We start from the raw sequence: 53,507 nt of genomic DNA, 5'->3' as shown, positions 1-53,507 counted from the left end.
GGAAGTATTCGGAAACGCGGCGTTCGAGATGTGTGGCGGTGTGCGAGAGGCTGTCGATGCGGTCGAGCGCGAATAGGACCACTTCGCCCCAGTGACCGAGGACGACCTGCAGTTCCGGATGACGGTCGAACGTTCCGCGCAAGATCAGCCGGATGACCGCGAGCCCGGCCTCGTAGTGCCAGCCGAGACCGTAGGTGGCCAGCCCGAGGTCGAGGTCCGGGCCGAGGCCGCTGTACGAAGCCTGCCGGACCGACTCCGGCGGAATCTGCGGATGAACGAACACCGGCCGCCCAAGCGCGGCGGCGGCACCGAGCACCTCGTCATACACCGGGTCGTCGAGAGGACGCTCGCCGCTTCGTCCGTACGACATGACCCCGACGTGCGCCGGATCGTTCGCGGTCCGCTGCAGTTCGGCGACCGCCGCGTCCGGATCGGACATCGGCAGCGTGGTCATGGCCCGGAAACGGCCGGGATGCTTCGCGACGGCCTCGCTGACGAGATCGTTCGCCTCACGGCTCAGCGCGATGCCTCGCGGCGCGGGGCATCCGTGCGTTCCCGGCGGCGCGATCGAGAGAATCTGGACGTCGATGCCCGCTTCGTCCATCCAGGCGACGCGCTGGTCGCCGATGTCGAACAACCGCTCGGGGAGGTCGCCCCGGTCGTTGTGGGCGATGCTCGGATCGCCGGATTCGGTGCGCAGCATCCGGTCGATGCCGGGTGTGGTCCAGTGCTCCTCGATGGCGATGGTTTTCATCGGCCTCCTCTTTAGGGCTGGTGGTTTTCAGGTTACCAGTTTCCCTTAACGGACTTTCGGGCTTTTACGGACGTGATGTGCGATAGCGACTACGACCCCGCTCGCGACGAAAACTGCGGTTACTGCTGGGTTCATGGATTTCGACAAGCTGGGCGCGCTTTCTGGGTTTGACAGCCAGAGTGCGAGGACTCCGAGATAGACCGCGGTCAGCCCGGCGGACCACCAGCGCAAGGCGGGTGGCTGGGAATTGCGCAGGCTGGAGATGAGCAGCGCGGCCAGGGGGATGCCGGAGATTAATGCGAACTGCCCGAGGACGAGAGCGGGGACGGACCAGGCGGTGACCAGGATGGGCAGCGAAACTCGGGGTGCGGGCATGGGATTTCTCCTTTGCTGGGTGGGATGGGGATGGGTTGTTCGCGGCGCATGGAATGGCGGCGAGGGGTGTTCTGGTGGTGAGTGGGGATCTGCTCGGCTGGTGCGGGTGGTGAGGGAAATGCCGGTGCCGGTAGGGAGGCGAGCCAAGAGCGGGAGCCGGTTCGGTGATGGCGGCAGCAACCCCGCGTCCGTCCTGTCGAGACTCCGCTCGTTCTCAGACTCTGCTGGTTCTCAGTGGTGGCAGGGCCGGGATTCGGCAGCGGCCTTCAAATCGGCGAGCCAGAGGTCCAGCCCTGGGGCCAGGTACTTGATCGCGGTCGCCGCGTCAGCTTCGAGTTGCTGGCCGGTCCAGCTTTCTTCGGTGCGGACGATGACTCCGCCTCGCACCGGGACGAAGTTCCAGACGTGCGTTCCCTTGTCGATCCGCAGCCCCTGGCCGATTGCCGGGCCGGACCAGCGGATGCACTGACCGGGTTTGGCCTGGTGGACGGTCGATGTGATGACCAATGTCGTGGCGGGTGTCGAGGGCGTGGCTGGCGCGGGAGTGGTCCAGCGGAACTGCGAACCGGGGTGCAGTCTGCCCGGATCTAGGCGCTTCATGCTGGTGACGGGTTTCTGCCAGCGCGGCCAGCTTTCGACGTCGGTGTGCAGCCGCCACACGGTGCTCAGTGGGGCCTTGATGAAGGTTTCCGTGCGGTGATGGAGCTTGGCGGCCGAGTCGATGCCTTTTCCTTGGCAGGTCAGGGAACCAGCCGGAGGCGCGGACGCGGCTTGGGCTGGTGCGGCGGCACCCAGCAGTCCGGCGGCGACAGGCAGGGCGAGCAGGGCGGCGCGCAGGTTGCGACGGGTCAAGGTCCTGAACATTCGTGAACTCCATTAGCGGTAGTTAAGACTATTAACTTCAGTGAAGGGGACGCTACCGGTTCACGGGAGTGAACGTCAATAGCGGAAGTGAAGGGGCTTAACTACACTGAGCGGGGTGAACGAAGGGGAAGGGCCGATGACCGAACAGGCACCGCGGGAGCGTTACCGCGAGCAGGTGCGTGACGAGATCAAGCGGCACGCGTGGGAGCAGATCACCGAGGCGGGGCTGCCCGCGTTGTCGCTGACCGCGATCGCCAAGCGGATGAGCATGACCGTGCCCGCGTTGTACCGGTACTTCCATGGCCGGGACGAGCTGATCACCGCGTTGATCCGGGACGCGTTCCGCAGCCTCGCCGACACCGTCCGGGCGGCCGCCGACACCGGGACTGACCTGCTCGGGCTGGCGCATGTCATCCGGGACTGGGCCAAGGCCGATCCGCAGCGCTACTTCCTCCTCTACGGCACGCCAGTGCCCGGTTACCACGCTCCCGCGGACACGACAGCGATCTCCAACGAGGTCATGGAAGTCCTGATCAAGACGGGTTCGGGAAGCGCCGAACCGGAGCGGCCGACGTCGTTCCACGTGCACCTGGAGAGCCACCGCGAATGGGTGGAGGGCGACGCCGTCGCGACCAGTGCGTTGCGCCGTGCGCTGTCCTTCTGGACCCGGCTGCACGGGGTGTTGTCGCTTGAGCTGGCCGGCCACTTCGAGGGGATGAAGTTCGATCCGGGCCTGATGATCGACGACGAGCTGGCCGAGCTGCGGGCGTGAACAAAAGTCACTGCGGGTGACCGGTTCGGTGGGCTGACGTAGCCGTCCGTGAGCAGTGGACAATGGCGCCGTGACTGAGCAGCGCACGTATGGTGACCGCGTCGGTGTCGTGACCGTGACGTACTTCCCCGGCGAAACGCTCGAGAAGTTCCTCGACACGCTCGACAAGGCGACCGACCACGAGGTTCGGGTCGTCGTCGCGGACAACGCGTCCACCGACGGCGCTCCGGAGAAGGCCGCCGAGCGCGAGAACGTGACGCTCGTCAGCATCGGCGAGAACGTCGGCTACGGAACGGCCGCCAACCGCGGCGTCGCGGCGCTCGACGACAGCTACGGCTGGGTCGTCGTGGTCAACCCGGACCTCGAATGGGAGCCCGGTTCGCTCGACGCGCTCCTCGAAGTCGCCGAGCGCTGGCCGCGCGGGGCCGCGTTCGGGCCGCTGATCCACGACCTCGACGGGACCGTCTACCCGTCCGCGCGGCTGCTGCCGTCGTTCGGGCGCGGGATCGGGCACGCGGTGTTCAGCAAGGTCTGGCCGGGCAACCCGTGGACCCGCGAATACCGCCAGGAAAACGCCGCGCCCGCCGAGCGCACGTCCGGCTGGCTGTCCGGCTCCTGCCAGCTCTTCCGGCGCGAGGCGTTCGACTCCGTCGGCGGTTTCGACACGCGCTACTTCATGTACTTCGAGGACGTCGACCTCGGCGACCGGCTCGCGAAGGCGGGCTGGCAGAACGTCTACGCCCCGTCGTCGAGCGTGATGCACATCGGCGGCCACTCGACGGCGCGCGCGTCGGCGAAGATGCTGCGCGCCCACCACGCGAGCGCCTACCGTTACCTCGCCGACCGGCATCAGGGGCTGCTGTGGAAACCGGTGCTGGCGGCGGTGAAGCTCGGACTGGCGCTGCGGGTGAAGCTGGAGACTCGGAAAGGCTGAGCCCGCGGGCGGCAAGGAAGTTGCGGCCGGAGCCGGGAGTCCGGAAAGGACAGCCGGGTGGAGGTGCCGCTCGGCTGGATCATGGTGAGCGCCAGTCCCGTCCGGCAGGTCCGCGGCTGAACGGGACCGTTGTCCGATCGGATTGCGGCAAGAACCAAGCACCGGGCATCGCGCGGATGGCCGTTCCGGGAACACCCGGGCAACCCGCTTGCCCCGGAGACCGTCCCGATGCTCAGCGGTCCCAACACTTTGCGCTCGTAAAGATCATTCGCGGGAGGGGCGAACCCCCGCACGGGAAATCTCCCCAGCGGATCCGGGCGAGCCCGGGCCGGGGAGATTCCCGGGGAGATCACAGCCCGTCGAGCCGCCGGGACAGGTTGGAGCGGCCGCTGTTCTGCTTGACCGTCGGGACCAGGCCGGTCATTTCCTCCTCGGCCGGGTCCTTCAGCGGGCTCGCCACCGGTTTCGCCTGCGGGCGCGGGACCAGCGGCGTCGTCGTCTGCGGGCCGGCCGGCTTCGGGACCGTCGGCTGCGGCACGGTGTTCTGCGGGCCCGGGACTTCGAGCGGCCGGGTCGGCGTCGGCTGGGCCAGCGGGTGCGGTGACGGCTGGGTTTGCGCGCCGCCCGCCAGCGGATGGTCGTTTTCTTCGATCAGCGACGCGGGCAGCTGCGTCGTGGTGTCGGGGTCCAGCCCGGAGACCACCGCTCTGGAGATCTGCTGGGTGCTGGAGGAATCCATCGGAGACGTCATGTTGTCCGGCGTCACCACGAAGGCGCCGCGGGATCGTGCGCGTGCGAGCAAAGCGTCCGCGCGATCGCGGGGGTCCATTCCCCTCGGCCTCCCGACTGACCCGGGGCCTCTAGGGAAAGGCCCGCCTGTTTCCTGTCTAGGGTAGGCCCTCGGGGCCCGCGCCGCCCACGTTTCCCGCGGCTTGTCGCTCAGCGGTGCGTGATACAAAGGAGATTTCTGTGACGTCCGAGGTCGAGGTCGACGCCGTCGTACTGGTCGGCGGCCAGGGCACGCGGCTGCGCCCGCTCACGCTGTCCGCGCCGAAGCCGATGCTGCCGACAGCAGGCACCCCCTACCTGAGCCACCTGTTCTCCCGCATCCGCGCGGCCGGGATCCGGCACGTGGTGCTCGGCACGTCGTACCGGGCCGAGGTGTTCGAGGAGTACTTCGGCGACGGGTCCGCGCACGGCCTCGAACTCGAGTACGTGGTGGAGGACGAGCCGCTCGACACCGGCGGCGCCATCCGCAACGTCTACGACCGGCTGCGCGCCGACCACGCGATCGTCTTCAACGGCGACATCCTCTCCGGGGCCGACCTGCACGCCCAGTTGCGCACGCACCTCGACTCCGGCGCGGACGTCACCCTCCACCTCCAGCGCGTCCCCGACCCGAGCCGGTTCGGTTCGGTGCCGACCGACTCCGGCGGGCGCGTCACCGCCTTCCTGGAGAAGACGCCGAACCCGCCGACCGACCAGATCAACGCCGGCTGCTACGTCTTCCGCCGTCCGGTGATCGAGACCATTCCGGCCGGACGGCGAGTGTCGGTCGAGCGCGAGACGTTCCCTGGGCTCCTCGAAAATGGTGCGCATTTGCACGGATTTGTCGATTCTTCGTACTGGCTCGACGTCGGGACCCCGGAAGCGTTTGTGCGCGGCAGTGCCGATTTGGTGCGCGGTGTTGCGCCTACCTCCGCGCTGGCTGGGCCGACCGGCGATTCTCTGGTGCTGGATGCGGCTTCCATCGGTGCCGGGGCCAAGCTGACCGGCGGCACGACGATCGGGGAGCGGGCTGTCGTGGGGCAGGGGGCGACGGTGTCCGGGTCGGTGGTGTTCGACGACGCGGTGATCGGTCCGGACGCTGTTGTGGAGAATTCGGTGCTGGGCCGCGGGGCGCAGGTCGGCGCGGGGGCGGTGCTGCGCGGCGTGGTGCTCGGCGACGGTGCGTCGGTGGGGGCTGGCTGCGAACTGCTTGACGGCGTCCGGATCTGGCCGGGCGTTGCGGTGCCGGACGGCGGCATCCGTTTTTCGAGCGACGCGTGATGGAGTGGCGTCCGGGGTTTCCGGTGGATCTGGCGCAGGTGCTGGGTCCGCTGAGCCGTGGGCGCGGGTCGCTGAACTTCCGGCGTGACCGCGGGGTCTGGTGGCTGGCCGCGAACACGCCTGGCGGCAAGGGAACGCTGGCGCTGCTGCACCGGGCGGACGGGGTCGTCGAGGCCGAGGCTTGGGGCGACGGCGCGGACTTCCTGCTCGACGGTGTGCCCGCGCTGCTGGGCGCGGACGATGACGACACCGGATTCGTCGCGCACCACGACGTGATCGCCGAGGGCCGCCGCATCGCGCCGGGGCTGCGGCTCGGGTCGACCGGGCGGGTGTGGGACGCGCTGGTGCTGGCGGTGCTGGAGCAGAAGGTGAGCGGCAAGGAGGCGATCCGGTCGTGGGCGGAGCTGTGCCGGTGGTTCGGCACGCGCGCGCCGGGGCCGGGGCCGGATTTCCTTCGGGTGCCGCCGGATCCGATCGCCATTCGGTCCATTGTGGACTGGAACTGGCACAAGATCGGCGTGGATCTCAAGCGCCGCACGGCTTTGCTCGAGGCGGCTCGGGTGGCGCCGCGGCTGGAGGAAGCGGTGCGTCTGCGCGGGGCCGAGGGGCGTGCGCGGCTGCGGAAGGTGCGGGGCATCGGCGTGTGGACGGCGGCGGAGATCGCCCAGCGCGCGTGGGGCGATCCGGACGCGGTCAGTTTCGGCGACTACAACATCCCGGCGATGGTCGGCTACACGCTGCTCGGCCGGAAGATCGACGACGAGGAGATGGCGCGGGTGCTGGCGCCGTATGCGCCGCAGCGGCAGCGGGCGATCCGGTATCTGGGGGCGGCTGGGGCTCGGCGGCCCAGGTTTGGGCCGCGGATTGAGTTGCGGGATTACCGGGCGATGTGAGTTTGGTGCCCGGCTGCGCGAGTGCAGTGGCCGGGCTGCGGGGCTGCCGGGCGGGGTGAGTCAGCGCGGCGGGTAGGGGTTCTGCGGTCCCGGCGGCGGGTACGGGCCTTGTGCGGGCGGGTACTGGGCGCCGGGTGGCTGCGGGGCGTTTGGATACTGCGGGCCGGGCGGCGGATAGCCCGGCTGGGCGGGATAGCCCGGCTGACCGGGGTGCTGCTGGGCGGGATAGCCCGGGTACTGCGGACCGGCTGGGGGATAGCTCTGCTGGGGTGGGTAGTAGCCCGGCGGTGGGGGTTGTTTCCGCTTCGACGAAGCCCGTACCGCGGCCACGATCGCGATTACCAGGCCCACCACGAGCAGCAGGACCATGAGGTGCCAAGGCTGTAACGCCATGTCGGAAAGCCCTCCCCTGGACGAGCCTTCATCGTAGCGACGATCGGGTCAGCCTTGCGGGGGCTGTTGCGGCGGGTACTGCTGGCCGGGCTGCGGCGGGTACTGCTGCGGAGTGCCCGGCGGGTACTGGCCCTGCGGCGGGTACTGCTGCGGCGGGTACTGGCCCTGCGGCTGCGAACCCGGCGCACCCGGAGCCTGCCCCGGATACTGCCCTGGACCCGACTGCGGCGGCTGCTTCGGCCGTCCCACCGTGAATTTCAGGATCAGGATGACCACTAGCAGCAGGATCAGCGCGCCCGGCAGGACGTAGTTCAGCATGGGTTTCCCAATCGGCTCGGGCGCGGGAGGTCAGCACGTCGATGCTAATTCCTCGCCGCGTTCAGCGCAGGGCAGCCGCCGCGATCGCTATGCCTTGGTCCGCGGACAAGCCCAGCCCCCGGATCACCTCGGCGTACGTCGCCGCGGCGGCTTGGGCTCGGGACAGCGTTTCGTCGCCGGTCGCGCCGACGAAAGTGCCTGCTCTGCCTCGGGTTTCCAGCAGGCCAGCTTCCTCAAGCTCGCGGTACGCACGGGCCACCGTGTTCGGGGCGATGCCCAGGTCCGCGGCCAGTCCGCGCACCGTCGGGAGTTTGGTGCCGACGGCGAGCGTGCCGTCGTTGATCTGGCTGGCCAGCGACGTCCGGACCTGTTCGAACGGCGGAACGGAGGACGCTGGGTCGTAGGTGACGCTCATCGTTGCCGCCGTTTCCGTCGAATGCTGACCACGATACCCAGCGCCAGGAGCGCGAACGCCACCGCGAAGCCGATCAGCACCACCCATCCGCTGATGGCGACGCCGGTGTCGCCCGGGTGCAGGTGCGGCCGCGCCAGGTCCATGGGCCCAGGTTAACGGGCTGCCGCGATCAGGTCGGCCAGATCTTCCGAACCGGCGGGCAGCGCGTCGACTGGCCACCAGCGCAGGTCATCGGACTCTTCGCTGCGCACGGGTTCGGCGCCGGGCGGTGCGTGCACCGCGTAGCGGACGTCGAAGTGCCGGGTCGGGAGGCCTAGCGAGCAGGTGATCGGGTGGACATCCAGGTGCACTGGCGTTTCGCCGATCGTCAGGCCGTTGATGCCGGACTCCTCGGTCGCCTCGCGCAGGGCGGCTTCGGACAGCGACGCGTCGGACGGTTCGCAGTGCCCGCCGAGCTGCAGCCAGCGGCCGACGCGCGGGTGCAGGGTCAGCAGGACCTGCGTGCCGGTCGAGTCGAGGACCACCGCGGACGCGGTCAGGTGGCCGGCTTCGCAGGAGCGCTGGCAAGTGTCCGAACGCGACGCCAGGAAGCCGAGAAACGCTTGCCGCAGCGACTCTTGTGCCGAGGAAGGCGGCTTCCAGCCGGTCAGCTCGGTGACGGCGGAATCGTGCAGGGTCATCGTTCGATCAGCCAATCGCCGGTGGTGAGCGGTCCGCGCGGGGGAGCGGGCTCGGCTGGGTGGCCGATGGCGACCGCGCCGAGCGGGTGCCACTGGTCGTCCAAGTCCAAAGTGGACCGGACCAGGTCGGCGGCGAAGATGGTCGAGCCGATCCAGCACGAGCCGAGGTCTTCGGCGGCCAGTGCGACCAGCAGGCCCTGCACGGCGGCGCCGGCGGCGACGGTGAACATGGTGCGCTCGTGACGGTTTCGCCGGTCGTCACGGTAAGTGTGCGCGCCTTCGGGGAGCAGGAACGGGATGACCAGTTCCGGGGCGCGATAGAGAATGTCGCCGCGGGACAGGCGTTTCGCGATCTGCTCAGGGGTGAAGCCGTCGCTGGTCAGGTCGGCTTCCCAGGAAGACCGCATCGCGTCGAGGAGTTTGCGGCGCAGGCCTTCGTCTCGCAGCCAGATGAAGCGCACGGGGTGCGTGTGGTGCGGCGCGGGCGCGGTGAGCGCGGCGGCGACCGAGCGGCGCATGGCCTCGGGGTCGACCGGCTCGTCGCTGAACTGCCGGACGGAACGCCGGTGCGGTACGGCTTCCCGGCGGCCTTGCGCGATGGATTCGTTGGTGCCCAACCGAAAGAGGTCTTCGTCGACCGGACGCACCAGGTCACGCGCGGTGGTCCCGTCGTCGTGGATCTGCAGGCCGCGCACGACCGCCACCGGCAGGCCGCCGAGCTTGCCCTTCACCAGGTCCGCGGCGGCGGCGATCTCGTCCGCGACCGCGATTTCCGTTACGGCCAGCTCGTTTCCCTGCGAATCGACCTGTCCGGCGTACCCGTGCAGCACGCGCAGGCCGGACGCGCCGATCGCGGCGTCCGTCTGGCCGACCCGCCAGGCCCGGCCCATGGTGTCGGTGACGACCACGGCCACCTCGACGCCCAGTCGTTCCCGCAAACCGTTGCGCAGAGCCAAAGCGGACGCGTCCGGGTCCGTCGGAAGCAGCGCGATCTCGTCGCCGCGCACGTTCGACGCGTCGATCCCGGCCGCCGCCTGCACGATGCCAAGGTTGTTCTCGGTGATCAACGTGCGCGCGATCCGGGCGACCACTCGCACCGATTCTTCCTGGATCAGCTTGCGGCGGGCCGCGTCGCGCGCTTCGGGATCGCTCGGCACGCGCACGAGCCGGCCTTCGATCTTCGAAAACGCCTTGCTCGTCACCACCACCACGTCACCGGAACGCAGCCACGGCGCGGCGGTCACGATCGCGCCGGTCAGGTCGTCGCCGGGACGGAATTCCGGCAGCCCGGGGACCGGCAGGATCTCGATCTTCTGCGAAGCGTGATCAGTCAAGAGAGACTCCAGCCACGTCGAGCGCCGCGCGGACCATGTCCGCGGTCGCGTCCACATCGGACATCAGCAGCGGCACCGCGCGCACGTCCACGCCGGGCACCGTGACCTCGTGATCCTCCGGCGCGACGAGCCAGCCGTCGAGCACGCCGCCGTCGGAACGCGCGCCGTAGTGTCGGCCGACCGCCTCCGCCGAGGTCTCCACGCCGATCGCGGTGAGACACGCGTCGGCCATGCCACGCAACGCTTTTCCGCCGATGATCGGCGACACCCCGATAACCTTCGCGGGCGACTTCCGCAGCGCGTCGCGCACCCCGGGCACCCCGAGCGTCGTGCCGACCGAGACGACCGGGTTCGACGGCGCGAACAGCACGACGTCCGCCTCGGCCAGCGCCGCGAGCACGCCGGGGCCGGGCTTGGCCTCGTCGTTGCCGACCGCGACGATCGAATGCGCCGGCACGCCCGCCCGGTACCGCACCCACCACTCCTGGAAGTGCACGGCCTTCTGCTGGTCGGGCTGGTCCGGGTCGTCGATCACGACGTGCGTCTCGACCCGGTCGTCCGACATCGGCAGCAGCCGCACGCCGGGCTGCCAGCGGTCGCACAGCGCCTCGGTGACGGCGGACAGCGGATAGCCCGCGCGCAGCATCCGCGACCGGATCAGGTGCGTCGCGATGTCCTTGTCGCCGAGCCCGAACCAGGTCGGCTCCGCGCCGTAGGCGGCGAGTTCCTCCTTGACCGTCCAGGTCTCGCCCGCGTGGCCCCAGCCGCGTTCGGTGTCGATGCCGCCGCCGAGGGTGTACATGCAGGTGTCGAGATCCGGGCAGATGCGCAGGCCGTGCATCCACACGTCGTCGCCGGTGTTGACCAGCGCCGTGATCTCGTGCGGCGATTCGCCCGCGCCGATCGCGGGCAGTCCGAGTGCGGTCTTGACCCCGAGCAGGAAGCGGGCGCCGCCCACTCCGCCAACCAGTACGACGATCTTCACGACTGGCGATCCTCGCACGTCCGCGGCGCCGGGCCCCAGTACCGGTACCTGTGGTGCTCCGAACAGCCGAGCGCGGAATACAGCGCGAGCGCGCCGGCGTTGCTCACCGCCACCTGCAGGACCCACTTGTCGGCACCGTGTGCGCGGCCCCAGCCGGCGAGCGCGTTCAGCACGGTGGTGGCCAGGCCGCGGCGGCGAAACTCCGGCGCGACCGCGAGGCGGGCGACGTGCAGCCAGTCGTCCACGATCGCGCCGCGCACCGCGCCCGCGGTGACGCCGTCGGCCAGTACGACGCCGTACCCGACCTTCCCGGTGGTCACGACGTGCCGCTGGGCGGAACTCGGCGTGGTGGTGTTTTCGGTCAGGTCCCACCATTCCGGCGTCGCCTGGTCGAGGACCTCGGCGCCGGGCGAAGGAGCGGACGGCAGCAGACCGGTCAGTACCGACACCCGGTATCCGGCGGCGTGCTCGACCTGCTCGCGCCAGCCCGCCGCGGCCACCTCGCGCTCCAGTTGGCTGTCTTCCAGCACCTGGACCGCGGGCGGAATGCCCCGAGCGTGGGCGAAGTCACACGCGGCTTCGAGCGCGTCCGGGACCGGACGGCCGGGGTCGCCGACGGCGAGTGCGCTGTTCGCGCGCCCGGTGAAGCCGTCGGCCCAGCGCAAAGTCCATTCTCCGAGCGGCTCCTCGACCACCGCCTGCCACGCTTTCGCGCACACGATTTCGAGCTTTTCCCGCGAGTTCACGGTTAGATTGTGACGGAGAGAGCTGTCCCGTTCCGCAGGAGAACCCATGAGCTACGCGCGCAAGGACGACCGGCACAACGATGAGCTTGTCGACGAGATCGCCGATGGCTTCAAGCGGACTCTCGAGGAGAAACGCGAGGACGGCAAGCCAGCCGGACCCGCTTTCACCATTACCGGCGATGCCAGGGACGCGCCGAAACCGCGTCGCCGCGATCGCTGAACGACCCGGATCCGCCCCGTTTCCAGGGGTGGGATAAGGGTCGCCTAACCACCACCGGGGGCCAGGGAAGCGCGTAATGTCCGCACCGACCGGCCCAGCAGGAGAAGCCAGGAGTACGCAGTGACCTACGTGATCGCCGAGCCCTGCGTCGACGTGCTCGACAAGGCGTGTATCGACGAGTGCCCCGTGGACTGCATCTACGAGGGCGAGCGGATGTTGTACATCCACCCGGACGAGTGCGTCGACTGCGGCGCCTGCGAGCCGGTCTGCCCGGTCGAGGCCATCTACTACGAGGACGACGTCCCGGACAACTGGTCCGACTACACCAAGGCGAACGTCGACTTCTTCAACGAGCTGGGTTCGCCCGGCGGCGCCTCCAAGGTCGGCAAGACCGCGCACGACCCGGGGTTCATCAAGGCTCTGCCCCCGCAGGGCGAATGACCCGGCTGCCCGACTTCCCCTGGGATTCGCTCGCCGAGGTCAAGGCCCGCGCGCAGGCGCATCCCGGGGGCATCGTCGACCTTTCCGTCGGCACGCCCGTCGACCCGGTGCCGGACTCGATCCGCGCCGCGCTCGCGTCGGTGTCGGAGATCCCCGGCTACCCGACCACGCACGGCACGCCTGAGCTGCGCGAAGCGGCGGTCACGGCGTTGCGGCGCCGCTACGGCATCACCGGCGTCGAACCGGACGCCGTGCTGCCGACGATCGGCTCGAAAGAGGCGGTGGCCTGGCTGCCGCGGCTGCTCGGCTTCGGGCCGGGCGACGTGGTGGTCATCCCGGAGCTGGCGTACCCGACGTACGAGGTCGGCGCGCTGCTCGCGGGTGCCGAGGTGGTGCGCGCGGACGGGCTGACCCAGCTCGGCCCGCGCCGCCCGGCGATGATCTGGCTCAACTCGCCGTCGAACCCGACCGGCCGCGTGCTCGGCGTCGACCACCTGCGCAAGGTGGTCGAGTGGGCGCGCGAACGCGGCACCGTCGTGGTGTCCGACGAGTGCTACCTCTCGCTCGGCTGGGAGGCGGAACCGCTGTCCGTGCTGCACCCGTCTGTCCACGGTGGACAGACGGACGGCCTGCTCGCGGTGCATTCGCTGTCCAAGTCGGCGAACCTCGCGAGCTACCGCGCCGGATTCGTGGCCGGCGACCCGAAGCTGGTGAAGACCCTGCTGGAGGTGCGCAAGCACGCCGGCATGATCGTGCCGCGGCCGGTGCAGCAGGCGATGGTCGCCGCGCTCACCGACGACGAAGCCCTTGCCGAGCAACGCGAACGCTATCGCGCGCGCCGCGTGGTGCTGCGGAAGGCGTTGCAGGACAACGGGTTCGAGATCACCTATTCCGAGGCCGGGCTGTATCTCTGGGCCACCCGCGGGGAATCCGCGCAGGCCACGGTGGAATGGCTGGCCGAGCGCGGGATCCTGGTCGCGCCGGGCACGTTCTACGGGCCCGCGGGGCGCGACCACGTGCGCGTCGCGTTGACCTCGACGGACGAGCGCATCGAAGCGGCGGCGGAGCGGCTGGCGCAGGGCTGACGGGGTCAGGCGACTGACCCCGTGAAGTACCCGGCCGCCGCGACCGCCAGCAGCAGGAAGACCGCCGGGAACGCGATGTTGTGGAACACCTACGCGCGGACGTGCGCGCCGACCGCGCCCACGAAGAACAGCACCAGCCCGATCGCGGCGGCCAGCCCTAGCCGCGGCCAGCCGAGCAGGCCGGCCACCAGGCCTGCGACGCCCGCACCCTCGATGATCGCCAGGTAAGGCAGCCAGCGCTGGCTGACGCCGACCTCGGCGGAGTTCTGCAGCACGAACTTCGCCCGTACGGTTTTCGCCGCGACCTCCAGGGTGTTGATCGCGATACAGGCGAAGGTGGCTACGAGAAGTCCGGTTTCCATCGCTCTTCCTTCCGGTGACGTCACTTCCTTGACGAAGCGCGCACCGGAAAGGTGACCGCGGTTAGTAGTCGCGGCCGGTGATGCCCCGGTAGACGAACCGGGTCAGCGCCTCCACCGCTTCCTCGTCGGTCGGCGGTTCCCACCCCTCCGGAGGCGGGCTCAGCAGCCACATCTGCGCGAAGTTGTCGACCAGCTGGTACATCATCGCGATCGTGAGCTGGGTGTTCGCCGGGAGCCGCAGCCCGGCCGCGGTGACGTGTGCGAGGTGGCCTTCGACGTCCGAGGCCTCGCTGGCACCGAACGTCGCGTACGCGGTGGCGAAGTCCTCGTTCACCATCGCGGCCTGGCGCAGCGCGAGCATCGTGGGGGCGTTGGCGCGGTAAAAGCTCCAGTACTGCCGCACGTGCCAGCGGACCGCGGCCGGATCGCTGAAGTCGGACAGGTGGTCGTCGCCGGAGGCCTGCTCGTCGCCGGCCGCCGACAGGTCGGCCAGCAGCGCGACCAGCAGTTCCTCCTTGCTCGCGAAGTGGTTGTAGAACGACCCCGCGGCGCGGCCTGCTTCCTTGGTGATGTCGGTGATCTTCGTGTTCAGGTAGCCCTTGGCCGCGAACACGCGCTTGGCCGCTTCCTTCAGCGCCGTTTCCGTCTCGGCGGCTTTGTCCTTGCGGCTCGTCGCCGTCATCCGGCACCTCCCTTGACGGGAACGCTATCAGCGGGCATCCTGAATCAATATTCACTGAACCATAATTCATCGAGAGGGGCGAGGGACATGACGGTGCTGGTGGCGGGAGCGGGCCCGACCGGGCTCACGCTGGCGATCGAGCTGGCGCGGCGCGGGGTCGGCGTGCGGGTGGTGGACAAGGCGGAGCAGTACTTCGCCGGTTCGCGCGGCGACGGGTTGCAGCCGCGCACGATGGAGGTCTTCGAGGACCTGGGGGTGCTGGACGCGGTGCTCGCCGCGGGTGCGCCGCCGTTTCCGATGCGGGTGTACCTGGACGGCGAGTTCACCATGGTGCGGCGGATGGCCGAGCCGGTCGAGCCGACGCCGGCGGTGCCGTATCCGAACGCCTGGTTCCTCGGCCAGTCGCAGACCGAGGGGATCCTGCGCGACCGGCTGGCCGAGCTGGGCGTGCGGGTCGAGCTGAACACCGCGCTGACCGGGTTCACCCAGGACGACGAGGGGGTCACCGCCGAGCTGTCGACCGGGGAGACGGTACGGGCGGAGTACCTCGTGGGTGCGGACGGCGGGAAGAGCTTCGTGCGCAAGGCGCTGGGGATCGCGTTCGAGGGGACCACTGACGAGTCGATCCGGATGCTGCTGGGCGATGTCTCGGCGGAGGGGCTCGACCACGCCTCGGGGTACTGGTTCGCGAAGGCGGACGAGCCGATGTCCGGGGTCGCGTTCACGCCGCTTCCGGGGACGCCGTACTTCCAGTTCGCCTCACCGCTCGGCGACGGCGAAGCGGGGACCTCGCTGAGCGAGCTGCAGGCGCACCTGGACCGGGTGTCCGGCGGCGGGATCCGGCTGCTCGACCTGGCCTGGTCCACCGTGTGGCGGCCGAATATCCGGCTGGCGGCGGCGTTTCGGCAGGGCCGGGTGTTCCTCGCCGGGGACTCCGCGCACGTGCACCCGCCGACCGGCGGGCAGGGGCTGAACACCGGCATCCAGGACGCGTACAACCTCGCCTGGAAGCTCGCCGACGGATCGCCGGAGCTGCTGGACAGCTACGAGGCGGAACGGCGCGCGGTCGCGGCGCGGGTGCTGGGGGTGAGCAGTGCGTTGCTGGAGAAGTACAAGGACGGTTCCGAGGACGCGCACGAACGCGGGCCGGAGACGCAGCAGCTTGACCTGACGTATCGGGGTGGACCGCTGTCGCCGGTCGGTACGGGGGCGTTGCGGCCGGGCGATCGGGCACCGGACGCGCCGCTGGTCGACGGGAATGGCAAGAGCGTGCGGCTGTTCGAGTTGTTCCGGGGTCCACATGCGACAGAGCTGGTGTTCGGCGAAGGGGCGCTCGGGACGGAGCATCCGGCGTATCGGATTCTGCCCCAGGGATCGGCGGGGGAGTTTGTGGACGTGGGTGGGCATGCGTATGCGGCGTATGAGGGGCAGCCGGGGAAGCGGGTGCTGGTGCGGCCGGACGGGTATGTGTGGGAGATGTCGTGAGTGGCAATCCCGGTTAGAACCGTGATTGCCACTCACGACACCGCGTGCTCAGCCTTCTCAATACGGTGCCACACACCGAGCCACGTGGCCCTCGCCTCGGCGCGCTTCGCCAGCTCGTGCTCGACGATCCGGCCGGCGACGAAGCCCATCTCGGCGTCCGCGTTGGCCAGCGCGCCGCGTACCTTCTCCGCGGCGAAGACCGCGTCCTGATGATCGCCTAGGACGGTCTGGAATTTGCGGGTCGCCTTGATCAGTTCGGACAGCTTCGCGGCCTGCTTCTTCTTCGCCGCCGAGCGGGCCAATTCGGCGGTGTAGCGGAGTTTCTTGCCGTGGATGCGCAGCGCGTGCAGGTCGTCGTCCGGCGGGTTCGGCGGGAGGGCGGCGACCGCGCGGGCGAGCTTCCGGTACGGCTTCCGGACGTCGGCGGCCAACCCGGGTTTCTCCGACGGAGTCTCGTCGATCTCGTGCTCGGCGGTGCGGGACAGCTGGGCGATGCTCTGCAGCAGGGTCGCGTACCGCGGGCTCGACAGCGCCCGGTTCAGCCGGCGGCGGGCGGTGGTGCGTTCGGAGACGAAACGGGACACCAGCCGTCGCCCGGCGGCCTGGTCGCGGACGTCGAAGCCGGCGATCACCTCGCGCAGGTGGCCGATCAGGACGTCGTAGTCGCGGACCTCGCCGAGCACCTGGCCCAGCCAGCCGAGGTCGGCGCGCACCGGTTCCGCGGTGGCCCCGACCAGCGCGCTGGAGGATTTCAGCACGCTTCGCATTCGCCGTTGCGCGACGCGCATCTGGTGCAGTTCTTCCGGATCGGCCCCGGCCCGGGTGCCCGGTTCGCGGGACAGCAGTTCGCGCAGTTCGTGGTCGAGTTTGGCGCGCACGTGCGCGGCCGCCGGGGCCTCGGGATCCGCTTTCGCCGGTTCGGCGGGAAGCCCGAGTGCGGCCGGCGTCGTCGGTTCCGGAGTACGGCGGCGGCTGGTCGCTTCGGAAGTCACCTGGTTAATGGTAGGTGAACAACGACCGGGCCGGACTGGTCCGAAATAGCGAGAGGGTGCGCTCCCGTCGCGGGGAGCGCACCCTCTCGCCGGGGTGGATCAGTTGGCGTGCAGTGCTTCGTTCAGCTTGATGCCGACGCCGCCGCGCGGGACGACCTCGACCGCGCCGGTCGCGGAGTTGCGCCGGAAGACCGCGCCGGAGATCCCGGACAGCTCGCGTGCCTTGACCGTCTTGCCGTCGACCTCGACCTTGGTGCCCGCGGTGATGTACAGCCCGGCCTCGATCACCGAGTCGTCGCCGAGGGAGATGCCCGCGCCGCCGTTCGCGCCGATCAGGCAGCGCTCGCCGACCGAGATCACCTCGGTGCCGCCGCCGGAAAGCGTGCCCATGATCGACGCGCCGCCGCCGACGTCGCTGCCGTCGCCGACCAGCACGCCGGCCGAGATGCGGCCCTCGACCATCGACGCGCCGAGCGTGCCCGCGTTGAAGTTCACGAAGCCCTCGTGCATCACGGTGGTGCCGGACGCGAGGTGCGCGCCGAGGCGCACGCGGTCGGCGTCGGCGATGCGGACGCCGGTGGGCAGCACGTAGTCGACCATCCGCGGGAACTTGTCCACGCCGTACACGGCGACCGCGCCGCGCGAACGCAGCCGCAGCCGGGTCTGCTCGAAGCCCTCGACCGGGCACGGGCCGTGGCTCGTCCACACGACGTTGGCCAGCAGGCCGAAGATGCCGTCGAGGCTCTGCCCGTGCGGCCGGACCAGCCGGTGCGACAGCAGGTGCAAGCGCAGGTAGACGTCGTGGGCGTCGGCGGGGGCGGTAGCCAGGCTGCCGATCGTCACGCGCACCGCGACGACCTCGACACCGCGGTCGGTGTCCGGGCCCAGCAGCGCGGCCGCGGACTCGCCGAGCAGCTCGGCGGTCTGCTCCGCGGTCAGCCGCTCGGTGCCGCTGGTGCCTGCGCCGACCAGCTTGGGGTGCGGGTACCAGGTGTCCAGCACGGTTCCGTCGGACGTGACGGTGGCCAGCCCGACGCCGACGGCGCCGGTCGTTTCGGGGTCAGGGGTCTGCTCGCTCACGCCGGTCACGGTAGCCGAAGCGGGCCGGATCAACCCGTGGTGGCCAGCTGGTTCACCTTTTTCTTCGCCTCGGTGAGCGCGGTGGAGATGGAGACGAGCGCCTGCGTGCACTCCCCGCCGGGCGTGGGCACCGTGGTGCAGCCTGCCTGCCGGAACGCGCCGACCGCCTGGTCGATCGCGGTCGCGTCCGCGTCGAGCGGCTGGTTGACCGTCTTGCCCGCTTTCGCCAGCTTGTGCACCGAACCGGCGGTGTTGCCGACCTCGGTGACGTATTTCTCACAGCCCTTCGGCAGCTGCGTCTGCGGGCCGGTGAAGCAGGCGTCGGCCGACAGCGCTTCGAGCTTGATCGGCAGGGCGTCCGGACCCGGATCGCCGGCTCCCGGGCGGGCCTTGGGCCCGGCCTCGGTGCTGCAACCGGTGAGGACGAGGGCGAGGACGCCGAGAGCGACCAGGGAGCTTCGCGTGCGCACGTCCTCACGGTAGCCCCCGTGCTGGCTGGGTACGGTGCCGGTATGACCTCCCTTGACCTGCGGTCCGATCCGGCCGACCTCACTGCCGCCCTCGTGGATGTGTTCAGCGTCTCCGGGGAGGAGGGGAAGCTCGCGGACGCGGTGCAGGCCGCGCTGGCCGAGCAGGCTCCGCATCTGGAGGTCGTCCGCAACGGCGACGCGGTGCTGGCGCGGACGAATCTCGGGCGCGGGTCGCGGGTGATTCTGGCCGGGCATTTGGACACGGTTCCGGAGAACTCGAATTTGCCGTCCCGGCTTACTGGGGCTGGGGATGATGCGGTGCTGCACGGGCTCGGGTCGGTCGACATGAAGGGCGGGGACGCGGTCTTTTTGCATCTGGCCGCTACGTTGCCGGAGCCTCGGCATGATGTGACGTTTGTGTTTTATGACAATGAAGAGGTTGAGGCGGTTCGGAACGGGCTGGGGCGGATTGAGCGGGAGTTGCCGGAGTGGCTGGCCGGGGATCTCGCGATTGTGGGGGAGCCGTCTAATGGCGTGATTGAGGCTGGGTGTCAGGGGACTTTGCGGGTTGAGGTCCGGACGGCCGGGGCTCGGGCGCATACTGCTCGGGCATGGATGGGGTCTAACGCGATTCATGCGTTGGCGGAGCCGTTGCGGCGGTTGGATTCTTATTCGGCTCGGGTCGTGGATATTGATGGGTTGACGTATCGGGAGGGGCTGCAGGCTACCGGGATTTCTGGTGGGGTGGCTGGGAATGTGGTGCCGGATGCCGCGGTTTTGACGGTTAATCATCGGTTTGCGCCGGATCGTAGTGCGGAGCAGGCTGAGGCGCATGTGCGTGAGGTATTTGCCGGGTTTGACGTGACGTTGGTGGATATGTCGCCGGGGGCGTTGCCGGGGTTGTCGGCTCCTGCTGCGGCGGAACTTGTGGCTGCGGCTGGGGGGAAGGCGGCGGCTAAGCTGGGGTGGACGGATGTGGCTCGGTTTGCGGCGTTGGGGATGCCTGCGGTGAATTTCGGGCCTGGGGATCCTACGTTGGCGCATACGCAGCGGGAGAATGTTCGGGTGGGGGAGATTCGGGAAGTGGCTGGGGTTTTGCGGCGGTTTTTGAGCTGATTTCTGGTGGCGTGGGGCACCCCGAAGCCCGAGTGTGCTGACAGTTCGAGGGTGCTTGTCAAGGCGGGAAAGATGCCTTGACAAGCACCCTCGAACTGCAGGGAGGCTTCGTATCGGGGTGCGGGGGTGGGGCTGGGTGCCTCGCTGGGTTTGGGTGCAGCGGTGGCGGGTGGTCCGTGAAGGACTCCTTGAGGGAATCCAAGTCTGTGAAGGTGGCCCTCACGGATGGTGGAGGGCCAGTGCCCGGGACTTAAGCTGGGTGGCTCAGCCTGTGACTGTCCACAAAGGACGCCCGAGTCGGCGAAATGCCTGATTGTTGCCGGTATGCCTGGGTTCTTCAGGTCTGTGAGGGGCACCCTGGGGGAATCTGATTCCCCCAGGGTGCCCCTCACAGACCTCACGCTCAGCTCTCGCCGCCCGCGTCGGCCCGGCGCAAGCCAACGGTCGGCCTGGGCGGGCGCGCCTCAGTCTCACCCGCAACGCCGCCTTAAGCCCTGGCATTGGAATCTCCGGTCGTGAAGGACTCCTTGAGGGAATCAGATTCCCTCAAGGAGTCCTTCACGGACCGGTGGCTGAGCTGAGGCCGGGGCGGCGCCGCGCGCAAGCACCCCGGCCCACAGCGGTCTAGCGGCCTTGCAGCGACTTCACGTTGTTGCCGAAGGACCAGCCCTTGGAGCCGTCCCAGTTGAGGGACCAGGTCATCAGGCCCTTGACTCCGGGGACGCTCTGGTAGGCCTGCGAAACCAGGCCGGGGCTCATGTACCCGCCGCCGGCTCCGGGTTGTGCGGGGAGACCGGGGACCTGCTTGTCCAGCGGGACGCGGATGGTCGTGCCCTGCACGGTGAGGCCCTTGTCCAGGCACTGCGTCTGCACGGTGAATCCTTGCACGGTCCCGGCCTGGTAGCTGTCGCCGGAGCAGCCGTACATGGAACCGTTGTAGTACTGCATGTTCAGCCACCACAGGCGGCCGTTGTCCGCGTACTTCTTGATGATCGGCAGGTATGCGCCCCAGATCGAGCCGTAGGTGATCGAACCGCCGGTGACGTAGGCGGTTTCCGGGGCCATGGTCAGGCCGAAGCCGGCTGGCATTTGGGAAAGCACGCCGTCGATGATGCGTTCCAGGTTTTGCTGCGACGCCGAAAGCGTCTTGATGTCGCCGCTGCTGGAAAGGCCGGTCTCGATGTCGATGTCGATTCCGTCGAAATTGTACTTCTTCAGGATCGGCACGATGGTGCTCACGAATTTGTCGGCGACCGAGCTGGACGACAGGTCGATGCCCGCCGCCGCGCCGCCGATCGACATCAGGATCGTGGCTCCGGCGTCCTTGGCCGCGCACATTTCGGCGGGCGTGGAGACCTTGACCGTGGCGTCCATGCCGTCTTCCCACTGCACGGTGCCGTCGGAAAGGATCACCGGGAACGCGGCGTTGATGACGTTGTACCCGTGTGCGGCGATGCGGGAATCGTTGATCGGGACCCAGCCCATGCCGGGGTGGACGCCGTTCGCGGCGCCGTCCCAGTTTTCCCAGTAGCCCTGCAGCACCGGGCCGGATGGTCTCGGCTTCACCGCGCAGGTGTCCGATCGCGGTGCGGCGGCCGCTGAGGCGGGAGCGACTCCCGCGAGCGGTAGTGCGAGCAGGGCCGCGACGGCGGTCCCGAACCAGCGCGATTTCGATCCGAACATCACGGCTCCCGTCCCCGATAACGGTGTTGCCGCAACGGTAAGCGGCCGGGGCGGGAGGTGCCTACCCCCGATCGTATGGTCTAGACAAATTTACGGCAGGTGGTCTGGACAAGTACCGGGGCGGAACGCGAACCAGCCGGGCACGAGGCGCCGTGCCCGGCTGGTTCAGGTCAAAACTGGGGAGTGCTTACCGTGTCAGCAGGCCCCGTTGTCGGTCCAGACGGCCCAGGAACCGGGCGCGCCCGGCTCAGCGCCGACGGAGTACCACGTCGAGGTCCACTTGTGGTTGTTGTACGAGACCACGTCGCCCGGACCGTAGAACGTGTTCGAGTCCCACGCCGCGATGCCGCCGCAGCCCGGCGGGGTGCCGCTGCCCACGACGAGCGTGAAGTCCGACGTGTGCGTGGCGTTCGCGCCGGTCGCGGTGATCGTCACCTTGCTGGTGCCCTTGGGCGTGGTGGCCGTCGTGGCGATGGTGACGGTCGCGGTGGCTCCGGACTGGATGGTGTCCGGGGCGAACGTCGCGGTCGCGCCCGAGGGCAGGCCGCTCGCGGTCAGCTTGACCTGCTGCGCGTTGCCGTTGGTGATCTTGGTGGTCACCGTGGACTTGGCCGAGCTGCCCGGTTCGACCGTCGCGGTCGTCGGGGACAGTTCGACGGAGAAGTCGTTGTCCTTCGGCGGTTCGCTGTCGCAGGTGGCCTCACCGGAGACCGCGCCGACCGAAACGCCGTCCCACGCCGCCTTGGTCGCCTTGTACTCGACGCAGCTGCCCGGGAACAGGTCGACCGCCGCCTGCAGGGTGGCCTTGCGAGCCGCCTTGTGGTTCCAGGACGAGGTCTTGTGCAGCAGGCCGTTGTAGAAGATCTTGCCTGCCTTCTGGATCCCGATGCCGGTGACGCTGCTGTTGTTGCAGGTCGGGCTGGTCGGCTGGCCGTTCGACGGCGAGCTGCCCTCGGCGAGCAGGTAGAACCAGTGGTTCTGCGGGCCCGCGGCGGCGTGCACCTCGGTGTTCGGGATCGACGACGAGTAGCAGTTCGGGTCGCCGATCCGGTTCGGGTTGTACATGTAGCGGATCGGGCCCTGGCCGACCAGGTTGACGCCCTCGCCGACCTCGTAGTCCGGCTTGTCCTTCGCGTTGTTCGCGTAGAACTCGGTCAGCGCGCCGAAGATGTCGCCGGTGGACTCGTTGAGCCCGCCGTTCTCGTTGCCCGAACCCGCGCCGCCCGGCGTGTTCTGGAAGATGCCGTGGCCGAACTCGTGGCCCACGACGTCCATCGAGGTCGCCTGGCGCTGGTTGTCCTGAGAGTGGCCGAAGTGCGTGGACGAGCCGTCCCAGTACGCGTTGACGTCGTTCAGGCCGACCGACGCCGGGAACCCGCGGCCGTTGCCGTCGATGCCGTTGCGGCCCAGCCAGTCCTTCAGCATGTTCCACTCGGTCTGCACGCTGTAGAGCGTGTCGACGCAGCCGGTTTCGAGGTCCGTGCCGGAGCCGTTGCCCCAGGTGTTGCTGGACTTCGTGAACACCGAGCCGTTCTCGCGGCCGCAGCTGATGCCCGACCGGTTCGGGTCGCGCATCGAGTACGAGCTGCCGGAACCGGTGGTGTCGATGCTGACCTGGCCGACGTAGTAGCTGTTGCCGCTGCCCGCCACGGCGGGGGCCGCGGCGGTCGTGCCGGTCTTGGCCGGGTTCTCGGCCTTCACGTCGTCGCGCTGGTCGAGCACCTTGCCGGTGGCGGCGTCGACGAAGACGTGCAGGTTGCTCGGTGCCTTCGCGGTACGGCCCGCGACGACGACCTCGTAGGCCAGTTTCGGCTGTGCGCCACCGAGAACGACCAGATCAGGCTTGCTCACCTTGCTCACCGTCGGCAGCTGGCCGCGGGCGACCGAAGCCGCGCGCGCCGAGTCGACAGCAGGCGTGGTGCCCACGGTGATCGCCGCGCCTTCCGCGGAGTCGGTGCCGCGCACGCGGCCCGTTCCGTCGGCGACGATCACCGCATCCCCGCCGACGACCCGGAGGCCGTCGTAGGTGCGCTCGTAGGAGTTGTAATACAGCCCGGCGTCGCCCAGGGTGGTGCTGACGCGGTGCAGGCTCTCGGCCGAGCTCTTGCGAAGCCCGGCAGTGCCTGCGGCGGCGGCCCGGTCGGCGGCCGCGATCGCGGTGGCCTGCGGGTCTGCGGAGGGTTGGGCGGGGGCCGCGGATGCCGGGGTCACCGGCAGCGCGAGCAGGGAAAGGGCGAGACCGGCGACACTTGCGATGCCGGTGGCGAGCCCTCTTCTGGACGTCATCGACAGTCCTTTCGGGGTACACGATGGGGAAAAGCGCAACGCGTTGAGCTGGGCTGATCAGGCCGCGGACACCGTGAGTAAAAGAGCGCTCACGGGGGTGGTCAATGCGCTGAACGGACCAGCGGGACCCCGGGGTCGATCAGGACTATTCCTCGCAAGTGGCCCCGTAGCAGGGAAAACGCCGATTCGGGACGGGCCGGGCGACTTTCGTAGGTAGTTGCTGACAACCGGCCATTGGTAGGAGGACCGGAACCCGCTGGTGGTCCGCTTTCCCGCGTTCAGCCGCGGGCAACCGACCCGTCACGCTCTGGTGCCGACGCGGGCGCCCGGCGGGGCCGATCGGCCCGTAGGCTTGGCTGGTGAGCGAACAGTCTGAGTTTCCCGACGGCCAGTACCCCGAACGCCCGGTGGAGCGGCACAAGGGCCCGGTGGTGCTCCGGCGCGATCGGCGCGATCAGGGCAGCACGACCGATCAGCGGCTGCTCGATTCGCGGGGCCCGAGCGACTGGGTGCACACCGACCCGTGGCGCGTGCTGCGCATCCAGGCCGAGTTCGTCGAGGGATTCGGCGCGCTGGCCGAGGTTCCGCGCGCGGTGACCGTGTTCGGTTCGGCGCGCACCAAACGCGACAACCCGGAGTACGAGCTGGGCCGCAAGATCGGCGCCGCGCTGGCCGAGGCCGGGTTCGCGGTGATGACCGGCGGCGGCCCCGGCGCGATGGAGGCGGTGAACCGCGGCGCGAACGAGGCCGGCGGGTTCTCCGTCGGGCTCGGCATCGAGCTGCCGTTCGAACAGGGCCTGAACCCGTGGGTCGACCTCGGCGTGAACTTCCGGTATTTCTTCGCGCGCAAGACCATGTTCGTCAAGTACTCGCAGGCGTTCATCTGCCTTCCCGGCGGATTCGGCACGCTCGACGAACTGTTCGAGGCGCTCACCCTGGTGCAGACGAAGAAGGTCACGAAGTTCCCGGTGGTGCTGTTCGGCACCGAATACTGGGGCGGGCTGTACGACTGGATCGCGAAATCGGTGCTCGAGGGCGGGAAAATCGGCGAGAAGGATCTTCAGCTGCTGCACTTGACCGACGACATCGACGACGCGGTGCGGGTCGTGCAGGAGTCTTATCAGGCTTGGGAGGACACGCACTGATGCGGATTTGTGTGTTCTGCGGTTCGGCGCAGGGCTTTTCGCCGGAGTACGCGGAGGCGGCGGCCAGCGTCGGAAAGCTGTTGGCGCAGCGGGGGATCGGGCTCGTCTACGGCGGCGCGAGCGTCGGCACCATGGGCGTGGTGGCCGACGCCGCGATCGCCGCGGGCGGCGAGGTGATCGGCGTGATCCCGGAAGTGCTGTCCAATGTGGAAATCGCACACGGCGGGCTCACCGAATTGCACGTCGTGGCCGACATGCACCAGCGCAAAGCGAAAATGGCCGCGCTTTCGGATGCGTTCATCACGTTGCCCGGTGGGATCGGCACTCTCGAGGAAATGTTCGAGGTGTGGACGTGGGCGCACCTCGGCATTCACCGCAAGCCGATCGGGCTGCTCGACGTAGCCGGGTATTACTCGCCGCTCGTGGCGTTCGCCGATCAGATGGTGGACAAGGGGTTCCTGCGTCCAGACACCCGGGAGCTGATCAGCGTCGCCGCCGACGCGGACAAGCTGGTGGACATCCTGAGCCGTTCGATCGGATAACGCGTCACGACACTTTTTCGTCCGGCCGTTTGTGATAGGTGTCGACGTATTCCTGTCCGGACAGCTCCAGAATCGCGTACATGATCTCGTCGGTCACCGACCGGCGGATCGCCGAGGACGAGTCCTGGCCCTCGTAGCGCGAGAAGTCCAGCGGTTCGCCGAACCGGACCTTGATCTTGGCGAGCCGCGGGATTCGCGCGCCGTTCGGCTGGATGCCCTCGGTGCCGAACAACGCCACCGGGACCACCTTCGCCCCGGTGGACAGCGCGAGCGCGGCGACGCCGGTGTGCCCGCGGTGCAGCCGTCCGTCGAGCGAGCGGGTGCCCTCCGGATAGATCGCGAACACGCCGCCCTCGGTGAGCACCTTGCGGCCCGCTTCGAGCGCGGCGAGCCCGGCTTGGGCGTTGCCGCGTTCGACCGGGACGTAGCCGAGCGCGTCGAGCGACTTCGCGATGAACCGGCCCTTGAGCCCCTTCCCGGTGAAGTACTCGGCTTTGCCGAGGAACCGGACCTGCCGCGGGGTGGTGAACGTGATCACACCGGTGTCCAGCGCCGCCCGGTGGTTCGAGGCGAGCAGGACCGGGCCGTCCCCGGGAATGTTCTCCACTCCCTCGACCCGGGGCCGGTAGAGCGCGCGGACCAGCGGTCCGAGCACGAAACGGACGAGCAGCGGCAGCAAGGGTTCTCCCTCCGGAGGATCGGGCACCGGTTCCAGCATGGCACGATCGCCTCCATGAGCTGGTTTCACCGTCGCACCTGGCAGGAGCCGGGGTGGAGCGTCGCGGACATCCTCGCCGCCAAACGCGGCCGGACCGTGTCGGTCGTGCTGCCGGCTCTCGACGAGGAGGAATCGGTCGGCGCCGTGGTCGCGTCGGTGCGCCCGCTGCTCGGCGGCGTGGTCGACGAGCTGGTGGTGGTCGACTCCGGCTCCACGGACGCGACCGTCGAGGTCGCCGCCGCCGCCGGGGCGCGCGTGGTGCGCCGCGAGGACGTCGTGCCCGAGCTGGCCCCGCGTCCGGGCAAGGGCGAGGTGCTGTGGCGTTCGCTCGCCGCGACGACCGGCGACGTGGTGGTGTTCCTCGACTCCGACCTGGTCGACCCGGACCCGGCGTTCGTGCCGTCGCTGCTCGGCCCGCTGCTCACCGAGGACGGCGTGCACCTGGTGAAGGGCTTCTACCGCCGTCCGCTGCGGCTGGAGAGCACCGGCGGCGGGCGGGTCACCGAGCTGCTGGCGCGGCCGGTGCTGTCCGCGCTGCGCCCGGCGCTGGGAGAGCTGGTGCAGCCGCTCGGCGGCGAGTACGCGGGCACGCGCGAGTTCCTGGAGTCGGTGCCGTTCGCCGGCGGGTACGGCGTGGAGATCGGCCTCCTGCTGGACGCCGAGGAGCGCTACGGCCTCGACGGGCTCGCGCAGGTCAACCTCGGCGTGCGCAAGCACCGCAACCGGTCGTTGCTGCAGCTCGGCGTGATGGCCCGGCAGATCCTCGGCACCGCGCTGGGCCGCTGCGGGCTGCCGAGCGAGGAGGCGGCGCGGTTCACGCAGTTCGTGCAGGTGTCCGGGGAATGGGTGCCGGACGTGACGGAGGTGCCGGTGGCGGACCGGCCGCCGATGCGGGAGGTGCTGGCCGCCCGGCAGCCGTGACGTCGTGACGTGCACATCGGACCGCGGCTTCATCGGGATGTCATCGGCCCGCGCTACGTTCCGGAGCCGATCTGACTCGACGCGCGGGGGCGATGGACGTGGCAAGAGACCAGCTGGACGCCGGGACCGTGAACCGGGTGAAACTGCGTGGCCTGGTTCTCCGGCAGCCGGACCGCAAGACCGTGCGGATCTACGCCGACGACGGCAGCCGGGAGGGGTTGCCGGTCGGGTGGGCCGAACTGGCTCCGCATCCTTACCACCGGCGTCCCGCGTGGCAGACGGTGTACCGAAGCGTTCCCGGCGACGATTCCAGCTACTGGCGCGGCGGAATCGCCCGGCGCGCCGGATACACGCCGATGGATTACGGGGGAAGCGACGAGATCCGGCTCGCGATCGACGAGATCCTCTCGCTCGCCCGCTGGGGCGATGTCCTGGCCGACCGCGAAATCCGTGCCAGCCGGACCGGGACGTACGCCGCCACGATGGACCCGGTGCAGGCCGAGTGGCTGGCCGGCCTCGACGCGCCGAAGGGGATCACCCATCTCGGCGGCGGACGGGTCCGGCTCACCAATGTCGTCGTCGCGCTTTTCCGGGGTTCGCCGGAGTCGCAGCCGTATGTCGACGCGCGCGACAGGTTCCATCTTGACCCGATGGACCCGCCGATTCCGCTCAGCCGGGAGTCGTGAGTGCTAATCGCGGTTCTAACCGTGATTGCCGCACACGACCCCCCTCCAGCGTGAGCACCCGCTCGAACCCCGCCACCTGCTCCGGCCGGTGCGTCACCAGCACCACCGTCCCCTTCGCCTTCGCGAGCACTCGCGCCAGCACCTCATCACCGTGCGCGGGATCGAGGCCCTCCACTGGCTCGTCGAGGACCAGGACTGGCGGCGCGGCGAGTACGGCGCGGGCGAGGATCAGCCGTTGCCGCTGACCGCCGGACAGGGTGCCGCCGTCCTGGCCGGTGTCCCGGTCCAGCGGGAGGTCGAAGCCGGCGGTTTCGCAGGCGGCGCGCAGGTCGTCGTCGGTGGCTTCCGGGCTGGCCAGCAGCAGGTTCTCGCGGACGGTCGTGGCGAAGACGTGTGCGTCGGCGAGCGCGCCGGAGATCACGGCGGGGTGCGGCCCTTCGACCGGACGGCCGTCGACGGTGATCGAGCCGGACGTGGGGGAGACGAAGCCGAGCAGGACGTGCAGCAGGGTCGTCTTTCCGGCGCCGGACGGGCCGAGGATGCCGAGCCGGGTGCCGGGCGGCAGGTCGAGGTCGACGCCTTCGAGCGCGGCTGGGCGGCCGGGATGGTGCACGCCGACGTTGGTCAGCCGGAAGTGTCCCGGGCCTGGCGTGGGTTCCGGGGCGGGTTCTGGCGCGGCAAGGACAGCGCGTACGCGGCTCAGCGACGCCCGGATTTCGGGGATTCGGTCGGCGGCCGTGATGAGCGGAAGGACCAGTTCGAACAGTGCCATCGTGGTCAGGGCGAGGGCGGCGGTGACCGGGATGCTCGCCGGGCTGAGCAGCGCGACCGCGGCGGTGGTCGCGAATTGCACGGTCACTCCGGCGGCGGTGCGCAGGGCGAGCCGGACGCCGGTGCGACGGGAGTCTGCGGCTAGTTCTGCTACTACGGCGTTGGCGCGGTCTTTTTCTCGTTGTTCCCAGCCGTAGGCGATCAATTCGGCGCGGCCGCGGACGAGTTCCACGGTGCGTTCGGCTAGTTCCTGTCGCGACGTGGCTGTTCCTCGTCTGATCAGCAGCGCTGCCGCGGCGAGTAGTCCAATGAGGACGATCCCGGCGAGTGGAAGGCTGACCAGACCTGCGAAAATCACCACGCCTAGACCGACGGTGCCCGCGACCACGGCGGGTAGCGCGAGCCGGAGGATGGCGTCCTGCACGGCGTCCACATCGGACACCAGGCGGGTGACCAGGTCCGCTCCGGAGTGTTCGGCGACGCGACGGGGGAGGAGGGATTGGTACACCCGGGTCCGCAGTGCGCCGAGGTAGCGGAGGACAACGTCATGTCCGGCAAGGCGTTCCGCGTAACGGAGGCCGCCGCGCGCCAAGGCGAAGACTCGCACGGCGACGATCGCGAGGGTGAGCGCGGCGAGCGGGGGTTGTTCGGCGGCGCGCATGAGCAGCCACGCCGCGGTGCCGGTCAGTCCGAGTCCGGCAAGTTCGGCACCGACGGCGAGCAGGGTCGCGCGGGCGAGTTTCATACGGTCACCCCATGGTTGAGTTCGACCGTGCGCGACGCGAGCGCGGTCAGTGCCGGTCGGTGGGCGACTAGGACGGCGGTGCGGCCGGGGAGCAGTTCTTTCGTGCCTGCCAGTACGGTCGCTTCCGTCCGCGCGTCGAGGCGGGCGGTGGGTTCGTCCAGCAGGACGAGTCCGGCGTCGCTGCGGGACAAGGCGCGGGCGAGGCCGACGCGTTGTCGTTGCCCGGCGGACAGTCCGGCGCCCAGCTCGCCGACCTGTGCCGTGTAACCGTCGGGGAGGTCGGTGACGATGTCGTCGACGCGACGGCCGCCGGTGTTTTCCATAAGCGTTCCCCGGAAGAGCGTCGGACGTTGCGGCAGCCACGCGGTGTCGCGCAGCCACGACGAGTGGTCGAGGGTCTGGAGATCGACGCCGTCCACTAACACCCGGCCGCACGTCGGTGCGACGAAACCCAGCAGTACTGCGAGAAGGGTGGACTTGCCGGACCCGCTCGGCCCGACTAGCGCGAGGTGTTCGCCGGAGCGGATTGTCAGGTCTACTTCGGACAGTGCGCGGGTTTCGCCGTAGTGCACGGAGACGCGGTCGAACACCACTTCCGGCGGACCGAGCCGACGCGTCTTCGTGCCGGATCGGCGGACTGCTGTTGGTGCGGCGAGGATTTCCTTCAATGCGGTGAGTCCTTCGGTGGCGGCGTGGAACTTCGCTCCGGCGGCGCGCAGTGGTAGGTATGCCTCGGGGGCGAGGGCTAGGATCAGCATCGCGGTGTGCGCGGTGATGGAGCCATCCAGCAGCCGGAATCCAATCGGTACGGCGACGAGTGCGATCGACAGGGTGGCGACGAGTTCGAGTACCAGCGCGGACAAGAAGGCGACTTTCAGTGTCCGGATGGTGGCGTCGGCATGCGCGTCGGCCATTTCACGCACGACGCGGGCTTGCGCTTGTGCGCGGCCGAACAGTTTGAGCGTCGGCAAACCTCGTACTACGTCGAGGAAGTGTCCACCTAGTCGGGTCAGGAGCGTCCACTGTGTACGAGCTTTAGTGTGTGCTCCGATCAGTGCGCCGAAGAGCGGGATCAACGGGACGGTCGCGGTGACGATCAACGCGGAAGTCAGGTCTGCGGTGAAAAGCCTTGCCAATACCGCGATTGGCACGAGTGCTGACAGCACCATCGCGGGGAGATAGCCCGCGAGGTAGGTCGCGGTGGCGTCTACACCCTTGGTGATTCGAGTGGCGGTCACGCCGGGGTCGTCGGTGGCGTCGAGCAACCGGCGTCGCAGGCGTGCTTGCGCCGAAGCCGTGAAGCGACTGGTGAACAGGCCCTGCGCGGCGGTGAGCAGAATCCGCGCACCGACGGCGACGAGCAGCGCGACCGAGACGCCGCCGCCGGTGAGGAGCGTCGCCAGCCCGTCCGCCTGGACGAGCACAGTGACAGCGATGCCGACGCCCAGCACGGCGAGCGCCGCGAGGTAGCCGCGGAGTCCAGGTAGGACAGGCATGGCGAGACTCCTTCAGAAGTGCAGCAACGATTTTTCGTCGACCGGACGTCGATGCGCCCGCCAGGTCAGCCACTGCACGGCGATCAGTACGAGGAGCGCTGGTGCCGCGAACCAGCCGAGGACCGCCGCCATGTCCGGGGTGGTGGCGGCCTGCTCGACGGTCAGCTGATAGCCCGAGGTCGACGACAGGACGACCGGGAACCGCAGCACACCGACCAGTAGCGCCGGGCTAGCGGTCAGAAGCATCGCGGCGGGCAGCGCCAACCGTGGCCGGTTAAGTCCGAAAAGGACTGTCAGGTAAGCCGCGAACGCAATGGCGACAACCGCTAGCGCCGCCCAGGAGGCGTCAGAGACCGAGAAAGCTCCCCAGGCTGTTGCGGTCACGAGGAAAACCCCGACCGGCATCAGGAACGACCGAGCGAGCCGACGTACCCGCCCAGCGATTTCCGCCGGACCGCGCACGGCGAGGAAAACCAACCCCTGCAGGCAGAACAGCGCGACAAAGCCGAGACCCCACAGCACCGCGTACGGATCGAAGAGCGCCAGAACGTCGTCCACCGGATGGCCTTGCGCATCAAGCGGAAGCCCGCGCACGAGGTTGCCGAGGAACAAGCCCCACGAGACCGCCGTGACCAACGCTCCCGCGACAATGGCGAACGTCCACCCGCGCCGGTTGCCCTCCGGATGCCGGCTCCGCAGCTGGACCGCCGCGGTGAAGGTGACGAGCCCCAGCAGCAACAGCACGACCAGCACGTACGCCCCGGCGAACACCCGCCCTTCCAGATGCGGGAACGCCCCGAACAACACGCCGACCGCCGCGATCAGCCACACCTCGTTGGCCAGGAAGAACGGCCCGACCGCGGCGAGCACCCGCCGTTGCCCAGTCTCGTCGCGGGACAGCGTGGGCAGCAGCATCCCGACGCCGTAGTCGTAGCCGGCCAGCGCGAAGTAGCCGCCCAGCAGCAAACCGAGCACACCCCACCAGATCGTCACCACGGGTCACACTCCACTCAGGACGGGAAGTTCGGTTTCCACCGCGGCCGGGCCGCGTTTGGCGATCCGGGCGAGCAGCACCCAGTCAGCGATCGCCAGCACCACGAACAACAGCGTGAAAGCGATGAACGAGAAGAGGAGTTGCCCGCCGCTGATGTCGGCGACCGCGTCCGCGGTGCGCAGCTTGCCCTGCACCAGCCACGGCTGCCGGCCGATCTCGCGGACCAGCCAGCCCAGGATCGCGGCGACGAACGGCAGCGCGATCCCCGGCACCATCAGCAGAAGCAGCGGCCGTGCCCGCAGCAGCAGGTCGCGGAACAACAGCAGAGTGCCGACCAGTGCCGCGAAGAACGCGAAAAAGCCGACCATGATCATCATCCCGAGCGGCAGCCCGACCGCGGCGCTGCCCCCGAACTTGTCCGGCTGGTACCCCGCGACCTCGGCGAACTGCGCGAACCCGGCCTGGATCACCAGCACGCTGCCGGCCAGCGACGTCACGACGCCGATCCGCATCGACCGGCGGAAGAAGTCGATCTCGCTGGTGCGCTTGAGGAAGTGGTACGCGCTGACCCCGGACACGAAGAACCCGCCGGTCAACAGCGCGGCCCCGAGCACGTGCGGCAGCGACGCGACCAGTGCCGGGTTGGCGAACAACGCGCCGAAGTCGTCCAGGCGCAGCACGCCGTTCTCCATCCGCGAACCCGCCGGGTTCTGCAGGAACGAGTTGGCGACCATGATGAACAGCGCCGAGGCGTACGCGGTGAGCGTGACCAGCCACAGCACCGCCAGATGGAGCCATTTGTTCATCCGGCCCCGCCCGAAGATCCACACCCCGAGGAACGTGGATTCGAGGAAGAACGCCACCAGCGTCTCGATCGCGAGCGGCGCGCCGAAAACGTCCCCGGCGAACGCGGACAGCCCGGTCCAGGTCATCCCGAACTGGAATTCCATCACGATTCCGGTGACGATTCCGAGTGCGTAGTTGACCACGTACAACCGGCCCCAGAACGCGGTCATCCGGGAGAACTGCTCCCCGCCGCGGAGCGTCGCGCGGGTCTGCATGATCGCCACCATGGTCACCAGGCCCAGGGTGAGCAACACGAACAGGAAGTGGATCGAGGTGGTGGTCGCGAACTGGAGTCTCGCGATCGGCAGTGGGTCCATGCCCGCAGAGCCTATACGTAGTTCGGCTACATGTAGTGGGCAAACCCATGAGATCGGGGTGATCTCAGGGTTTTTCCCGGACGGTTCCGCGCCGTCTGAGGATTAGCCTGCCAAGGTCAAGATGAGTAGACTGCCCACCTATGAAAGCGGATACGTTGCGCGGGCACCTCGACGCGTTGCTGCTGGCCGTGCTGGACGGCCGCAAGCTGCACGGCTACGCGATCATCGAGGCGCTGGCGCTGCGCAGCGACGGAGCGCTCGACCTGCCCACCGGCACGGTGTACCCGGCGTTGCGCCGGCTCGAGCGCGCAGGCTGGCTGGCCAGCGAATGGGACGTGGTGTCCGGCCGCAAGCGCCGCACCTACCGGCTCACTCGCGCCGGGCAGCAGGCACTGGCCGCGGAACGGGCGCAGTGGCGGGAGTTCACCACGGTGATCGGCGGAGTGCTGGAAGCATGACTGGAGCCATGACAAGAAGCCCCATCGACGGCTACCTGGCCGAACTGGACCGCGCGCTGGTCGGCCGCCGCGGCACGAAGGCGGACCTGCTCGCCGAAGCACGCGACGGTCTGCGCGACGCGGCCGAGGCGTACCGCGCGGGCGGCTGGAACGAGACGGAAGCGCAACGTCGCGCGATCGCGGATTTCGGACAGGTCCGGGAGATCGCCGCTGACTACCAAGCGGAACTGAGCACGCACAACGGAGTGCGGACGCTGTGGCTGCTCGTGCTCGGCGTGCCGGCGATGCAGGCGTCGTGGCAGGCGACGCGCCTGCTGACCTACGGCTCCTGGGACCGGCTGACCACGCCGAATCCCAGCTGGTACCTGTTCATCACGCAGTTCACCCACGCCGGGATCTACGCCGTGCCAGCGGTCGGGCTTCTCGCGCTGCTGTGCACCCGGTGGCTGAGCCGCCGCTTCGACGGCGTGCGCACGGCGAGCGTCTGCCGCGTGCTCGGCGCGATCGCGGTGGGCCTCAACCTGTTCTCGGTGCTGCTGCTGATCGGAGCGACCGGAGTGGTCGACGCCGCGCGGCTGTTCCTCAGCGGACCCTGCGGGCTGCTGATGGTCTCGTGGGTGGTTTTGTCCTTCCGACTTGTCGTGCTAGCGCGACGTTCCTGGGGACGGTGTGCCACGATCGTCGCGTGACGACCGCGCTGATCTACCTCGTAGTCATGCTGCTGGTGGCCGCCGTGGTGTTCCTCCTGGCCGCTGTGGTGTTCGGCCGGGGCGAGGAACTGGCGCCGCTGCCGCCGGGCAGCTCGCCCACGCGCCTGCCCGCCGAGGACATCGCGGGCGAGGACGTCCGCCAGGTGCGCTTCCAGCTGGTGTTCCGCGGCTACAAGATGTCCGAAGTGGACTGGGTGCTGCGCAGGACCGGCGCGGAACTGGACGAACTGCGCGAACGGATCGCCCGGCTCGAGGCCGCGCAGCAGCCGCGCGAGGCGGCGCACCGGAGGCCGACGGGTGAGTGACCTGGTGCTGTCGGTCGACGTCGCGGCACCGGCGGGCACGACCTGGCTCGCCCTCACCGACTGGGCCCGCCAGGGCGAGTGGATGCTGGGCACGTCGGTGCGGGTAGTCGAGGGCAACGGCCGCAGCGTCGGCTCGAAGCTCGCCGCCTTCACCGGGTTCGCCGGCATCGGCTTCACCGACACCATGGAGATCACCGCCTGGGAACCACCGCTGCGCTGCACGGTCCGCCACCTAGGCAGCCTGGTGCAGGGGACTGGGATGTTCCAGGTGCTGTCGAAGGGCGCCGGGCACTGCACCTTCGTCTGGGCCGAACACCTCAAGCTGCCGTTCGGCCTGCTAGGCCGCGCGGGCTGGCCACTGGCGCGCCCGGCGTTCGCACTGGGCGTGCGGCATTCGCTGCGCCAGTTCGCGAGGTTCGCGGAGAACTATTCAATGGGGGAACGATGACGGAACTGCTGGGCGAAGACGGAATCGCCCGCTGCAGCTGGGGCAACTCGGCCCCGGACTACGCGGTGTACCACGACGAGGAGTGGGGCGTCCCGCTGCACGGCGAGCCCGAACTGTACGAACGGCTGTGTCTCGAGTCGTTCCAGTCCGGACTGTCCTGGATCACCATCCTGCGCAAACGCGAGAACTTCCGAAAAGCCTTCCGCGGCTTCGCCCCGGAGAAGGTCGCGCGCTTCGGAGAGAAGGACGTCGAACGCCTGATGCAGGACGCCGGGATCGTCCGCAACCGCGCGAAAATCGAAGCTGCGGTGAAGAACGCGCGCGCGATCGCGGACCTGGACGTCCCGCTGGACAAGCTGCTGTGGTCCTTCGCCCCCGCCAAACACCGCCGCCCGCGCACGATGGCCGACGTCCCCGCGATCACCGAAGAGTCGAAGGCCATGGCGAAAGACCTGAAGAAACGCGGCTTCGCCTTCCTGGGCCCGACCACCTGCTACGCCCTGATGCAGGCGACCGGCATGGTCGACGACCACGTAAAAGGCTGCTTCCGCGCAACTCGCTGACGGTCCGTGAGGGGAACCCTCACAGCCCCTGATTCCCGCAGGGTTCCCCTCACGACCCTCGGCGACCACCGTAGTCCGTGAGGGCCACCTTCACGGACTCTGATTCCCGCAGGGTTCCCCTCACGACCAGCTGCCACCACCGCCGTCTGTGAGGGCCACCTTCACGGACTTAGATTCCCTCAAGGAGTCCTTCACGGACCTTGGCCGCCCGGCCCGCCGGGATCGCCCCAATGTGGCATTGGGTGCGTCGCATGCACCCAATGTGGCGTTGGTTGCGTCAGATGCACCCAATGCCACATTGGGGCGTTAGCCCCGCCCCGCCGTCAACCGCCGCCGATGCACCCGAAGCAGTGTGGCACCCACACCACCCCCGCACCCCGATACGAAGCCAAAACGCGGTCTGGGGTGGCTTGTCAAGGCATCTTTCCCGCCTTGACAAGCCACCCCAGACCGTCGTCACACTCAGGCTTCGGGGTGCCCCACGCCCGGCCTACTTCCCTTGAAAACGCGGCTTACGCTTCCCCACAAACGCCTCCACCGCCTCCGTGTGATCCGCAGTAGCCCCCAACGCAGTCTGCGCCGCGTCCTCCGCCGCCAACGCCTCATCCAGCGAAGACTCCGCAGCCACCGCCAGCACCCCCTTGATCTTCGCGTAAGCCACCGTCGGCCCAGCCGCGAGCTTCGCCGCAACCTTCTGCGCCCGAGCCGCCAGCTCCTCGTCCGGTACGACCTCCCCGACGAGCCCGATCCGCAACGCCTCCGCCGAGTCCACCGTCCGGGCCATCAACATCAGCTCAGCCGCCCGCCCGTACCCGATCAACCTCTGCAGCGTCCACGACGCGCCCGAGTCCGGCCCGAGGCCGACGTTCGCGAACGCCATCAGGAACGACGACGATTCCGCCGCGATCCGCAGGTCACTGGCATACGCGAAGGCCGCCCCAGCCCCCGCCGCGGTGCCGTTCACCGCCGCGATGACCGGCTTCGCCATCCCGGTGATCGCCTTGACGATCGGGTTGTAGTGGTCGCTCACCGTGTGCAGCGGGGCGGGGTCGTTGGCCTGCAGCAGGCCGACGTGCTCCTTCAGGTCCTGTCCGGCGCAGAACGCCTTGCCGGTGCCGGTCAGCACGACCGCGCGGACGTCCGGGTCCTCGGCGGCCGCGCTCAGCTCGGCGATCAGGCGTTCCTTCAGCTCGACCGTCAGCGAGTTGTACGCCTCGGGCCGGTTGAGGGTCAGCGTGCGCACGCCGTCGGCGTCGGCGGTCAACAGGACGTCGGATGTGGTCACGAAATGCTCCTCTGAAGCGGCGGCTCGGGTTCTCGGGACTGAGTCTCGCACCCCCGGCGGGCGGCATACCAGCACCGATGCGGCGGCAAATGATCGGTCCGCGTTCGCGCCCGGGCGCTGATGAGGGACAATGGGGGGCGAGACCCGGCTGGCATGGGAGTGCGCGACCCGGGCGCGCCGGTTGAGACGGAGGGAGCACGCTATGGCGGCCATGAAGCCCCGGACCGGAGATGGTCCCCTCGAAGTGACCAAGGAGGGGCGGGGCCTCGTCATGCGGGTGCCACTGGAGGGTGGCGGCCGGCTGGTCGTCGAACTCTCCGCGGAGGAAGCGAAGGACCTCGGCGCTGCGCTGCAGGAGGTCACTGGCTGACCTGCGCTCTCCCCTCTCTGTCCACTGTGCACCCCGGTCTCCGTTCGGAGGCCGGGGTCGGTTCGTCTGCGCCCTAAGGTTGCTCGCTGTGCGTAACTCGCTACCACCCGTTCCCACGAAGCTGCCCGAACTCGAGGTCGTCGCCGCGACCCGCCGCGGACTCCCGCTGGCGGTGCTGATCGCGCCGGCCGAAGCGGAGGAAGGCGCAGCGTACGGGTCGAGCGGACGCACCGCCGAAGTGCGCGAAGTGCCCGAGAACGGCGACGGTCCGCGCTGGGTCGCGGGGATCGGCGAAGGCGAGCCGAAGGACTTTCGACGCACTGGTGCCGCGTTGGCGCGCGCGTTGCGCGAAGCAGCGGAGAACCGTCCGATCCGGACAGTCCAGGTCGTACTGCCTGAAGCGGCAACAGCGGAACATACGGCCGAATTGGCGATTGGCCTGTCGCTGGGCGGCTACCGGTTCGTGGTCACTACGACCGAGCCGAAGCCGCCAGTGCCCGCCGTACGTCTGGTTGTCGCTCACGAACGCGCCGTGCCCGCGTACGCAGACGCAGTGGCGCGCGTACGCGTTCTCGCGGCGGCTGCGGCCTTTACGCGGGATCTCGCGAACGCGCCGTCGAACGTGAAGAACCCGGCGTGGCTGGCGAACACTGCGGCGAAGGTGCTGGGAAGCACTGTCGACGTGACAGTGCGAGACGAGAAGTGGCTCGCCGACAAGGGGTTCGGCGGAGTGCTCGCGGTCGGTGGCGGTTCGGCTTCGCCGCCGCGCCTCATCGAGATGGCGTACCGCCCGCGCGGCGCGAAGAAGCACCTGCTGTTCGTGGGCAAGGGAATCACCTTCGACACCGGCGGCCTGTCGCTGAAGCCGGCCGACGGCATGCACCTGATGCGCACCGACATGGCGGGCGGCGCGGCCGTGATCGCCGCGATGCGCGCGATCGGGGAGCTGAAACTGCCGGTGCGCGTCACAGCGCTGGTGCCCGCGGCGGAGAACCACGTGTCCGGCGGCTCGTACCGGCCCGGCGACATCGTGCGGCACTACGGCGGCCAGACCACCGAGATCGGCAACACCGACGCCGAGGGCCGGATGGTGATGGCCGACGCGCTCGCGTACGGAATCTCCCAGTTCAAACCGGATCTGATCGTCGACGCGGCCACGCTGACCGGCGCGATGAAGGTGTCGCTCGGCCTGCGCACCGGCGGCGTCTTCGCGACTGAGGACGACCTCGCCGCGCGGATCGTCGAGGCGGGCGCCCGCGCGGGCGAGGCGTGGTGGCGGATGCCGCTGGTCGAGGACTACGCCGCCGGCATCGAGGGCGAACTCGGCGACATCCAGCAGGCTCCCGGCGGACCGGGCGGCATCATGGCGGCGCTGTTCCTGCGGGAGTTCACGGCGGGGCTGCCGTGGGCGCATCTGGACATCGCGGGCCCGGCGCGCGCGGACAAGACGTACGACGACGTCGTGCCGGGCGCGTCCGGGTTCGCGGCGCGGACTCTGGTGGAATTCGCGGCCTCGTACGAGGGCTAGTTCTTCCCGGCCAGCTCTTCCTCGCGCCGGGTCAGGACGATCGGGTCGCCGTCGGTGATCGCGACCGTGTGCTCCGAGTGCGAGGTGCGCGAGCCGTCGGCGGAGCGGATGGTCCAGCCGTCGGGGTCGTAGACGATCTTGTCGGTCGTGCGCGCGAGCCACGGTTCGAGCGCGAGCGTCAGTCCCGGGCGGAGTTTCATGCCGCGGCCCGCCTTGCCGCGGTTGGACACGTGCGGGTCGCCGTGCATGGTGCGGCCGATGCCGTGCCCGCCGAACTCGGTGTTGACCGGGTAGCCGTAGCCGGTGGCGACCGCCTCGATCGCGGCCGAGATGTCGCCGAGCCGGTTGCCCGCGCGCGACGCCTTGATCGCGGCTTCGAGCGCCTCCTCGGTGGCCCGGATGATCCGCTGGTCCTCCTCGGCGGGAGTGCCGACGATGACCGTGCGCGCCGAGTCGGCCGCCCAGCCGTCGATGGTGACCGCGATGTCCGCGCTGAGCACGTCGCCGTCGCGCAGGGTGTAGTCGTGCGGCAGGCCGTGCAGGACGGCGTCGTTGACCGACAGGCAGATGACGTTGCGGAACGGGCCTTCGCCGAACGACGGCGCGTAGTCCCAGTAGCACGAGACGGCCCCGCGCCGCTTGATCATGCCGCGCACGTGGTGCTCCAGGTCCATCAGGTTGACGCCGACGTCGGCGAGCTTGCCGACCTCGGTCAGCACCTCGGCGATGAACCGCCCGGTCACGTGCATGCGGTCGATCTCCGCAGGCGTCTTCAGCTCGATCACGACTACCTCGCGTCCTCAGGTTCCGGTATTTCTATACCGGAAACGCTAGCACGGTACCGGGATAGAAATACCACCCTGGTCGCTAGTCCGTCATGCCGAGCACGTGGTCACGGAACGCTTGGACCGCGGGCGAAAGCGGTTCGCCGGTACGCCAGGCGAGCCCGATCGTCCGATGGACCGGCGGGTACAGCGGCACTTCCGCGACGCCGGCCGGGGAGCCGGGCTCGAACCGCGGCAGCAGCGCGACGCCGAGGCCAGCCCCGACGAGCCCGCGGACGGTGTCCGATTCCTGGCCCTCAAAGGCGACCTTCGGCGTGAAACCGGCGGCGGCGCAGAGGTCGTCGGTGATCCGGCGCAGACCGTAGCCGTGTTCGAGGAGCACGAACGGCTCGTCGGCTAGCTCTGTCACGCGCACACTGTGCCGCCCGGCCAGCCGGTGCCCGGCGGGCACTGAAAGGTGGATCGGCTGCTTGTCGAGCACGACTGTCTCCAGCCGGTCGTCCGCGACGACCGGGGCGAGCACGGCGAGATCGAGTTCCCCGGACACGAGCCGGTCGATCATGCCCTGCAGCGAGCCTTGCACGAGGGTGAACCGGGCGGCCGGGGCCTGTTCGCGGTACGCGCGGAGCAATCCCGGCACCAGCGACCGGCCGAGCAGGTGCAGGAACCCGAGCACGACGCGGCCGCTCGCCGGTTCGATCTCCTCGCGGGCGAGCCGGACCCCGGCGTCGACCATCGGCAGCGCGCGTTCCGCCGCGTCGGCCAGCAGCTCCGCGGCGCGGGTGAGCCGGACGCCCCGGCCGTCGGGCACGGTCAGCGGCGCGCCGAGGGCGTGTCCCAGCGCGGCCAGCCGCCTGCTGACTGTGGGTTGCGGCACGCCGAGGATTTCGGCGGTGCGGGTGACGTTTCCGGTGTTCCGCAGCGTGGCCAGCAGAGACAGGTGCGGGACGAGCTGCGACGTAAGGCTCTCATTCGGCACGGTATGAATGATGGCCGATCAACGTATTAGACGCATTGATTAGCGAAGCTTACTTTCGAGGGCATGCTCTCCTCCGCCCGTCGGGTCAAGGTCGCGGTCGCCGCCGCGGGCTTCACGTCGTTCGCCCTGCTCTACGCGCCGCAAGCGGTGCTGCCGCAGCTCGCCGGGCAGTACCACCTCGACCCCGGCGGCGCGGCGCTCACGGTGAGCGTGGCGACCGGTGCGCTGGCGATCTCCGTGCTGCCGATCGCCGCGCTGTCCGAGGTGGTCGGACGGCGGCCGGTGATCATCGCGTCCGTTGTGATTTCGTCGGTGCTCGGACTCTTGCTGCCGCTGATGCCGGACTACTCGCTGATGCTCGTGCTGCGCGCGGTGCAGGGCGTCGCGATCGCCGGATTCCCCGGTGTGGCCACGGCTTACCTCGTGGAACGGCTCGGGAAGACCGGCGTCGCGGCCGCGGTCGGGGCGATGATCGCGGGCAACACCGTCGGCGGCATGACCGGACGGCTGGCCACCGGGTTCACCGCCGGTCCGCTCGGCTGGCACGGCGCGTTGTACGTGGTGGCTGGGCTTTCGCTGGTCTGCGCGGTCGTGACGGTGGTGATGCTGCCGCCCTCGCCGGCCAAGACGGGGGAGCGGCAAGGCCTTCGCGACATCGGGGCCGGCTTGCTGACCGCGGTGCGGCAGCCGGTGCTGCTCGTGCAGTACGCCGTCGCGCTGCTGGCCATGGGGTCGTTCGTCGCGCTGTACAACGCGGCCGGGTTCCGGCTGACCGGCTCGCCGCTGAATCTGTCGCCGGCGATCGCGTCGCTGGTGTTCGTGTCGTACGCCCTGGGCTCGGTCTCGTCGGCGACGGCCAACCGGCTGTCCGCGCGGCTGGGCCGACGGCAGGCGCTGGTCGGGGTGCTGGTGCTCACGGCGGTCGGTGCGCTGCTGACGATCCCGGACTCGTTGCCGCTGATCGTCGTCGGCTTCCTCGTCCTGACGACGGCGTTCTTCGCCGCGCACTCGATCGCGAACAGCTGGGCCGCGGCCGAGGCCCCGGAGAACGCGCGCGGCCAGGTCGGCGGGCTGTACATGCTCATGTACTACCTGGGCAGCAGCATCGGCGGCGGGGTCGGCAGCGTGGTCTACGGCCGGGAGGGGTGGAGCTGGCTGATCGTGGTTGTCGTGGTGTGGCTGGGGCTGGCGGCCGCGGTGGTGGCGGTGGGGACGCGGGTGCGGAGAGGGGCGCGGGTGCTGGTGGGGTCGTGAGTGGCAATCGCGGTTCTAACCGTGATTGCCACTCACGAGCACGCCGTAGCCACGAGGAGCCCGCCGCCCACCGGCAGCAACGCCGGAACCAGCCGCTCGTCCTCCCGCACCGCTCGCGCGACCTCGCGCAGCGCCATCGTCTCCGGGTCGCGCCGGGCCGGGTCGGTGAGCCGTCCGCCCGCCAGGACCTGGTGGAACACGATCACCCCGCCGCGGCGCAGCAGGGCCACGCCCTGCTCGTAGTAGCCGGGGTACTCGATCCGCGCGGCGTCGACGAACACCAGGTCGTAGCCGCCCGGCGTGAGCCGCGGCAGCACGTCCAGCGCGCGCCCGACGATGAGCCGCATCCGGCCCGGCGGATAGCCCGCTTCGAGGAAGGTCTTGCGCGCCGCCCGCTGGTACTCCGGTTCGACGTCGATCGAGGTCAGCACGCCGTCGGCGGCCATCCCGCGCAGCAGGTACAGCCCGCTCACGCCGGATCCGGTGCCCACTTCCACGACCGCCCGCGCGGCGACGGTCGCGGCGAGGAACCGCAGCGTCGTCCCAGCTCCGGGGGCCAGCGGGGCACACCCGAGGTCGGCTCCGCGCAGCCGTGCGGCGGTCAGCACGTCGTCGTCGGGCAGGTACCCGTCGACCTGCTCGGCGCCGACCGCCCCGGTCTCGGCCGCCGCCTCTGTCCCCGAACTCACGCGCGAAGGTTAGCGCTGGTTGTCGATAAATCAGCGAAGGCTCCCTGGTAAGCGCGCTCCGGCCCGGCGGAAAGCCCGCGAAAACCCTCGAAAGGCCCTCGCCGGCCAACTTCTCAGGCTGCTCTCAGATCGGTCTCATGAGTTCCATAAGGAAGGCGGCCAGACTGAGTCTCAACCACACGGGAACACCGTGTGCCCGGCCCGCGTTGGCAGAGGTGAAGAGGAGTTGACCCAGATGGAGGTGCCTGCTCCCCTGATGCAGAACGCCGAACTGCCGGAGGCCGCTCCGGTGACCGTGGACGCAGCCGAGGCGGCCTGGACGCCGCCCTCGTGGGACGAGGTCGTGCGCGAGCACGCCGACCGCGTCTACCGGCTCGCCTACCGCCTCACCGGCAACACGCACGACGCCGAGGACCTGACCCAGGAGACGTTCATCCGCGTCTTCCGGTCGCTCGCGTCCTACAAGCCCGGCACCTTCGAGGGCTGGCTGCACCGGATCACCACGAACCTGTTCCTCGACATGGCGCGCCGCCGCTCGCGCGTGCGCATGGAGGGACTGCCCGAGGACACCGACCGGATCGTCGGCGACGACCCGAGCCCCGAGCAGCACTACAGCGACACCCACCTGGACCCGGACCTGCAGGAGGCGCTCGACGAGCTGCCTCCGGAGTTCCGGGCCGCGGTCGTGCTGTGCGACGTGGAAGGACTGTCGTACGAGGAGATCGGCGCGACGCTGGGCGTCAAGCTCGGCACCGTGCGCAGCCGCATCCACCGCGGCCGCTCGGCGCTGCGCGCGTCGCTCGAGCGCCGTCGCGCGACCCGGGAGGAATCTGCGAAGGTGTCCGTATGAGCGGCTGGCGTTTCGCCGAATCCCACCTCATGCCCGACGCGGTAGTCGCACTGGTCGACGGCGAGCTGACGCCCGTCGCGCACGACCGGGCCCTCGCGCACCTCGCGCGCTGCCCGGGCTGCGCGGCCGAGGTGACCTCGCAGCGCCAGGCGGTCGCGGCGGTGAAGGACGCCGGCGCGCCGGCGATGTCGGCGGGGTTCCTGGCGAGCCTGCGGTCCATTCCGGAGCACACTGATCTGCCTGGTTCGCCGGACAATCTCGCGGTCACCGCCGACGGGCAGCTGGTGGCGATCCAGCGGCCGGACCGGGTGGCGGGGCTGCGCGACGCGGGGGTGCTGGGGGGTGCCGCGCCGTTGGGAACAACCGCGCCGCTCGGGCAGTCGGCGAACGTGCTCGGCGGCGGACGGTTCGCGTTCAGCCGGAAACGGGCGGCGCAAGGAGCCGGGGTCGTGGTGTCGGGGCTCGTGCTGAGCGCGCTCGCGCTCGTCGGGACCTCGGCGGATAGCGGCGAGGGGTCGAATGGGACTGGGCCTGGTCGGACGCCTAATGCGAATTTGCTGCCGGCGAATATGAATGTGCCTCGGACGTCGTCCTCGCCGGTTTCTTCTCAGGCTGAGGTGCCTGATGAGGTGCGCGGTGGGGTTGGGGAGGCTGTGGCTGCCCGGTAGGGCTCGTCGCCTGGCGGCGACATCGCGCCGGATCTCTGCGTGGGGCACCCCGAAGCCAATTGTGATGACGGTCTGAGGGTGCTTGTCAAGGCGGGAAAGATGCCTTGACAAGCACCCTCAGACCGCATTTGGGCTTCGTATCGGGGTGCGGGGGTGGTGTGGGTGCCTCGCTGGTTGGGTGCGGTGGCGGCGGTTTCGTTGTGGTGGGGCTTGCGCCCCAATGTGGCATTGGGTGCGTCTGACGCACCGAACGCCACATTGGGTGCATGTCGGCGGGCGGGATCGGTCCGTGAAGGACTCCTTGAGGGAACCTGGTTCCGTGAAGGGGCCCCTCACAGCCTTCGGCGACGGCGGCGGGTCGTGAGGGGAACCCTGAGGGACTCTGAGTCCGTGAAGGTGCCCCTCACGGACGGTTGGCTGGCGGTGCACGGGCAGGCAACAGGCATTTCACTGTGGTCTGGGCACAATTCCGTTGAGGCTTGGGTATCGTCGACTCTCAGCCGAACTGAACCGTCTCCGGGGAATGATGACCGACCAGCCGAACTCGAATCCTGCCCAGTCCGGTGCCGTCGGGACGGACCGGTTGGGTCCTCGGCCGCTTGAGCGGCCGGTGGTCGACCAGCAGCAGGCGGCTGTCTTCGGGCGTCCGCACGGGGTTGAGGGGGCGTTCGACAAGCTCTACACCCCGGTGCCCAACGGGAACGGGCAGAAGCTCAGTCTCGCGCCGCCTACACCGGAGTCGCTGGCGGAGGCGTTCAGCCGGCCCGCGGGGGCTGAGGGGGTGCGGCTGCAGCGGCCGCTGGAGGCTTCCGGGGAGAACGGCGCGGCGGAGGATCCGCTGTGGACTGATGCCAGCGATCCGTGGCGGGATCCGGCGGCTGGGGCGGTGCTTGCCGGGCCTGCGGTGGTGCCGGAGGACGACGAGGCGGAGAAGCCGAAGCTGCCTGGCGGCGCGCGGTTGAGCCTGCCTGAAGTGCTGTTCGGGCGGCGGGTGCAGCCGAAGGCGCTGGCTCTGCTCGGTGTTGTCGCGTTGCTGATCGGGGCGGTTGGCGGGCTGGTCGGCTGGTGGGTCGCCGACACCGGGTCCTCGTTGACCGGGAGTGCCACGATTTCCGAGGCCGAGGCGGCCAAGGAACGGCCGCCGGGGTCGCTCGCGGACATCGCGCACCGGGTCGCGCCGGCGGTGGTTTCGCTTGAGGTCGTCAAGCCGGGGGCGGACAGCGGCGAACAGGGCTCCGGCGTGGTCATCGACCCGCAGGGGTACATCCTCACGAACGAGCACGTGGTCTCGACCGCGGTCGGCGACAAGGCCACGAAGATCACCGCGGTGTTCAACGACGGGACCCGCACCGAGGCCAAGGTCGTCGGCGCGGATCAGAAGACCGACCTCGCCGTGGTGAAGGTCAACGTGACGAACCCGGTCGTGATGCAGGTCGGGAAGTCGTCCGACCTGCAGGTCGGGGACGCGGTGATCGCCGTCGGCTCGCCGCTGGCGCTGCAGAACTCGATCACCTCGGGCATCGTCAGCGCGCTCGACCGGCCGGTCACCGCGGGCGGCGACAACGGGGCGGCCCCGGTCACCTACTCGGCCATCCAGACCGACGCCGCGATCAACCACGGCAACTCGGGCGGCGCGCTCGTCGACTCGACCGGGGCGCTGGTCGGGATCAACTCGGCCATCCGCTCGTCCAGCTCCGACGGCGGCAGCATCGGCATCGGCTTCGCCATTCCCAGCGACTACGCCATGAAAATCGCCAAGGCGCTTATCAAGGACGGCAAGGTCAAACACGCCGACATCGGGATCAACGCGGCCTCGACGGTCGCCGGCTCGTCCACGATGGGCGCGCAGGTGCGCAACGTCGCGCCGAACGGGCCTGCCGCGTCCGCCGGGATCAAGGAGGGCGACGTGATCACCAAGGTCGGCGACCACGTCGTGCGCGACTCCGCCGAGCTGACCGTCGCGGTGCGCAGCCACGACCCCGGCCAGGTGATTCCGGTGCAGCTCGCCCGAGACGGCGCGCTGCTGGTGGTGGACGTCACGCTCGGGTCGGACTGACGCCAGTTCTTAAGCTGCTGTGCGACGTTCGGGCCTGCCGGGACGCGAAACGGCCCGGGTAGTCTTGGGCGGGGCAGCACCGAGCGGAGGTTTCACGGGTGTTCGACAGTGTCGGCTGGGGCGAGATCCTCGTGATCATCATCGCGGGGCTTTTCATCCTCGGACCCGAGCGGCTGCCCGAGGCGGCGGCCTGGATGGCGAAGAGCGTCCGCAAAGCACGCGACTTCGCGACCGGCGCGCGCGAGCAGCTGCGCGAGGAGATGGGTCCCGAGTTCGACCAGCTCCGCAAACCCCTCGAAGACCTCCGCGGCCTGCGCAATCTCGATCCGAAACGGGTCGTCACCCAGCATCTGTTCGACGGCGATTCCGATCCGCTCGGGCTGAACGGGTACAAGAACGACCTCAACGGGTCCAACGGCTCCGGCAGCACGCCGACGATCAAGCCGCAGACCGCGATCCCGCAGCCGGAACCGCTGAAGCCGGGCGAGCGCCCGCCGGTCGACCCGGACGCCACCTGAGCCTCGCCACGCACGACCAGCGCGCGACGGTACTGATCAGGCTGGGTAGCCTCGGGGGATCAGCTCAATCGACCCTGGAGGTTCCCGATATGTCACGCCGTGCGGCTGCGCTGGCCGGAACGATCGCGGCGGCCGCCTTCGCCGTCGCCGGGTGCAGTGCCGACGACGAGCCGAGCACCAAGGCGCCCGCCACCTACACCTCGGTGCCCGCCCCGGCGATGTCCTCGTCGGCGGCTCCGTCGAACGCCCCGTCGAGCGCTCCCGGCAACGGCGGGGCCACCGGCGAGCAGCCGAACGTGAAGCGCGGCGCGGAGACCGGCGAGGCGGGCGTTGACGTGCTGGTCAACGTCTCCTACCAGGGCGGGAAGGTCACGCCGCCGGCCGGCGTGGTCGACGTCAAGGTTGGCAACAAGGTCAAGATCAAGGTGACGTCGGACAAGTCGCAGAACATCGACGTCGAGGGCCTGCCGGACAAGTCGGCCGACGTGTCCGCGAAGGAGCCCGAAGGCATCGACTGGACGGTGACGAAGCCGGGCGACACCAAGGTGACGCTGCGCGAGGCCGGTGCCCTCCTGGTGACGGTGCACGCTTCCTGAGTCCAGCCAAAAAAGAGGCGTGCACCCGCGAAAGGTGCACGCCTCTTTTGCTGAGGATCAGCGCCCGGCGGGGCTGACGTTGAGCATCATCCCGGCCAGCCCGCGCGCCCGGACCGACAGCTGCTTCGCCGCGTCCTTCAGCACCAGCGCCGCCGGCGCCTCCGGATCGGACAGCACGATCGGCGTGCCCTCGTCGCCCTGTTCGCGCAGGCGCGGGTCCAGCGGGACCTGGCCCAGCAGCGGCACCGTGGAGCCCACCGACTTCGACAGCGAATCCGCCACCGTCTGCCCGCCGCCCGCGCCGAAGACCTCGATGCGCTCGCCGGCCGGGGTTTCCAGCCAGGACATGTTCTCGATGACGCCCGCCACGCGCTGCCGCGTCTGCATCGCGATCGCGCCCGCGCGCTCGGCCACCTCGGCGGCGGCCTGCTGCGGCGTGGTCACCACGAGGATTTCCGCGTTCGGGATCAGCTGCGCCACCGAAATCGCGATGTCGCCGGTGCCCGGCGGCAGGTCCAGCAGCAGGATGTCCAGGTCGCCCCAGAACACGTCGGCGAGGAACTGCTGCAGCGCGCGGTGCAGCATCGGGCCGCGCCACACCACCGGGGTGTTGCCCGGGGTGAACATGCCGATCGAGATCACCTTCACGCCGTGTGCCTGCGGCGGCATGATCATCGTGTCGACCTTGGTCGGCTTCTCCCGCGCGCCCAGCATGCGCGGCACCGAGTGGCCGTAGATGTCCGCGTCCACCACGCCGACCGACAGCCCGCGCTCGGCCATCGCCACGGCCAGGTTCACCGTCACCGACGATTTGCCGACGCCGCCCTTGCCGGACGCGACGCAGTAGACCCGCGTCATCGAACCCGGCTGCGCGAACGGGATCACCGGCTCCGCCGCGTCGCCGCGCAGCGATTTGCGCAGCTCAGTGCGTTGTTCGTCGCTCATCACGTCCAGCTCGACCCGCACGTCGGCGACGCCGGGGAGCTTCGAGACGGCCTTCTTCGTGTCCTCGGTCAGCGTCGCTTTCAGCGGACAACCCGCGACCGTGAGGTAGATCCCGACGTCGACCACCCCGTCGCCGCCGACCGCCACGTCCTTGACCATGCCGAGGTCCGTGATCGGTTTCTTGATTTCCGGGTCGTACACGTCCTTCAGCGCGGTGCGGACGTCGTCGACGCTGGGGAGCTGCTGTGTACCAGTCACGCTTCCATCGTACGTACTGCCCGGTTCAGCCTTGCTTGGCCTTGCGTGGCTTGGCATCCAGGTCAAGATCGTCGCGCAGCCGGTCGAGTTCGCTGCGCAGGTAGTCGCGGGTGGCGACCTCGCCGACGGCCAGCCGCAGCGCCGCCAGCTCGCGGGCGAGGTACTCGGTGTCCGCCTTGGTCTGCGCGGCGCGCGTGCGGTCCTCCTCCAGCGACACCCGGTCCCGGTCGTCCTGCCGGTTCTGCGCGAGCAGGATCAGCGGCGCGGCGTACGCGGCCTGGGTGGAGAACGCCAGGTTGAGCAGGATGAACGGGTACGGGTCCCAGCGCAGCGACACCGCGACCAGGTTCAGCACGATCCAGACGACCACGATCAGCGTCTGCCAGAACAGGTACTTCCCGGTACCGAGGAACCGCGCGATCCGCTCGGTGAACCGGCCGAAGGTGTCCGGGTCGATGTTCAGCCGCAGCCGGGCCTGGCCGCGCGGCTGGTCGAGCCTGCGGCCGGTCCTGAGTTCAGCCACGTTCGGCCTCCTGGAGATCGGCACCGTCAGTGACGTCGTGCAGTCCGGTTTCGCGCCAGTCGTCGGGCAGCAGATGGTCGAGCACGTCGTCGACGGTGACGGCGCCGAGCAGATGGTCCTCGGCGTCGACGACCGGGCCGCAGGCCAGGTTGTACGCCGCGAAATACCGGGTGACCTCGGCGAGCGTGGCCTCCGGGCGCAACGCGGTGAGGTCAGTGTCGACCGCGCTGGCCACCAGTTCGGCGGGCGGCTCGCGCAGCAGCCGCTGGAAGTGCACGACGCCGACGAACCGGCCGGTCGGCGTTTCGGTGGGCGGGCGGCACACGAACACCATGCTGGCGAGCGCGGCGGGGAGTTCGGCGTTGCGGATGTGCGCGAGCGCCTCGGCGATCGTCGCGTCCGGCGTCAGCACTACCGGTTCCGGCGTCATCAGGCCGCCCGCGGTGTCCGACGAATACGCCAGCAGCCGTTTGACCGGCGCGGATTCCTCCGGCTCCATCAGTTCCAGCAGCCTGCTCTGCTCGGCGGGCGCGAGTTCGGCGAGCAGGTCGGCCGCGTCGTCCGGGTTCATCGCCTCGAGGATGTCCGCGGCGCGTTCCTCGGCGAGGTAGGACAGCAGTTCCTTCTGGTCGTCCTCGGGCAGCTCCTCGATGACGTCCGCGAGCCGCTCGTCGTCCATCGCGTCGGCGACCTCGTGCCTGCGCTTCATCGGCAGGTCGCGCAGGGTCGCGGCGACGTCGACCGCGCGCATCGTGTCGAACAGCATCAGCAGCTGGCCCGCGCCCTGTGGCTGGCCGGCCAGGTCGGTGAGCCCGAGCCCGGCCACCTCGTTCCACGGCAGCACCTGCATCGCGGTGCGCCGCCTGCCCAGCGCCAGCCGGGTCGACCGCTCGCGGACGGCGAGTTTCGCCAGCACCCAGTCCCGGGTGCGGGTCGGCTCCATCGCCGCGTCGACCACGGTCACCCGGGTTTCCGCGCCGGTGAGCGTGGCGTGCGCGTCGAGGAGCTGGCCGCAGACCAGGACCTCGTTGGGCCGCTGGTGGAAATGCCGCATGTTGACCGAGCCCGTGGCCAGCGTCACGGCGTTCGGTTCGATCGAGGTGACCCGCAGCATGGGCACGAACACCCGGCGCCGGGTCGCCAGCTCGACGACCATGCCGAGGATCCGCGGCGGCTGCTGGTCGAGCCGCAGCCCGGCGACGACGTCGCGGACCTTGCCGATCGATTCCCCGTCGGGCCCGAACACCGGCAGACCCGCGAGCTGAGCCGCGTAAACCCGGTTTGTGCCTGCCATGCCGCCGACACTATCGGCTGGCGCCCGAGCCCGCTCGGACCGCGACTTGGCGAATTCTCAGCTGCCGAGCGCCCATCGGGTGAGCGCGGGCAGCTCGCCGGCGGACGGGCCGTCGTCGTCCTCGTCCAATCCGCCGAAATCGATCAGGTCCTGTGCGTGCCACAGCCGGTTCTGCACCGCGCGGACCAGCGTCCAGGCCTTGGCGCGGTCGCGGTCCAGCCCGCTCGCGGCGAGCTTCGAGTCCAGTGTGGATTCGCTGAACCGGTTCCACAGCAACGAAAGCGCGCCGTATTCGAGGTCACCGGCGAGCGGCTTCGGGTCGATCACCAGCCACGGCTCGCGGGTGCCGGACAGCACGTTCTCGTAGTGCAGGTCCTCGTTCACCAGCGCGTTGCCCGCTTCCGGGCCGAGGTCGCGGCACACCTCCAGCGCCGCGTCCAGCTCCCGGCGGGGGAGCGGTTCGTCCAGCTCCCGCCACGATTTGGGCAGTTCCTCAAGCAGCCCTTCCGCGACGCCGGACAGCGTGCGGGTGAGCCCGTCCGGCGCGGGCACCGCGAGCCGGCGGGCGAGTTCGCTCATGATCTCGACGGCGGGCAGCAGCGGTTCGCCGTCCAGCGTCCGGCTGTCGTCGAGGCGTTCCAGCAGCATCGCGCCGTCCTCGGGCACGGACTCGTGCAGCAGCACCGATCCTCGACCGGCCCATGTGGACAGTGCGAGCGGCTCGTCGCGCGATTCCTCTTCCACCCAGCCGAGTTTCAGCACCACGCGGGAGCCGTCCGCGCGCCGGGCGGGCTGGACCACGCCGACGTAGCCGTGCCGGGGACTGTCCTCGAACTCCAGCTCCCACTTCCGGGCGTACCGCTCCGCGAGCGCGGGCAGCGACGCGAGCCAGGGGACGGCTTCCGGGCCAAGCACCTTCGGGGCGCGTTCGGCGAAGAAGGGCGGGATCACCAAAACGGTCACACCACTCATCCTGGTCGGCCGCGCAAGCCGTTTCCGGGGCTGTACCGCGCGCGTACAGTGGGTGAGATCAGGGTTTGGCGAACCCGGGAGCTGCCATGATCATCGAGATTGTCAGCGCAGTGGTCGTCGTGGGCGGGGTGTGGCTCGGCTCAGCGGTGCGCGTGGTCAAACAGTACGAACGCGGGCTGGTGTTCCGCTTCGGCCGGGTGCGGCCGGAGGTCCGCGACCCGGGGCTCGCGCTGCTGCTGCCCATCGCCGACCGCATGCAAAAGGTGAACATGCAGGTCGTGACGCTGCCGATCCCCGCGCAGGACGGCATCACCCGGGACAACGTCACGGTCCGGGTGGACGCGGTCGTGTACTTCAAGGTGGTCGACCCGGTGCTGGCCGCCGTCCACGTGCAGGACTACCGGTCGGCGATCGGCCAGGTCGCGCAGACGTCGCTGCGGTCCATCATCGGCAAGAGCGACCTCGACGACCTGCTGTCGAACCGCGAACGGCTCAACGAGGGCCTCGAGCTGATGATCGACAGCCCGGCGCTGGGCTGGGGCATCCACATCGACCGGGTGGAGATCAAGGACGTCGCGCTGCCGGAGTCGATGAAACGCTCGATGTCGCGCCAGGCCGAGGCCGAACGCGAACGCCGCGCCAGGGTGATCTCCGCGGACGGCGAACTGCAGGCCTCGCACAAGCTGGCGCAGGCAGCCGCGACGATGGCGGACACCCCGGCGGCGCTGCAGCTGCGCCTGCTGGAGACGGTGGTCCAGGTGTCGGCGGAGAAGAACTCGACGCTGGTGCTGCCGTTCCCGGTGGAGCTGCTGCGCTTCCTGGACGCGCGGACCGACTCGGCGGCGAAACCGGCCGCGGAGAAGCCGCCGGAGCCGCGGCCGCCGGCCGAGTCGTCCCCGGACAAGGCCAGCAACGGCCAGGTCACGTCGCCCGAGGCGGGCGACGTGCCGGATCAGCGCTCCAGGTAGCCGTTCAGGCCGAGGATCAGCATCGTCACGAGGAAGCCGACCCACAGGGCGAGAGCGACGTAGCCGAGCACCACGGCCGACAGCGCCATGGTGCGTCCGCCCGCTTCGTTGCGGTTGGCCTTGGCCAGCGCGACGTGCCCCATCGCGATGCCCGCGACCGAGAGAACGCAGGTCACCAGCCCGAGCACGGAGCACACCAGCGCGCCGGTCGCGAGCCCGGTGTCGGTGGTGTTCGAGTACGGCTGATAGCCCGCGCCGTACGGCGGCGGAGCCGGAAAGCCCTGATAGACGGGCGGCGCGAACGGATCCGGTTGCGCCGCAACGGGATAAGGCTGCGCGGCGGGAGCGGGCGGCTCGCCCGGCAGCTGCGCGACCGGGCCGGGGTCGGGCGCGATCCAGCCCGGCGGCGGGACCGCCGGGGCATCCTCCGAAGTGGACGTGACGGCGTCCGCCGGTGCCTCGTACGGCGCGGGCTCGGCGGTGGCCGGCGGCTCGTACGGAGCGGGGTCCGCGGTCGGCGGCGGTTCGTAGGACGCCGGTTCGCGGTCGGACGGAGTGGTCATCGGGGCTCCCTCGGGATGCCGGATACGAAGGCCGACGCTACCGGGTTCAGCGGCGGCATCAGCCGAAAATCCCGGACTGGGCCAGCGCGTGCACGATCAGCGGGATCGCGATGCCCCAGACGACGAGCGCGGCGTAGCCGATCACGAACCCGGCGAGCGCCAGCGCGCCGCCGGTGCCGCGGCCGTGGCGGGCCCGGTAGAACGCGACGTGCCCCATCACGATCCCCGCGATGGCCATCGGCGCGCACAGCACGAACCCGGCGATCGAGCACACCAGCGACCCGACCGCGAGCCCCGCGCCGGGCGGCGGGCCCTGCGGCGGATACGGCTGGTGCTCGTACGACGGGTGCACGTAGCCGTCGCGGCCGGCGGGCTCGTCCCGGTCGTCGCTGGCCTCGCTCATCGGGATCCTTCTCGCGGTTTCGGGTGGATCAGCACCTTATCCGCACCTTAACGGGGGAAACCGCGGCCCGGCGTGAGCACCCTCATAGCCGCTCGGGCGGGAACCAGTCATACTCCCCGGTAACCCCAGCGCCGGGAGCCGGCGTCGCTCGCCGAAGGGAGCCCAGTGATGGCCCGTCTCGCCCGGACCGCCGGCCTGACCGATGTGCAGCAGGAGATTCTGTCCACGGTGCGGTCGTTCGTGGACAAGGAGATCATCCCGCACGCGCAGGCTTTGGAGCACGCGGACGAGTACCCGGCGGAGATCGTCGAGGGGATGAAGGAGATGGGCCTGTTCGGGCTCACCATCCCGGAGGAGTACGGGGGCTTGGGCGAGTCGCTGCTGACCTACGCGTTGGTGGTGGAGGAGATCGCGCGGGGCTGGATGAGCGTGTCCGGGGTGATCAACACGCATTTCATCGTGGCGCACATGATCTCCCGTCACGGCACCCCCGAACAGAAGCAGCATTTCCTGCCGCGGATGGCGACCGGCGAGGTGCGCGGGTCGTTCTCGATGTCGGAGCCGGATCTGGGCTCGGATGTGGCCGCGATCAAGACCCGCGCCAAGCGCGAGGGCGATGACTATGTGATCGACGGCGCGAAGATGTGGCTGACCAACGGCGGTTCCTCGAACTTGATCGCGTTGTTGGTGAAGACGGACGAGGGCGCGGAGAAGGCGCATCAGAACCTGACGACGTTCCTGGTGGAGAAGCCGTCCGGGTTCGGCGAGGTGCTTCCGGGGCTGACGATTCCGGGCAAGATCGACAAAATGGGCTACAAGGGCGTGGACACCACGGAGGCGGTGTTCGACGGTTTCCGCATCGGTGCGGACAAGGTGCTGGGTGGCGCGCCGGGCAAGGGTTTCTCGTTCATGATGGACGGGGTC

The 53,507-nt window shown here is 69.6% G+C and carries 62 protein-coding genes (1 of these 62 running past the window's edge); 28 read left to right on the top strand and 34 right to left on the bottom strand.

All coding sequences use genetic code 11. The features are described from left to right. The 3 genes from ACFSVL_RS03895 to ACFSVL_RS03885 all read right to left on the bottom strand — a co-directional run. A protein-coding gene (locus ACFSVL_RS03895) for an amidohydrolase family protein (RefSeq protein WP_378300523.1) crosses the window boundary here: on the bottom strand, positions 1-754 show its 5' portion. Its footprint begins 221 nt before the window's first position; only the first 754 of its 975 coding nucleotides appear in the window; the start codon lies at positions 752-754; its stop codon lies beyond the left edge, outside the window. Positions 755-799: 45 nt separating this feature from the next. Next, positions 800-1,129 carry a hypothetical protein gene (locus ACFSVL_RS03890; RefSeq protein ID WP_378300521.1) on the bottom strand — a complete coding sequence of 110 codons (330 nt, stop codon included), beginning with the start codon at positions 1,127-1,129 and terminating at the stop codon, positions 800-802. Positions 1,130-1,360: 231 nt separating this feature from the next. Continuing rightward, positions 1,361-1,993: an SRPBCC family protein gene (locus ACFSVL_RS03885; RefSeq protein WP_378300519.1), complete on the bottom strand. Its 633-nt coding sequence runs from the start codon at positions 1,991-1,993 to the stop codon at positions 1,361-1,363. A gap of 136 nt (positions 1,994-2,129) precedes the next feature. Here ACFSVL_RS03885 and ACFSVL_RS03880 point away from each other — a divergent pair, with 136 nt between their 5' ends. Then, positions 2,130-2,765: a TetR/AcrR family transcriptional regulator gene (locus ACFSVL_RS03880; protein ID WP_378301949.1), complete on the top strand. Its 636-nt coding sequence runs from the start codon at positions 2,130-2,132 to the stop codon at positions 2,763-2,765. 70 nt (positions 2,766-2,835) lie between these two features. Next, entirely contained in the window at positions 2,836-3,699 is an 864-nt protein-coding gene (locus ACFSVL_RS03875) for a glycosyltransferase family 2 protein (protein ID WP_378300517.1), read from the top strand. A 349-nt stretch (positions 3,700-4,048) separates the two neighbouring features. Here the strand turns inward: ACFSVL_RS03875 and ACFSVL_RS03870 are convergent, their stop codons facing one another. Continuing rightward, positions 4,049-4,528 (bottom strand): hypothetical protein, encoded by a 480-nt coding sequence (locus tag ACFSVL_RS03870; RefSeq protein ID WP_378300515.1) that lies wholly within the window; start codon positions 4,526-4,528, stop codon positions 4,049-4,051. A gap of 140 nt (positions 4,529-4,668) precedes the next feature. Here ACFSVL_RS03870 and ACFSVL_RS03865 point away from each other — a divergent pair, with 140 nt between their 5' ends. Continuing rightward, positions 4,669-5,748 (top strand): sugar phosphate nucleotidyltransferase, encoded by a 1,080-nt coding sequence (locus tag ACFSVL_RS03865; RefSeq protein ID WP_378300513.1) that lies wholly within the window; start codon positions 4,669-4,671, stop codon positions 5,746-5,748. Beyond that, positions 5,748-6,641, top strand: coding sequence for a DNA-3-methyladenine glycosylase family protein (locus ACFSVL_RS03860; protein WP_378300511.1), 894 nt, complete (start codon positions 5,748-5,750; stop codon positions 6,639-6,641). Before ACFSVL_RS03865 ends, ACFSVL_RS03860 begins: the two co-directional genes overlap by 1 nt. A 60-nt stretch (positions 6,642-6,701) precedes the next feature. Here ACFSVL_RS03860 and ACFSVL_RS03855 read toward each other — a convergent pair whose 3' ends face one another. From ACFSVL_RS03855 to ACFSVL_RS03820, 8 genes are all read right to left on the bottom strand, one after another. Then, positions 6,702-7,034 carry a hypothetical protein gene (locus tag ACFSVL_RS03855; protein ID WP_378300509.1) on the bottom strand — a complete coding sequence of 111 codons (333 nt, stop codon included), beginning with the start codon at positions 7,032-7,034 and terminating at the stop codon, positions 6,702-6,704. Positions 7,035-7,082: 48 nt separating this feature from the next. Next, on the bottom strand, positions 7,083-7,352 hold the full coding sequence (locus tag ACFSVL_RS03850) for a hypothetical protein (RefSeq protein WP_378300507.1): 270 nt from the start codon (positions 7,350-7,352) through the stop codon (positions 7,083-7,085). A gap of 61 nt (positions 7,353-7,413) precedes the next feature. Next, positions 7,414-7,767 carry a GntR family transcriptional regulator gene (locus tag ACFSVL_RS03845; RefSeq protein ID WP_378300505.1) on the bottom strand — a complete coding sequence of 118 codons (354 nt, stop codon included), beginning with the start codon at positions 7,765-7,767 and terminating at the stop codon, positions 7,414-7,416. Beyond that, positions 7,764-7,910 carry an LPXTG cell wall anchor domain-containing protein gene (locus tag ACFSVL_RS03840; protein ID WP_093575833.1) on the bottom strand — a complete coding sequence of 49 codons (147 nt, stop codon included), beginning with the start codon at positions 7,908-7,910 and terminating at the stop codon, positions 7,764-7,766. Before ACFSVL_RS03840 ends, ACFSVL_RS03845 begins: the two co-directional genes overlap by 4 nt. Before the next feature lie 9 nt (positions 7,911-7,919). After that, positions 7,920-8,447 (bottom strand): NUDIX hydrolase, encoded by a 528-nt coding sequence (locus tag ACFSVL_RS03835; RefSeq protein ID WP_378300503.1) that lies wholly within the window; start codon positions 8,445-8,447, stop codon positions 7,920-7,922. Further along, entirely contained in the window at positions 8,444-9,838 is a 1,395-nt protein-coding gene (locus tag ACFSVL_RS03830; protein ID WP_378300501.1) for a coenzyme F420-0:L-glutamate ligase, read from the bottom strand. Before ACFSVL_RS03830 ends, ACFSVL_RS03835 begins: the two co-directional genes overlap by 4 nt. Further along, complete coding sequence (gene cofD / locus ACFSVL_RS03825) at positions 9,774-10,766, bottom strand: 2-phospho-L-lactate transferase (RefSeq protein WP_378300499.1); 993 nt, start codon at positions 10,764-10,766, stop codon at positions 9,774-9,776. Before cofD ends, ACFSVL_RS03830 begins: the two co-directional genes overlap by 65 nt. After that, entirely contained in the window at positions 10,763-11,512 is a 750-nt protein-coding gene (locus tag ACFSVL_RS03820; RefSeq protein ID WP_378300497.1) for a GNAT family N-acetyltransferase, read from the bottom strand. The genes cofD and ACFSVL_RS03820 overlap by 4 nt, the downstream gene beginning before the upstream one ends. 46 nt (positions 11,513-11,558) lie before the next feature. Here ACFSVL_RS03820 and ACFSVL_RS03815 point away from each other — a divergent pair, with 46 nt between their 5' ends. The 3 genes from ACFSVL_RS03815 to dapC all read left to right on the top strand — a co-directional run bounded on the left by ACFSVL_RS03815 (position 11,559) and on the right by dapC (position 13,258). Next, complete coding sequence (locus tag ACFSVL_RS03815) at positions 11,559-11,732, top strand: hypothetical protein (RefSeq protein ID WP_378300495.1); 174 nt, start codon at positions 11,559-11,561, stop codon at positions 11,730-11,732. Between the two features lie 120 nt (positions 11,733-11,852). Beyond that, complete coding sequence (fdxA, locus tag ACFSVL_RS03810; RefSeq protein WP_009072848.1) at positions 11,853-12,173, top strand: ferredoxin; 321 nt, start codon at positions 11,853-11,855, stop codon at positions 12,171-12,173. Beyond that, entirely contained in the window at positions 12,170-13,258 is a 1,089-nt protein-coding gene (gene dapC / locus ACFSVL_RS03805; protein WP_378300493.1) for a succinyldiaminopimelate transaminase, read from the top strand. Before fdxA ends, dapC begins: the two co-directional genes overlap by 4 nt. Positions 13,259-13,347: 89 nt before the next feature. Here the strand turns inward: dapC and ACFSVL_RS03800 are convergent, their stop codons facing one another. Continuing rightward, entirely contained in the window at positions 13,348-13,620 is a 273-nt protein-coding gene (locus ACFSVL_RS03800; protein WP_378300491.1) for a DoxX family protein, read from the bottom strand. 61 nt (positions 13,621-13,681) lie between these two features. Continuing rightward, positions 13,682-14,302, bottom strand: a complete 621-nt coding sequence (locus ACFSVL_RS03795; RefSeq protein ID WP_378300489.1) for a TetR/AcrR family transcriptional regulator — start codon at positions 14,300-14,302, stop codon at positions 13,682-13,684. Positions 14,303-14,389: 87 nt separating this feature from the next. Between ACFSVL_RS03795 and ACFSVL_RS03790 the strand changes: the two genes are divergently transcribed. Then, complete coding sequence (locus tag ACFSVL_RS03790) at positions 14,390-15,787, top strand: FAD-dependent monooxygenase (protein WP_378300487.1); 1,398 nt, start codon at positions 14,390-14,392, stop codon at positions 15,785-15,787. Positions 15,788-15,819: 32 nt separating this feature from the next. Here ACFSVL_RS03790 and ACFSVL_RS03785 read toward each other — a convergent pair whose 3' ends face one another. The 3 genes from ACFSVL_RS03785 to ACFSVL_RS03775 all read right to left on the bottom strand — a co-directional run bounded on the left by ACFSVL_RS03785 (position 15,820) and on the right by ACFSVL_RS03775 (position 18,329). Then, positions 15,820-16,779 (bottom strand): CHAD domain-containing protein, encoded by a 960-nt coding sequence (locus ACFSVL_RS03785; protein ID WP_378300485.1) that lies wholly within the window; start codon positions 16,777-16,779, stop codon positions 15,820-15,822. A gap of 99 nt (positions 16,780-16,878) precedes the next feature. Continuing rightward, entirely contained in the window at positions 16,879-17,859 is a 981-nt protein-coding gene (dapD, locus tag ACFSVL_RS03780) for a 2,3,4,5-tetrahydropyridine-2,6-dicarboxylate N-succinyltransferase (protein WP_378300483.1), read from the bottom strand. A 29-nt stretch (positions 17,860-17,888) separates the two neighbouring features. Continuing rightward, the gene (locus ACFSVL_RS03775; protein WP_378300482.1) at positions 17,889-18,329 is read right to left on the bottom strand and encodes a hypothetical protein; all 441 of its coding nucleotides are present in this window, start codon (positions 18,327-18,329) and stop codon (positions 17,889-17,891) included. Positions 18,330-18,371: 42 nt separating this feature from the next. Here ACFSVL_RS03775 and dapE point away from each other — a divergent pair, with 42 nt between their 5' ends. Then, on the top strand, positions 18,372-19,445 hold the full coding sequence (gene dapE, locus ACFSVL_RS03770; protein WP_378300480.1) for a succinyl-diaminopimelate desuccinylase: 1,074 nt from the start codon (positions 18,372-18,374) through the stop codon (positions 19,443-19,445). A gap of 624 nt (positions 19,446-20,069) precedes the next feature. On the opposite strand, the gene ACFSVL_RS03765 is transcribed toward dapE, so the two are convergent. Beyond that, positions 20,070-21,128 carry a chitinase gene (locus ACFSVL_RS03765; protein ID WP_378300478.1) on the bottom strand — a complete coding sequence of 353 codons (1,059 nt, stop codon included), beginning with the start codon at positions 21,126-21,128 and terminating at the stop codon, positions 20,070-20,072. Positions 21,129-21,323: 195 nt separating this feature from the next. After that, positions 21,324-23,414 (bottom strand): M4 family metallopeptidase, encoded by a 2,091-nt coding sequence (locus ACFSVL_RS03760; RefSeq protein ID WP_378300476.1) that lies wholly within the window; start codon positions 23,412-23,414, stop codon positions 21,324-21,326. 359 nt (positions 23,415-23,773) lie between these two features. On the opposite strand from ACFSVL_RS03760, the gene ACFSVL_RS03755 reads away from it, so the two are divergent. After that, entirely contained in the window at positions 23,774-24,559 is a 786-nt protein-coding gene (locus ACFSVL_RS03755; RefSeq protein ID WP_378300475.1) for an LOG family protein, read from the top strand. After that, positions 24,559-25,101 (top strand): LOG family protein, encoded by a 543-nt coding sequence (locus ACFSVL_RS03750; RefSeq protein WP_378300474.1) that lies wholly within the window; start codon positions 24,559-24,561, stop codon positions 25,099-25,101. The genes ACFSVL_RS03755 and ACFSVL_RS03750 overlap by 1 nt, the downstream gene beginning before the upstream one ends. 4 nt (positions 25,102-25,105) lie before the next feature. Here the strand turns inward: ACFSVL_RS03750 and ACFSVL_RS03745 are convergent, their stop codons facing one another. Continuing rightward, a complete protein-coding gene (locus ACFSVL_RS03745; protein ID WP_378301947.1) occupies positions 25,106-25,780 on the bottom strand; it encodes a lysophospholipid acyltransferase family protein in 675 nt (224 codons plus the stop codon). Between the two features lie 54 nt (positions 25,781-25,834). Here ACFSVL_RS03745 and ACFSVL_RS03740 point away from each other — a divergent pair, with 54 nt between their 5' ends. Both ACFSVL_RS03740 and ACFSVL_RS03735 read left to right on the top strand, forming a co-directional pair. After that, positions 25,835-26,740 (top strand): glucosyl-3-phosphoglycerate synthase, encoded by a 906-nt coding sequence (locus ACFSVL_RS03740; protein WP_378300472.1) that lies wholly within the window; start codon positions 25,835-25,837, stop codon positions 26,738-26,740. 98 nt (positions 26,741-26,838) lie between these two features. Next, positions 26,839-27,426, top strand: a complete 588-nt coding sequence (locus ACFSVL_RS03735) for a hypothetical protein (protein ID WP_378300470.1) — start codon at positions 26,839-26,841, stop codon at positions 27,424-27,426. Here ACFSVL_RS03735 and cydC read toward each other — a convergent pair. From cydC to ACFSVL_RS03715, 4 genes are read right to left on the bottom strand one after another with little or no spacing between them, the layout of a single operon-like run. Then, entirely contained in the window at positions 27,410-28,942 is a 1,533-nt protein-coding gene (gene cydC, locus ACFSVL_RS03730; protein ID WP_378300468.1) for a thiol reductant ABC exporter subunit CydC, read from the bottom strand. The genes ACFSVL_RS03735 and cydC overlap by 17 nt on opposite strands. After that, positions 28,939-30,438, bottom strand: coding sequence for an ABC transporter ATP-binding protein/permease (locus tag ACFSVL_RS03725; RefSeq protein WP_378300466.1), 1,500 nt, complete (start codon positions 30,436-30,438; stop codon positions 28,939-28,941). Before ACFSVL_RS03725 ends, cydC begins: the two co-directional genes overlap by 4 nt. A gap of 12 nt (positions 30,439-30,450) precedes the next feature. Beyond that, entirely contained in the window at positions 30,451-31,434 is a 984-nt protein-coding gene (gene cydB / locus ACFSVL_RS03720; protein WP_378300464.1) for a cytochrome d ubiquinol oxidase subunit II, read from the bottom strand. Positions 31,435-31,437: 3 nt separating this feature from the next. Continuing rightward, the gene (locus ACFSVL_RS03715) at positions 31,438-32,595 is read right to left on the bottom strand and encodes a cytochrome ubiquinol oxidase subunit I (RefSeq protein WP_378300462.1); all 1,158 of its coding nucleotides are present in this window, start codon (positions 32,593-32,595) and stop codon (positions 31,438-31,440) included. A gap of 140 nt (positions 32,596-32,735) precedes the next feature. Here ACFSVL_RS03715 and ACFSVL_RS03710 point away from each other — a divergent pair, with 140 nt between their 5' ends. Genes ACFSVL_RS03710 through ACFSVL_RS03690 form a run of 5 tightly spaced genes read left to right on the top strand, consistent with a single transcriptional unit; the run spans position 32,736 to position 35,079 of the window. Further along, a complete protein-coding gene (locus ACFSVL_RS03710; RefSeq protein WP_378300460.1) occupies positions 32,736-33,053 on the top strand; it encodes a helix-turn-helix transcriptional regulator in 318 nt (105 codons plus the stop codon). Between the two features lie 8 nt (positions 33,054-33,061). Then, on the top strand, positions 33,062-33,742 hold the full coding sequence (locus ACFSVL_RS03705; protein ID WP_378300458.1) for a permease prefix domain 1-containing protein: 681 nt from the start codon (positions 33,062-33,064) through the stop codon (positions 33,740-33,742). Next, positions 33,739-34,068 carry a DivIVA domain-containing protein gene (locus tag ACFSVL_RS03700; RefSeq protein ID WP_378300457.1) on the top strand — a complete coding sequence of 110 codons (330 nt, stop codon included), beginning with the start codon at positions 33,739-33,741 and terminating at the stop codon, positions 34,066-34,068. Before ACFSVL_RS03705 ends, ACFSVL_RS03700 begins: the two co-directional genes overlap by 4 nt. Further along, entirely contained in the window at positions 34,061-34,516 is a 456-nt protein-coding gene (locus ACFSVL_RS03695) for an SRPBCC family protein (protein WP_378300455.1), read from the top strand. Before ACFSVL_RS03700 ends, ACFSVL_RS03695 begins: the two co-directional genes overlap by 8 nt. Beyond that, a complete protein-coding gene (locus ACFSVL_RS03690; RefSeq protein ID WP_378300453.1) occupies positions 34,513-35,079 on the top strand; it encodes a DNA-3-methyladenine glycosylase I in 567 nt (188 codons plus the stop codon). Before ACFSVL_RS03695 ends, ACFSVL_RS03690 begins: the two co-directional genes overlap by 4 nt. Positions 35,080-35,569: 490 nt before the next feature. On the opposite strand, the gene ACFSVL_RS03685 is transcribed toward ACFSVL_RS03690, so the two are convergent. Next, complete coding sequence (locus tag ACFSVL_RS03685) at positions 35,570-36,364, bottom strand: enoyl-CoA hydratase-related protein (RefSeq protein ID WP_378300451.1); 795 nt, start codon at positions 36,362-36,364, stop codon at positions 35,570-35,572. Positions 36,365-36,566: 202 nt separating this feature from the next. Between ACFSVL_RS03685 and ACFSVL_RS03680 the strand changes: the two genes are divergently transcribed. Continuing rightward, positions 36,567-36,734 carry a DUF3117 domain-containing protein gene (locus tag ACFSVL_RS03680; RefSeq protein ID WP_005155393.1) on the top strand — a complete coding sequence of 56 codons (168 nt, stop codon included), beginning with the start codon at positions 36,567-36,569 and terminating at the stop codon, positions 36,732-36,734. Positions 36,735-36,822: 88 nt separating this feature from the next. Then, the gene (locus ACFSVL_RS03675; RefSeq protein ID WP_378300449.1) at positions 36,823-38,262 is read left to right on the top strand and encodes a leucyl aminopeptidase family protein; all 1,440 of its coding nucleotides are present in this window, start codon (positions 36,823-36,825) and stop codon (positions 38,260-38,262) included. Here ACFSVL_RS03675 and map read toward each other — a convergent pair. Then, positions 38,259-39,047: a type I methionyl aminopeptidase gene (map, locus tag ACFSVL_RS03670; RefSeq protein ID WP_378300447.1), complete on the bottom strand. Its 789-nt coding sequence runs from the start codon at positions 39,045-39,047 to the stop codon at positions 38,259-38,261. The genes ACFSVL_RS03675 and map overlap by 4 nt on opposite strands. Positions 39,048-39,129: 82 nt before the next feature. Beyond that, positions 39,130-40,026 (bottom strand): LysR family transcriptional regulator, encoded by an 897-nt coding sequence (locus ACFSVL_RS03665; protein ID WP_378300445.1) that lies wholly within the window; start codon positions 40,024-40,026, stop codon positions 39,130-39,132. Positions 40,027-40,089: 63 nt separating this feature from the next. Here ACFSVL_RS03665 and ACFSVL_RS03660 point away from each other — a divergent pair, with 63 nt between their 5' ends. Then, positions 40,090-41,280 (top strand): MFS transporter, encoded by a 1,191-nt coding sequence (locus ACFSVL_RS03660; RefSeq protein ID WP_378300443.1) that lies wholly within the window; start codon positions 40,090-40,092, stop codon positions 41,278-41,280. A 32-nt stretch (positions 41,281-41,312) separates the two neighbouring features. On the opposite strand, the gene ACFSVL_RS03655 is transcribed toward ACFSVL_RS03660, so the two are convergent. Then, positions 41,313-41,969 carry an O-methyltransferase gene (locus ACFSVL_RS03655; protein WP_116204739.1) on the bottom strand — a complete coding sequence of 219 codons (657 nt, stop codon included), beginning with the start codon at positions 41,967-41,969 and terminating at the stop codon, positions 41,313-41,315. A 235-nt stretch (positions 41,970-42,204) separates the two neighbouring features. Between ACFSVL_RS03655 and sigE the strand changes: the two genes are divergently transcribed. The 5 genes from sigE to ACFSVL_RS03630 all read left to right on the top strand — a co-directional run bounded on the left by sigE (position 42,205) and on the right by ACFSVL_RS03630 (position 46,657). Next, the gene (gene sigE / locus ACFSVL_RS03650) at positions 42,205-42,819 is read left to right on the top strand and encodes an RNA polymerase sigma factor SigE (RefSeq protein ID WP_037353366.1); all 615 of its coding nucleotides are present in this window, start codon (positions 42,205-42,207) and stop codon (positions 42,817-42,819) included. Then, on the top strand, positions 42,816-43,487 hold the full coding sequence (locus tag ACFSVL_RS03645) for an anti-sigma factor family protein (protein ID WP_378300441.1): 672 nt from the start codon (positions 42,816-42,818) through the stop codon (positions 43,485-43,487). The genes sigE and ACFSVL_RS03645 overlap by 4 nt, the downstream gene beginning before the upstream one ends. Positions 43,488-44,013: 526 nt before the next feature. Beyond that, positions 44,014-45,543: a S1C family serine protease gene (locus tag ACFSVL_RS03640; RefSeq protein WP_378300439.1), complete on the top strand. Its 1,530-nt coding sequence runs from the start codon at positions 44,014-44,016 to the stop codon at positions 45,541-45,543. Positions 45,544-45,641: 98 nt separating this feature from the next. Then, positions 45,642-46,061, top strand: coding sequence for a Sec-independent protein translocase protein TatB (tatB, locus tag ACFSVL_RS03635; protein ID WP_378300437.1), 420 nt, complete (start codon positions 45,642-45,644; stop codon positions 46,059-46,061). 89 nt (positions 46,062-46,150) lie between these two features. Further along, complete coding sequence (locus ACFSVL_RS03630; RefSeq protein ID WP_378300435.1) at positions 46,151-46,657, top strand: hypothetical protein; 507 nt, start codon at positions 46,151-46,153, stop codon at positions 46,655-46,657. A gap of 57 nt (positions 46,658-46,714) precedes the next feature. On the opposite strand, the gene ACFSVL_RS03625 is transcribed toward ACFSVL_RS03630, so the two are convergent. From ACFSVL_RS03625 to ACFSVL_RS03610, 4 genes are read right to left on the bottom strand one after another with little or no spacing between them, the layout of a single operon-like run. Further along, positions 46,715-47,860, bottom strand: a complete 1,146-nt coding sequence (locus tag ACFSVL_RS03625) for an Mrp/NBP35 family ATP-binding protein (RefSeq protein ID WP_378300433.1) — start codon at positions 47,858-47,860, stop codon at positions 46,715-46,717. Positions 47,861-47,885: 25 nt separating this feature from the next. After that, positions 47,886-48,383, bottom strand: a complete 498-nt coding sequence (locus ACFSVL_RS03620) for a DUF1003 domain-containing protein (RefSeq protein WP_378300431.1) — start codon at positions 48,381-48,383, stop codon at positions 47,886-47,888. Further along, positions 48,376-49,677 carry a magnesium transporter MgtE N-terminal domain-containing protein gene (locus ACFSVL_RS03615; RefSeq protein WP_378300429.1) on the bottom strand — a complete coding sequence of 434 codons (1,302 nt, stop codon included), beginning with the start codon at positions 49,675-49,677 and terminating at the stop codon, positions 48,376-48,378. The genes ACFSVL_RS03620 and ACFSVL_RS03615 overlap by 8 nt, the downstream gene beginning before the upstream one ends. Before the next feature lie 57 nt (positions 49,678-49,734). Continuing rightward, positions 49,735-50,640, bottom strand: coding sequence for an aminoglycoside phosphotransferase family protein (locus ACFSVL_RS03610; protein WP_378300427.1), 906 nt, complete (start codon positions 50,638-50,640; stop codon positions 49,735-49,737). A gap of 95 nt (positions 50,641-50,735) precedes the next feature. On the opposite strand from ACFSVL_RS03610, the gene ACFSVL_RS03605 reads away from it, so the two are divergent. Further along, positions 50,736-51,617 (top strand): slipin family protein, encoded by an 882-nt coding sequence (locus tag ACFSVL_RS03605; RefSeq protein WP_378300426.1) that lies wholly within the window; start codon positions 50,736-50,738, stop codon positions 51,615-51,617. Here the strand turns inward: ACFSVL_RS03605 and ACFSVL_RS03600 are convergent. Together ACFSVL_RS03600 and ACFSVL_RS03595 are read right to left on the bottom strand one after the other, a co-directional pair. Then, positions 51,602-52,180, bottom strand: a complete 579-nt coding sequence (locus ACFSVL_RS03600; protein WP_378300424.1) for a DUF4190 domain-containing protein — start codon at positions 52,178-52,180, stop codon at positions 51,602-51,604. The two genes, ACFSVL_RS03605 and ACFSVL_RS03600, sit on opposite strands and share 16 nt — an antisense overlap. Before the next feature lie 58 nt (positions 52,181-52,238). Then, positions 52,239-52,583 (bottom strand): DUF4190 domain-containing protein, encoded by a 345-nt coding sequence (locus tag ACFSVL_RS03595; protein WP_378300422.1) that lies wholly within the window; start codon positions 52,581-52,583, stop codon positions 52,239-52,241. Between the two features lie 168 nt (positions 52,584-52,751). Here ACFSVL_RS03595 and ACFSVL_RS03590 point away from each other — a divergent pair. Then, positions 52,752-53,507: acyl-CoA dehydrogenase family protein (locus tag ACFSVL_RS03590; RefSeq protein ID WP_378300420.1), on the top strand; the 756-nt coding region annotated here is incomplete at its 3' end.

Source organism: Amycolatopsis silviterrae, from assembly GCF_042684085.1.
Classification (GTDB): domain Bacteria; phylum Actinomycetota; class Actinomycetes; order Mycobacteriales; family Pseudonocardiaceae; genus Amycolatopsis; species Amycolatopsis silviterrae.
This window is presented reverse-complemented; position numbering and strand designations above follow the sequence as displayed.

What these genes read in the sequence shown, in the direction of transcription:
- ACFSVL_RS03890 (WP_378300521.1), bottom strand. Translation starts at nt 1,129, where the DNA reads ATGCCCGCACCCCGAGTTTCGCTGCCCATCCTGGTCACCGCCTGGTCC.
- ACFSVL_RS03885 (WP_378300519.1), bottom strand. Translation starts at nt 1,993, where the DNA reads ATGTTCAGGACCTTGACCCGTCGCAACCTGCGCGCCGCCCTGCTCGCC.
- ACFSVL_RS03880 (WP_378301949.1), top strand. Translation starts at nt 2,130, where the DNA reads ATGACCGAACAGGCACCGCGGGAGCGTTACCGCGAGCAGGTGCGTGAC.
- ACFSVL_RS03870 (WP_378300515.1), bottom strand. Translation starts at nt 4,528, where the DNA reads ATGGACCCCCGCGATCGCGCGGACGCTTTGCTCGCACGCGCACGATCC.
- ACFSVL_RS03860 (WP_378300511.1), top strand. Translation starts at nt 5,748, where the DNA reads ATGGAGTGGCGTCCGGGGTTTCCGGTGGATCTGGCGCAGGTGCTGGGT.
- ACFSVL_RS03855 (WP_378300509.1), bottom strand. Translation starts at nt 7,034, where the DNA reads ATGGCGTTACAGCCTTGGCACCTCATGGTCCTGCTGCTCGTGGTGGGC.
- ACFSVL_RS03850 (WP_378300507.1), bottom strand. Translation starts at nt 7,352, where the DNA reads ATGCTGAACTACGTCCTGCCGGGCGCGCTGATCCTGCTGCTAGTGGTC.
- ACFSVL_RS03845 (WP_378300505.1), bottom strand. Translation starts at nt 7,767, where the DNA reads ATGAGCGTCACCTACGACCCAGCGTCCTCCGTTCCGCCGTTCGAACAG.
- ACFSVL_RS03840 (WP_093575833.1), bottom strand. Translation starts at nt 7,910, where the DNA reads ATGGACCTGGCGCGGCCGCACCTGCACCCGGGCGACACCGGCGTCGCC.
- ACFSVL_RS03835 (WP_378300503.1), bottom strand. Translation starts at nt 8,447, where the DNA reads ATGACCCTGCACGATTCCGCCGTCACCGAGCTGACCGGCTGGAAGCCG.
- ACFSVL_RS03830 (WP_378300501.1), bottom strand. Translation starts at nt 9,838, where the DNA reads ATGTGGACGCGACCGCGGACATGGTCCGCGCGGCGCTCGACGTGGCTG.
- ACFSVL_RS03815 (WP_378300495.1), top strand. Translation starts at nt 11,559, where the DNA reads ATGAGCTACGCGCGCAAGGACGACCGGCACAACGATGAGCTTGTCGAC.
- dapC (WP_378300493.1), top strand. Translation starts at nt 12,170, where the DNA reads ATGACCCGGCTGCCCGACTTCCCCTGGGATTCGCTCGCCGAGGTCAAG.
- ACFSVL_RS03800 (WP_378300491.1), bottom strand. Translation starts at nt 13,620, where the DNA reads ATGGAAACCGGACTTCTCGTAGCCACCTTCGCCTGTATCGCGATCAAC.
- ACFSVL_RS03795 (WP_378300489.1), bottom strand. Translation starts at nt 14,302, where the DNA reads ATGACGGCGACGAGCCGCAAGGACAAAGCCGCCGAGACGGAAACGGCG.
- ACFSVL_RS03790 (WP_378300487.1), top strand. Translation starts at nt 14,390, where the DNA reads ATGACGGTGCTGGTGGCGGGAGCGGGCCCGACCGGGCTCACGCTGGCG.
- dapE (WP_378300480.1), top strand. Translation starts at nt 18,372, where the DNA reads ATGACCTCCCTTGACCTGCGGTCCGATCCGGCCGACCTCACTGCCGCC.
- ACFSVL_RS03765 (WP_378300478.1), bottom strand. Translation starts at nt 21,128, where the DNA reads ATGTTCGGATCGAAATCGCGCTGGTTCGGGACCGCCGTCGCGGCCCTG.
- ACFSVL_RS03760 (WP_378300476.1), bottom strand. Translation starts at nt 23,414, where the DNA reads ATGACGTCCAGAAGAGGGCTCGCCACCGGCATCGCAAGTGTCGCCGGT.
- ACFSVL_RS03750 (WP_378300474.1), top strand. Translation starts at nt 24,559, where the DNA reads ATGCGGATTTGTGTGTTCTGCGGTTCGGCGCAGGGCTTTTCGCCGGAG.
- ACFSVL_RS03740 (WP_378300472.1), top strand. Translation starts at nt 25,835, where the DNA reads ATGAGCTGGTTTCACCGTCGCACCTGGCAGGAGCCGGGGTGGAGCGTC.
- cydC (WP_378300468.1), bottom strand. Translation starts at nt 28,942, where the DNA reads ATGAAACTCGCCCGCGCGACCCTGCTCGCCGTCGGTGCCGAACTTGCC.
- ACFSVL_RS03725 (WP_378300466.1), bottom strand. Translation starts at nt 30,438, where the DNA reads ATGCCTGTCCTACCTGGACTCCGCGGCTACCTCGCGGCGCTCGCCGTG.
- ACFSVL_RS03715 (WP_378300462.1), bottom strand. Translation starts at nt 32,595, where the DNA reads ATGGACCCACTGCCGATCGCGAGACTCCAGTTCGCGACCACCACCTCG.
- ACFSVL_RS03710 (WP_378300460.1), top strand. Translation starts at nt 32,736, where the DNA reads ATGAAAGCGGATACGTTGCGCGGGCACCTCGACGCGTTGCTGCTGGCC.
- ACFSVL_RS03705 (WP_378300458.1), top strand. Translation starts at nt 33,062, where the DNA reads ATGACAAGAAGCCCCATCGACGGCTACCTGGCCGAACTGGACCGCGCG.
- ACFSVL_RS03690 (WP_378300453.1), top strand. Translation starts at nt 34,513, where the DNA reads ATGACGGAACTGCTGGGCGAAGACGGAATCGCCCGCTGCAGCTGGGGC.
- ACFSVL_RS03680 (WP_005155393.1), top strand. Translation starts at nt 36,567, where the DNA reads ATGGCGGCCATGAAGCCCCGGACCGGAGATGGTCCCCTCGAAGTGACC.
- ACFSVL_RS03660 (WP_378300443.1), top strand. Translation starts at nt 40,090, where the DNA reads ATGCTCTCCTCCGCCCGTCGGGTCAAGGTCGCGGTCGCCGCCGCGGGC.
- sigE (WP_037353366.1), top strand. Translation starts at nt 42,205, where the DNA reads ATGGAGGTGCCTGCTCCCCTGATGCAGAACGCCGAACTGCCGGAGGCC.
- ACFSVL_RS03645 (WP_378300441.1), top strand. Translation starts at nt 42,816, where the DNA reads ATGAGCGGCTGGCGTTTCGCCGAATCCCACCTCATGCCCGACGCGGTA.
- ACFSVL_RS03640 (WP_378300439.1), top strand. Translation starts at nt 44,014, where the DNA reads ATGACCGACCAGCCGAACTCGAATCCTGCCCAGTCCGGTGCCGTCGGG.
- ACFSVL_RS03630 (WP_378300435.1), top strand. Translation starts at nt 46,151, where the DNA reads ATGTCACGCCGTGCGGCTGCGCTGGCCGGAACGATCGCGGCGGCCGCC.
- ACFSVL_RS03615 (WP_378300429.1), bottom strand. Translation starts at nt 49,677, where the DNA reads ATGGCAGGCACAAACCGGGTTTACGCGGCTCAGCTCGCGGGTCTGCCG.
- ACFSVL_RS03605 (WP_378300426.1), top strand. Translation starts at nt 50,736, where the DNA reads ATGATCATCGAGATTGTCAGCGCAGTGGTCGTCGTGGGCGGGGTGTGG.
- ACFSVL_RS03600 (WP_378300424.1), bottom strand. Translation starts at nt 52,180, where the DNA reads ATGACCACTCCGTCCGACCGCGAACCGGCGTCCTACGAACCGCCGCCG.
- ACFSVL_RS03595 (WP_378300422.1), bottom strand. Translation starts at nt 52,583, where the DNA reads ATGAGCGAGGCCAGCGACGACCGGGACGAGCCCGCCGGCCGCGACGGC.